The following is a 56372-nucleotide window of genomic DNA, read 5'->3' on the forward strand; positions in this document are numbered from 1 at the left end:
CGGCACCAAAGTCGCCGTATCAGACCTTGGCTCCTCGATCCGGCAAAGCTCTTTGCGCCAACGGAACAACTGGCTGACATGGATGCCGGCCGCGCGGGCAATCTCGGAGATGACCGCGTCTGGCTCAAAGCATGCAGCGACAAGGCGCTCTTTATCTTCGCGTGACCAGCGCCGACGGCGCTCTACAGACGTGATCACCTCAATTGGATGCTTCGTCATATGACTACTCCTAGTGTTACCACTAGGACTGGCAGTCAGAAGCCCTCTATCGCAAGACGGCCTTCACCGTGGGCTTACGATTTTAGTGCAGACCTGCCGTGGCAAAGGGCTCGACAACCCATCGCTTATTTGCGAGAAAAAACAGTGGCAGCGGGTTCACGGGTGCGCTTACCCGTACGTAAAGAATAACAATAGCTGATCCAGCAAGAGCTGCTACGAGTATGCAAAACCACGTCGCGCTAGTGCGGTGATTTGAACGCAGCTCTTTCTTCTGGGACATCTGGTGTATTTTTCTCTATTAGTTCTTGCAATGCAACTTTAAGATATTTTTCAGCAAGCGGAATATCCATATGTAATAAAGCGAACGTGTATGTTCGAACTCTGTGCTGCGGCGATTGAAGATATTCGTTAGCTCTTTGGGCCAATTTCGAGTCGGTACACACGTCAGCGCACAGGTCGCACGCCGTTATGTTCTTCGTGGCGTCCGGATACAGATAGTCCTTTAGATCTTGAGCGCCCCACGTTTTAAGCGTTACAAAGAGCATGTTTTGCAACACAGCCTCTTGAAGAGACTCGTCGTTTTCAGAACGAGTTATACGAAGTGGGTGGTTGCCTCTAAGGGGAACAATCGTATTGCAACAAGGAATTACGTCGCCATTGTAAAACAAGTGCGGACCGATCGCGGGGCATTCGTTTTGTTCGGCGAACATTTGTTCGGAAAATTCTGAATGCTCTGCCGAACGACCGTACGGTACAATTTGTTGACTCTCAATTTCTGACGCATCTGCAAAGCTTTTCACAAATTCAAGCAACCTGTCATCATCTGCCGTTTGTGGAATTTGAACACACACTCTAACTTTGACCACTAACCCTTTTGCTTTAGCTGCCGCGAAAGCGTTCCGCACAAACCGCTGCGGAACGAATTTCTCATGGTGAGCATCAACACTCAGCGTCAAATTGCGCAACCCGGGAAGTTGCGACAAGACGTCCGCTGCTCTTTCCGGCGACTTTGCCCAAAAGGAACTCGTTATCGCACCGACTTCATAACCCTTTTTCGCAGCCAGCTGCACGAGCTTTATTAATTTGGGCAGATCGTGGAAAGGCTCACCGCCGGTCATAGTGACATGGTTGGTTTCGAAATCATTTCTGTCCAAAAAGCGGGCCAGATCATCCGGAAAATGGTCGGGAGCTTGCTCACCTTTCGGCGAAGAGTTTGTAATGCAATGCTTACACTGTAGTGGGCAAGCATTGGTAACGGACACTGCTACACCAGCGCCGTAAGGCCTTCCGCGGAGCCCGTTAAACATAACGTTTCCTTGCTAGATGATAAGTCCACCGATTGTCGGTATATCCGTCACTACGGCTGCAATACCTTGCGTAATAAGTCCAGCTTCTACGCCGGTTACGCCAGCCGCTTTAATTCTGGCAGCAACGGCGGGGTCGTCAAGTCCGAGCACTTTTATTTGGTTGCTTTTACTTGCAAGAAATTCTTTCGGGTTCGAAAGGAATTCACCAAGTTCTTCATCGGTCAGATTTTGAACACCCACATTACCCTCCATTATGTTGAAGACGCTGCAGTCGAAAATCAAAGATGTGTTATATTAATAAGCACAACTTGAATTAGAATGCAATAGACATAGAGAGCATCAAGTCTTGTTGTATATCTGAGTGGCCCGCTGCCATCGCTATGAGTACTCATCGACAATAGAAATGTTGAATAGGCCGTCACTCAACAAAAATTCCCGGCCAACTCGACTTCGGTGTGTTCGATCACAGCGGTATCCGGTATTCTCGAAGATATAGTACTATGGCCTCGCCATCCGATATCGCTGCTGAAACCGGAAGGCGCCGCTCCGCGGCCGCTATCGCCGGGAAGCCTCCGTCCAGTCATGACCCCTGCGGTTAGGATCGTTACGCCCTTCGGTTCGATAGACTGCCACGCGGTAGCCATCCCATTTCACTTCGAACCGCCCATTGCGATCCCTTTGGCGGCTCCGCTTCAATAGCGCAAGGCAAGGCTCGATGCGATCGGGCAGCGGGTCGAAGTGAAAAACACCTATCTGCCAGTGCATGAACTGGATGAAGACGGGGACGTACCAGCGGTTGGCTTGCGCTGAGCACGCACCGACCCTGTACCTCCTTTAACAACTAAAGATGTTAAAAACGAAGCGGGTGCCAGTTTGCTGGGGATTTCTCGGGTCTCCCGGATAAGAGGAGATGGAGCCTAATGTCCAGAAGTTTTTTTGGATCGCGCGGATGCCCAACGTCGTCCGCAGCGCTAAAAGTGTCGTTTATTATGACAGTCCACATTCCACGGGGATTCAAGTTGTTTATGTTCGCTCCCTTGTACATTCTAGGAATTGCGCTCGGTTCGTCCATAAAAATTGCGGCCAAAATTGCTGGCGGCCGCGCCGAATAGTTTTTGGGGTCATACAGATCCGCGGTCGGGGGCGGGAAAACTTGACCAGTTGCCCGAAAGACCGCTTGATATGGGTCTCCGGGGTTCTTGATGCCCAACGACAGTGCAACGCCTCGAATCCACAGTTGGCCAAATAGCGGATCAAAGTACGTCGTCAAATCGACTTTGATGGTGCCGCCGCCCAATTGCGCGTCATATGCCCCGCCCATGATACTTTTCAGGGGAATTACGTGTTCAAAGTCTACATCATCCCTTTGTGTCATCTCCAACTGTCGAAGAACATTTCTCGTCCAAGACAGCAGCAGATCGAGGAAACAATCTTCCTTTGGGTCGGGCAGCAGCTCATTGATGCCATAAACGGCCGATAATCCGAGTGCAGCTGCGACGGCCTTTTGGTAGCACTCGAAAACATCTTCGGTCAGCAATTTCACGAGTCTATCGAGACGATCCGCAAAATTCAAAGAGCCACCGGGCATCAGGTGTCGTGCTTGAAGTTCGTCCTGATGCTTAGAGAGCCTACTCCATTTCGCTTGTACTCGATCACGCCTCTCCCTTTCGCCAGCCACAACTACGTCACTCGAGCTACTGCTTCCAATCGCAGCCTGTTTGAATCCCTCTGCTAGCGGGTCATCGACGCTGCCGAATGCGTCCGCTGCTCTTTTTTGAGCGTTCCCCTCTATTTCCTTCTGTTCCCCGATGTAGGCCATTTGCTCGATAGCGATCTGGTCGGCGAGTTGTGACTTGAATAACTCGTAATCCATCGCCCAAGTAGTCGCAGAAATATCCAGGTCGTAACCCTCTTTTCGATAAGAAAAAATTCGATCTAGTAGTCTACTAATATCTGCAAATAAGAGCTCAACTCTGTATGGATCATAGGGATTTGAAGTATTCTTGGCCTCGCTTGCGGCCATGGCAATCAAGACATCAAGCGTACTTGAACCGTGCGGCAAGACAGGAAGCCAACTGTAGCCCTTGCTGCGTAGGTATGCCTTCTGATCGATCCACTGATCGAGTTTAATTGCCTGCGTCACGGCCAAACCTCCTGGCTGCATTAGGGGAGCTTATCCGTCAAATTCGCTGTCCTCACTGGGGCTAGGTACGTCCACAGAACTGCTCCCTACCCCATCCCCATTAAAATCCATGCCATCATATTTGGGGTAGTCGGGCTCGTCAGTGTGAGGAAGATCGCTTTTTTGCTGTGCCCCCGTACCTTTTTCCTCGCCAACAACACTATCTCCCAGCTCGATAACAGCCTTCACAGCGTCGGATATTTTTTTGACTAACTCACCAGAGGTAAGCGCAAATTCAACCCAGGAGTCCTTTCCTTCTGCAGAGGCAATTCCTTGCTCTAAAGCACCGAAGGTCTTGTCAAGCGCTTCAGTCAGCGCCTGTTTTTCGGGCGCATGAACTAACTTGAAGGAGTCCGAGGTTAGGTTCAGGTTCGAGAGGTACTCAGTCCAATGATTGAGGTTAGCACGGAACAGCACAGCAAATGCTAAGTAGCCATAGGTGAGGGGGGTCGGCCGCTCGAAACCTCCTGAATAGTATGTGTACGGCGGCTTAAGGACGTCTGGCATTATTGAATTTACAAAAAAAGCCGCGTTGACTATTGCCAGCGGTCCAGGGGTGGCGGACCCTCGCGCGATCTGTGCCATTAGTTGAGCCGTGCCCCACATATCCTTCGCGTACAAGGCCTTGGTCGCTAGATCGTTTGCGACATCTGAGAACGCGGGAGTGTTCTTTGCCGCCGATCCCGGCAAACCTAACAAAGTCGGAGGCAATATCGTCGGACGGTAATGGTATGTGCTGTCTGCCATGATCCTTGAACTCCTGAATGCAAACGACAAGGGAGGTCAGTATCGCGGAATACGTCACTGAGCAGCGCCGCATCGTCGTACGATTTTTTGCAACGCCTACTGAGGCACCACAGATTGATTTTGAAGGATCGCATCTGAAGCGCTCTTAGGATTATCGCAAATAATCATCCACATGTCGTACCCGCACTTGTTGCCGCCCGTGACGGAGTAACGTTGCACAGTAGGGGCGCCGCACATAGCATCGGCCCAACGCTTTACGTCGAAATAACAATATTGATAGACGTCATGGGGCCCCGGGCAATGGTCTTCGTATTCGCCCGTGCACATTCTGTAGGTTACTGAGGCTGCACGTGCACTACCAGAAGCTTGTATGGTTATCATCAGCATAATAGAAGTAAGAATTACCAAAGAAGTCTTCATGACGACTTTCCTCCTTATTCATATACGCGTCACTCTCGGCCCCTCTCACCAAGTGGCCTGATTCAGTGTCGATGATATTAAAAGAGATTCTAGGTCAACGGGGACTTATAGTAGCATAAAATTGAATTCTGACTAGCGAAAATTGCGGTCATGCCTCTTGATACTTGAGGGCATCATAATATCCACTCCTGCCAGCAGAAATTGGCGAGATGCCACGATCTAAATTAAACTGATAATTCAAGCGCCAGCTACAGAGCCGCTGGGTATAACTGCAAATTGCGCATGGTCGCCGGCCAGTCATGGCCCCGGCCCGAGATCCTGATCAAGGCATAAGTGAACTCCAGTTGCTTTGCATTACACCGCTCTCAACGACCACAAGCAGACCCGGATCGGAATCAGCTTCTTGTATGGAAGTGTTTGGAAGCACAGCCTGTTGCAAATGAGGGCGGGAAGCTCGAGGAGCCGATGCCAAGAATGAGCTGGGAGATGGATCTGGAGCGAACAGAGCCGAACGTTACTCGAAAATTCGGCTATAGAACTATCATAGCCATAAGATGGGTTGCGACATACCAGCAGTGCGGGAGCACTGCATGGGTCATACGCGAGAGCCAACTTAACCTTCAGAAAGAAGTAGGCGCCGTTATCGAACCGGCGGGTACGTCGATGGTTTTCAATTTTGCTGGGCTGGCGATGACGCTGCGGGAGGTTCTGCCTTTAGTTTGTCGAAGCAGGCCGTGAACCTGGACACTGCCTTTCCGGCGCCTTGTAGGCCGACAACGACGCGCTCGCCGGTCATCCCCGTGATAGCCAGTTCGTTGCCATGTGAAATTTGGTCGAGCAAATCCACCGATAACTTGTCAAATTCGTGCCAGCCGAAGTAGTCGTTCTGGCCGCCATCGGACACAAAGGCGTTCTTGTCATCCACGTGCCACGTCGCTCTGGTGTCGCCCTTGAAGAGACCTTCAACGAAACCGGAGAAGTGCTGGCCGGGCGAAGCCATGAACCCGATCTTGATATCGCCCTTCTGTGTTTCGACGAAGCAAGTCTCGCCCCAATCTTCCTCGTTGCTGGTGAAGCGCCATGCGTCCGAGGGAGCAGCCGTTTTCAATTGATCGGTCCGCTGTTTGTTGACGATCGGCAGCTGCGAGGAGGAATCGGTACCCGTCGAAGCTTTCGGCTTCAGTGGGGACGTGCTGCTCAATGGCGCGGTGCCGCCTTGCGCAGGATCTGCTGCCATCTGGCTTAGATCGGACAGGCATTGCTGGTATTCATTGAAGGCTAGCTTCTGTTCGAACTTTTCGAACGATGTCGGATTCCATTCCGGTTCGTCGCCGTCGACGAAGTTAAACCATAAGGTCGAGCCATACTTCGTGCGGACAAATACCCCGTTCAGCAGCACGTTGGTAATTTCTGCCAGCCAACTGGGGTCATAGTCCGCGACAAGCGTCGCCATCGTGTCCGTGGTTTCTACCTTGAACACCATAGGCGGACCTTCGATCATCTGATTGCCACTACCGATCTTGATCAGGTTGCCCACCTTGACCTGAACAGTGGCGCCAATCGGGAGTCGCCATCCCGACTTTCGAAGTTTGATGACCGTCCGATACGTGCCCGCTTCTTCCTTCGACGCGGCAACTTGCAGTGCGACGGATCTGGGTTCGAATGACGTTGTTTTCACTTCGCAGTAGGCACGGCCATCTGACCCGCCGCCCGCGCCCGGTTGCACCATTTGGATCGCCCACGACGTTCCCCTATAGTAGGTCTTTTCTTGGGGGAATGCCGCGCTGCTCAGCAAGCACGCTCCCAACGATAAACAAGCCGCCTTCGCGATCGTTTCGAACTTGGTCATGCGATCTGCTTCTTCTTGCCAGAGCGCCAAGTGAAGAAGCTCATGACGGCCAGGACCAATGCGATGAAGCCCCAGATCGTAATGTCGGAGAAGCTGCCCGACGTCGATGCGATGAATGCGAACGCAGCGGCCAGAGCGAACATGATCGTACCGACGAGCGGCAGGGCGAACGAGAATGCCCCGGCGATGAAGAACAGCAGGCCGACCAGCATGCCGATGGCACCGGCGCCTCCGGTCGCTTTGTCCTGAAGCAGGCCGCTGCCGGCCGTCACCGCGCATGACTGCATCAGAACGAGCAGGCCCAAGAAGATTCCAATAATTCCGACTGCAATTTTCATAGTTTGGCCCCAGCGGCGCAAACCTCGCGCCCAAATTGAAATATGCCGGATATATCCGATGGATTACGAGCCTTCAAGATGGTCGCCATGCGACTATGGATACTCGTGAACGACTTGCTTGGAATCTTCGAAAGGTGCGCGCTGACAAGAAGGTCACGCAGGAGAACCTTGCCGTAGATGCCGGTGTCGACCGCACGACCATCAGCGGAATCGAGCGCGGCGATTTCAATGTGTCGATCGACCTTCTCGATCGCATCGCCGCCGCGCTGGCCGTTGATGTCGCCGAGCTCTTCGCGATCCCAATTGAGGGTGAAACCCCGCCGAGCACGCTGCCTGCCGGACGAAAACCCGGCCGATGATTTAACGAGATCCCCCATCAATATTCCTCCGCCCGCATGATGGTCAGCACGCGACGGGTGACATGCGCATTGGCGGGGTCTGGTGATCCCATGTCATAGTCCTGGTCGTAATAATCGATCTTCCAGAAATAGCTGACGCCATCCTGTTCGATCGCGCCGAAGTCGTGCTCGTTGTATGGATCGTTGCCGGCATCAAAGGCGGCGAAGCCGACAACAGCCATCAGCAGGGCCAGCCGTTGGTCGTGGGGCAGAGAACTCACCGCCGGGGTGATGACCGCCCTGCCAGCGGTCGGATTGCGCCTGAAGGCGTCGTTGAGGCTGCGAATGGTGGCCGTCCTGTCGACGGCCGCCTGCTGATGGTTTGATGAGGTCATGGCGAGGCTCCGCATCGTCGAGCCTCACAGCTTCATCGAAGGGTGCAGCAGCGCCACGTCTTCAAGCCGGCGGTTGAACGGCGGCAGATCGAGGTAGTGCCGCCACTGGAGCCGCAGAACATTGTCCGGCTTGAGCTCAACGACCGTTGCTTCAAACCATCCCTCCAGCGGATCTTCGGTGGCGAGAACCAAGCTTCCGACAACGACCTTATCCCAGCCGTCCGGCACATTGCTCGGCGTGGCAGCGTGTCCCTGTTGCGAAACGTCGGCAGGAGCAGCCCGCACTTCTTCCGCCTTTGCCCGATCGGCCTCGGGCAAATGAGCGGCAATCTGCTTGTAGAGGTCCTGCTTGACGAAGGGCACGAAGGCTTTGCCGCTGTCGAAGAGCTTTCCCTTTGAAAGCTTCGGCAGCAGCGACCGCACCGCGTCGTTGTCCGCGGGGAGTGCAAGCATGCCCATCAGACTAGCGGCGCGTGAAGCCGGCTGAGCATCTGTTGCTGGAAAGAACGAGGCGTGGGCTTTGCCGTTGTCGTCACGGCCGAGGATGATGACGGGGTGGGGCAGGCTGATACCGTTCGAGGCAGTGGCAGTCGCGGTCATATTGATCTCCGAAATGAAAGAGGGGCCCGAAGGCCCCAGCATGATGATGGCTCGGCAAGCCAAGTCGGCGTGCGCCGCTATGTTATAGCAGAACATCGATGGATTGTCAATTTGAAGTTGAAAGTCACCATCTTGGGTTGCGTTTGAGTTGCGGATGGGCTTCCGTTACCGTGGTCAGTCGCCCACGGTTTGCTTAGTTTTGGAGGCCTCTCAACGCCGGGCTACGGAATCTATTGCGACCGGTTGGGGCTCTCAACAACACCCGAAGAAAAAAGAGCGCCATCTGGCGCTCTACTCTATGCCATTGACAGCTTCATGGCTCGTGATTGTTCGACACGAGCTATCGAATCAAGCCAGTAGATCGAGTTGTGAGAAATAGTCAATTTTCCAAATATCGCCTCTTGCATCTTTGTCAAATACCAACTCTGTTCCATTGTTGGACAAGCCTCGTGATAGAATCCGGCTCCTCAGCGTATGATTTCCATAGTTGACGGCCATTCGGGCAAGACGTTTTTTGCTTGAGATCACTATCGGTCGCTCGGGCTTGTCCAGCCTGCGCTTCGTATATCCGAACAAGAGACCTTGATCAGGGAGAACTCCGCATCCTTCTGCTGAAAGCAAGGGGACACGCTCCACCTCCTGCGGACCAAGGTCATTGCCTGCGACGTGGTAAAGCTCTTTACCGAAGTGAGCATGCAGGCTCTCGAACATACCGTAGTCAGTCTCTTCGTTACCACCAGTTAGAGCGAACTCCACGACAACAACTTTCTCACAAGCGCTCGCAGGCGAGGTATCTTCGACCAATCCAATCTGGGCAATGCAGCCATATTTCATACTGGCGCGGTTTTCCTGCTGCAGAAATGAGCGGACATAGCCGTCAAGGATCGCGGCGATACCGGAATTGATTTTGTCGATCGGGATGGCCGCAAGGTCAGTTGAAGCGTAGCAAAAAGACCGCAGCGCGAAAGCGCTTTTCTGCCAACGCTGCCTGCGAAGTTCCGGCGCTTGTCTGATGCTGTGTAAAAGCATTGTTAGCTTAGAAGCACAAATGGGGCACCGACCCTGCCCGCAAGGCAAACTGTCTTCACATCGGAAGAGAGAGAGCAGACTGGGCGACAACGGCAAGTTAAGCTCTGCAGCCCCATCGAAGAGGGCATCACGGACGCCGGCGGCGCCAGTAGGAGTCATCATAGTTCACCTTTAGGAATTGAGTGGAAGGTTGGGCAGCAACATGCGATTGGCCCGGGTGCAAAGCGCGGAAAGCCGCGATAAGCTTCCCGCGAGTTATGGTGGATGTTATCGTTAGATGTAGGCGATCACGCGAATAGAAGCGCTCTGCGGCGTGAAGCTCTCGTTGCCGTGTCCTTTTCAAGGGAGTCTCGCGACGCTTTTAACAGAGCACGTCGTAGGCCCACTCCAGTTCCGCCAGCGAAAGTCAGGTGCTCCAGGGAACGGTCACCCATCGCGCTCATGGCGCGAACTAGGTTTGTCGGCCTGATCGATCTCTTGCGGTTACGCCACTTACCGGTCGGCTGCTTGATGAGCTCACCGGTTCTTGGATCAACTACGGTCCGCATCTTAGGGTAGGCAGTGTATTCTTTAAGAAGGGATTTGGACATATATCGCACGTATGACGAGACCGACTCCATAGCGATCATCTGAAAATGAGCGGCCCGCTTCCCCGGAACAAAAGCGTGATGTGCTCGGTTGAAAAGCCGCCGCCGATCAGAAAGCTCCTTGTGAGACGCTGACCATACGAGCGCGTGGGAATGCCAGGACACGAAAGGTTGTTGAGAACCGCCTATGAAAGGTATCCGGTAATAGTAAGCGGCTTCAATTAGGCCAATGTAGTCAAGGTCCTCAAGAAATTGGCCAGCCACTTCCTTGCAAGCCGCCACGTTGAAGGCTGCCGCTTTAGATAGCGGAACCGCGTGTTTCCTCACGATAAGAGTAACGAAGAATACTTCGTCGATAGACTTCTCAAGGGCGAAAGCTCTGAGGTTGATGCAAAACAGATCTGCGAACCGGATCCGAGCAGCCGAATTTATCGCTTTAAGCGATGATGACATTGAGAGGCTGACGTTTTTCCTGATCGCCTGCGTGACGAGGCGCCTTCCACGCTTAGTTAAGGAAAAGGCGAGTAGGCGGTTATTAAGATGCCGGTGCTGAGCATCGAATTCTATCTTCGATATGCGAAGAGGTTTCATGTTGATTGGCTCCTGCCGATAGGCAAGGCTTCGCCATCATGGCGCGTGCCAAGCCTATCCAAGCGATTATGTTGGGGGGTAGTTTTGGGTGGGCTAAGTACTGTACTACAAGTACAGCTATATTTTCTTTGGTTGCTTCAGTTTTCCGATAGTAACTTTGGTAACTCCACCTTCAAGAGGATAGACTGTTATCGACGCCCTGAAGTGGGTTACCTTATTCACGTTGTAGAGAGTCCGCATAATTTCTGGAGTGGAATTGACCACTATAGATCGTGCTGAGTTTTGCCGCATTTTTTCGATGCCTCCTGCATCGACTATGCGGCTGGGAATTTCCTCAGCGGGTACTTTCTCCGTGAAGAGTGGGTGAAGGGCTTTGTAGTATCTGTGGACAGTGCTGTCGGCTTTTTTTCCCTCGAAGCCAACCGCGAGCCGCAAAACCGCCCTCAGTGGATCACTGCGCTTCGGCTTTACCTTGGGATGATCAATCCACTCCTGCGCAGCGCAGAGCGCATGCCATTCATCTTCGTCTCGTTCGACAATCAGGCCTGCACCATAGACGACTGCAAGCTTGATTGAGAGTGCCCGATCAGTGTTGTGCAACAGATCGCTGATGCCTTGTTTCTGACCGCGCAGGGCAGCAACGACGCCTTGACTATCAAGCTGTTCAAGAGCTTGAGCTGTTGCCTTCCGAGTCCCGATCGGTGACGAGGCCTCATCCCCGTGATGAATGTCGACCTTGTTCCTCTTGATACCCTTTTGCTTAATTGAGTTCTTCTTCTTGTGAGCCATCTTAAGCCTCCCCACGATCAATTTCTGCGATAAGGGCTTGGATGTCCTCGGCGCGCCATACCGTTACCCTTGCCGATATTTTACGGGGCTTGGGATACTTTCCGGCTTTGACCCCCGCCCAGAACCCGGACCTGCTTATCGGTAGGGGTCCGTGAGGGCCGAGGATCTGTTTCAAGCGTACGTAGCCGTCCGTTGGGAACGCACCCTTGCTGTCTGCATGCGCTGTAAGCCGTACAACAGTCTTTAAATCGTGTGTCATCTAGATCTCCGTGGTTGGTGTTGGACACGGATGGAAGATGACAAACGTGACGCCTGTTTACCATTAGCCGCTTGTACATACACAAGGCTAACTTTTATGGACAATCAAAACTAAAATATATCAAGACGTTACGTTGACTAACGACGGAATTTCTTCCGAAACTGCGCGGTTAAGATCTTCTCCTCAGTCGCCGTGATCCGGGGTGCCGCGAACCGCCGAGGCTCCACGTTTACCAGCAACTTCGAAGTCATAGTCTGAAGTTCGGGGAGATCCATCTTGGCGAAGATGTGATTACTGACGTACCTCGCTCGGCCCAGCCATTCATCAAGGTACCCCGAATGTGCAGCGTACCGGTAATCGCCCTGCAGCATAACCTGCAGCAGCGTTTTCCTATTCACCCTAATCGTGGAAGCAGCGTAAACGAGAGCAAGGGTCACCTTCGTTTGACTCCACCTGCGATGCAGCAGCGAGCGAGACACGTAGATTTTGCCGTATTCTATCGGCCCCCAAGCTTTCTTGAGATGATTGAAAATCGTGATGGCTCGATTCAAGCTCGGCGCAAAATCAAACTCTGGATCCTTGAAACGATCGGCGCCGTGATGGAGGTAAGTCAGAGCGCGGTTAGTTGTATCGATTGCTTTGGAATACGGCTCGAACAGTGCTGCCATGATGTCGAGGCTAGCAATCCTAGTGAAGGCTTCATACCCACCGATCTCATCGTAAATTTCAGTTAGGAAGTCGATGCCAGTGAGTACATATCGGGCGACAATGTCTCTGGCCACTGTGATAGGCTTATCGGCGAGGCCTACTGATCGTTCGGCTTCATCCATGTGCCGTAAGACGGCTTGCGTCATGAGGGTAATTCTCATTTCGCTGTCTGTTGGAAAAAGCGCCCAGCCAACAAATCCGCACGAAAGCACTGCTTTGAGACCCGGGTATGCAGGTTCGCCGTTGGAGATGACGGCTAAGGCGTCGCGAGCTTGAAATGTCTTTCCTAGAGCTAGTTCGCGGAAAGTCTTCTCGGTAGCAATTTTTCGAGGAACTTGGCGGCGGGCTATCAGCACCTCTACCGCCTTGACTGCCTCACTTAACTCTTGGGACTCAAAAATATCTGATAGGTCGATCATTCGTTGACTTTATCCGGTGGTTCTCAAATGGATCACCTGACGATAAGCTGCTAAGGTCCGCTTTGCGATGGCGCAGAAGGTTGTTCCTGGATAAAATTCGTTTTCTGTAAAGGCTGGTCAGAATATACAAAAATACGGTAGAAGAACCGGTATCGGTACCGGATCAATCGGAATCATACGGCAGATACAATAGCTTAAGTCTCTATTTCGATTCCCTTCACCCGCTCCAGCTGCCTTTCCAGCGATGTCCTTCTAATCCCCGAAAAACCGAATCGGCTTATACCGGCGGTGTGCGATGATCAGGCTGCGGTCGGGCTGGATGATGTAGGTTTCCTCCACCTGTTGGCCGTACTGGTCGATAAAATCATGCGGGAAGGAGGAGCCGGGTGGCGATTTGGTGAGCTTGGTGCGCGGCTGGCCGTGATAGGTGATGCTGCCTGGGATGGGTTCGAGGCCCGGGCCGCTGTAGCTGACGGTGTTGCATCCCGCCAGAACGAGTGTGCCGATGAGGCCGATGATTGCCGGTTTCATATCCATCCCTTCCGATGCGCAGAACGTGGCGATCTTACTCCCGATCGCAACAGACGCACCAGTTGAAACGGCGTCTCCGCCTTCGTTCGAGAAGTGCTGCCCGGAAATCCATGCGTTGCCGAAACCGGCGGTGTCTGCTAGATCGGCAGTGTCGAAAAAGGCAGGATCGGTTGAGGTAAGCCCGATCCCTTCCGTTGGAGCGTCGTGAGCGCTCTCAAGAAGCTCTGCTCCGTGGCCTATGGCACGAGAACCCGCGACGTGATCCGCATCAAGATGCGGGATCCCGGCGGCGTGCGGAGACGGCAAAAGGCAGTCCCGGGATTTTTTCAAACGGAGACTGTCATGCGCCTGAACCATCTCGATTTTCACGTTCCCGATATTACCGCGACGGCGGATTTCTTCATCCGCCACTTCGGCCTGATGCTCAAGGATATGCGGGGCCAGAATGGCCTGGCGATACTGACCGACGACGCCGGCCTCGAAATTGTCCTCAGCCACGCGATCGCGAAGTTCGGCACCGCCGACCAGGTCGAACTGCAGCGTCAGACTTATCACGTCGGCTTTATTTTGGCTGAGAAGGCTGATGTTGATATTGTTCATGCCGGGCTTGTTGCCGCCGGTGCGGTCCTGTCCGGCCCGCCAGCCGTCATGCGCGGCGGCTGGCTGTTTTATTGCACGGCGCCCGGAAATATTCTGGTCGAGATTGGTTGGCGGCCGGTTTGAGTGAAATCCCAGAAGGAAGGGTGCGGCCCGTAGCCTGCCCCTCATCCGGCTGCCGGCATCGACCGGGTCGCGCCACGGTCTCGGCCCGTCCTTCGGACCCCCGTAAACCGGGCGAAGGGGATGTGCCGCGACCTCTCCATTCCCCGCCGACCTCTCGCTGGGCACGTCCCCTCGTCCCGTTTTTACGGGGAGAGGGTTAGGGCGAGGGGCAGCTATCCGCGCGAACCGGGCAGGCGTGCCTCTTGCCGGCTCAGAATTCCGTCCAGTCGGCATCCTGCGTCGACGGCGTGCTGCTGTTGCCGGCGCCGAAGGCGTTGGCGATCTTCTGGCCTAGCGCCCGGGCGGGGGAGGCGGCCGGGCGGGTCGTGCCTTCCCTGGCGACGCGGATCGATGCCTTGGCTGCTGCCGGGCGCGGGGCCACCACCCGCGGTGGCGGGGCTGTCGGCCGCGTAGACGCGCTCGGTGCGGCGGCGGCAAAGCCGCCGGTGCCGGTCAATCGGAACTGGCCGAGCAGGGTGTTGAGTGCTGCCGCTTCCGTGGCGAGGCTGCGGCTGGCGGCCGTCGATTGCTCGACCATCGCCGCATTCTGCTGCGTACCCTGATCCATGGTGTTGACGGCGGTGTTGATCTCCTGCAGCCCGATCGACTGTTCGCGCGAGGCTTCGGCGATCGCGTGGACGTGCTGGTTGATTTGCTGCACCTCGGTGACGATCACATCGAGCGCCTTGCCGGTCTCGCCCACCAGCGTGACGCCGGTCTGGACATGAGAGCCGGAATTGGTGATCAGCGACTTGATCTCCTTGGCGGCATTGGCCGAGCGCTGAGCGAGCTCGCGCACTTCCTGGGCGACGACCGCAAAGCCTTTGCCGGCTTCACCGGCGCGCGCGGCTTCGACGCCGGCATTCAAGGCCAAGAGGTTGGTCTGGAAGGCGATGTCGTCGATGACGCCGATGATGTTGGAAATTTCGCCCGAAGACTTTTCGATCTCGTGCATGGCGGAGACGGCCTTGCGGACGATCTCGCCGGATTTTTCGGCGCCGAGGCGGGTGCGGGTGACGAGCTGGCTCGCCTCCTCGGCGCGCTTGGCGGCATCCCGCACCGTCGTGGTGATTTCTTCCAGCGCCGCTGCAGTCTCTTCGACGGAGGCCGACTGCTGTTCCGTTCGCCGGGAAAGCTCGTCGGCGGAGGAACGAATCTCGTTGGCGCCGGCGCCGATGGCCCGCGCATTGGCCCCGACCGCCTGCATGGTCTCGTTGAGCTTCTCAACCGAGTGGTTGAAATCTTGGCGCAGCGCATCGAGATGGGCGACGAAGGGCGCGTCGATATGCGAAGCGAGATCGCCGGCGGCAAGGCGACGCAGGCCGTCGCCGAGGGCTGCGACGGCGCGTTCGAGTTCTGCTGCCTCGCGGGCTTTCTGCGCCTCGCGTTCGCGGCGCTCGCCGTCGCTGACGCTGCGGTCTGCCTCGGCGCGCGCCTCGATCTGGCGACGCTCGATCGCGTTGTCGCGGAAGATCGAGACCGCCTTTGCCATCTGGCCGACTTCGTCGCGGCGGTCGAGACCACTGATATCGCTATCGGTGTCGCCCTCGGCAAGGCGCGTCATGCGCAGGCTGAGCTTCGTCATCGGGCCGGCAATGCCTTTCTGCGCCATGGTGACGCCAAAGCCGATCGCGGTGAGAACAGCGGTGCCGATCAGAGTGAGACAGAAGGTGATCCGGCCGTTGACGGATGCCGAGAGGCCGTCGCCGCCATCGTTGAGCATCGCCATCATCGCATCATTGTTGGCGATCATCTTCGGCGTCAGCGCATCGAGCTTGGCATTGATCAGGGCGACGTTTGCGAGTGCGCCCGCGCTGTCCTTGCCCTTGCTCTGCTCGATGATCTTATTGGCTAAAGCTTCGATTTCATCGATGCCGGCCTGGATTTCGTCTATCGCTGCCTTGCGGCTCGGAACCAGGGCGAGGGCCTGTTTCATCCGGTCGCGGGCCTGCGGCAGCTTGCTCGGCGTGGCAAGCGCCGTCTGGTATGTCGGCGTATCGGGCTGCGTCTCGGCAACCAAGGTCACCTGCAGCACCGAGGCTACGACCGAGGCGCTGGCACGTGCGCTCAGCATCGAGGCCTGCGCCTCATGATCGATAAAGGCGCCATAAGCGGCGTCCGCCCGGCGGAACTCGGAGATGACATAGATGAGCCCCGCCATCGTGATCAGCCCGAGCAGCGCCACGACCGAAATGATCTTGGTACGGATTTTCAGATGCTTCAACATGGAAAATGTCACCCGATTTTGCCGGGCGCGCGGCGCGTCCGGTGTTTGGAAATTATGTTGGTAAAGAGCGCTGCCTGACTGTCGCGGCGCCGGATAGGGAATTGACGCATGCATCATGCAATCGGCTGGCGGGCCTGTGTCGTCGCGACAAATAGAGGTGATATTCTTTAATTCCGCGCTAACGTGCAGGTGCAGGCGCACCCCTAGTTTTGAGGGGCAGCGGGAGGTCTGCGCCATCGCTCCAGAGAGCTCATTCTTCGAGGGGCGTGGGAGGATGCTGCGGCAAATGAGGAGCGTTGGAGGATGTCGCGGCCAATGAGTTCGTGAGCCTCATCCGCTCCCTCACTCCCATGATATTCCCCGGCGGGCATGACTCTGTTACATCTCGTCGATCCCCAACCCCGGAACTGGATCATCATGATTGAACCCCAGCTGGCATCCCCGACTCTCAGGGCTTTTCTGGCGGCCGGTCTGTTTCTGGCAGCGCTGTTTTCAAACTTTGCCGCATTCGCTCAGCAGGCTGCCCCTTCGCTGCCGTTGCTCTTCGATGCCCGCGAGCGTCTCGCCAGACCGGATCTCTCGTCGCTAGTCCGCTTGCGCTTTCTGACGTCGGTTGATTTCCCGCCGTTTAATTTCACGGATCAGAACGGCAAGCTTTCCGGCTTCAACGTCGATCTCGCCCGCGAAATCTGCGGCGAGCTGGAGATTTCGGATAAGTGCCAGATCCAGGCAATGCCTTTCACCGATCTCAAGGATGCCCTCGCCGCATCGCAGGGCGATGCCGTCATCGCCGGCCTTGCGGTCACCCCGGAGCTGCGCCGGCAATTTCTCTTCTCCCGGCCATATCTGATGCTGCCGGCGCGCTTCGTGCGCAATCTCGCCGCCCCGCTTGATGGAAAGACCGCTGCTGCGCTCTCCAACCATTCGGTCGGCGTCGTCAAAGGCACGGTGCACGAGGCGATGCTGGCAGCCTTTTTCCCGGCGCTGAAAGCGCAGGCTTTCGACACGAAGGACGCCCTGCTTGCGGCGCTGAAGGAGCGAAAGGTCGATGCTGCCTTCGCCGATGCGCTGCAGCTTTCTTTCTGGGTCTCGTCCCCGGCCTCCGACAAATGCTGCGCGCTGTTCGACGGCCCCTACCTCTCCGAACATTTCCTCGGCGAGGGCATGACGATCATGCTGCGACAGAAGGACAGCGTGCTGACATCCGCCATTGATCATGCGCTGGCGGCGCTGTCGCGCACCGGCCGTCTCCAGGAGATCTATCTGCGCTATTTTCCCTACGGGCTCTACTGAGCCTCAAGGATTATCCCTTGCGGAAGCGGGCAATGGCGCTCCGCTCGATCGCCGCGCAGGTGAGCTTATCGAGGCCGAGGCGGTCCCGCAGCAGGCTGAGCAGTCGCAGTTCCTCTGCCTTGACCGAAAGATCGGCGGAGGCCACCTCGACGGCAAGCGCATAAGCGGTGTCATAGAGTTTTGCCGGCAAGGTATCGCGGACCGTTTCGAGGACCACGTCGAGGCCTTCAGGCCCAGCCAGAAGCGCGGCGCAGTCGCGTGCTATCGGAATGAGCTTGTCGTCATCAAAATCCCTGAAAACCGGCAGGAAGCCGATCAGCTGACCGATCCTTTCCATCTCCCTGTCGTTCATGGTGCTGTCGACGGCGGATGCCATCACCATCACGTAAATCAGCGCATCATGGGCAGAAAGCGGCTTGTTCATCTTGGATTCCTTGTTGATCAGCGCAGATTAGGAATTGGCGGCGGCCTTTACAAGAGATTGGCAGCTCTCCCCCGGCGGGCGGCCTGTCACTTGCGGCGCGGATCGCCGCCGTAAATGCCTTTCTGCGCCGGCTTCGCCTTGTCGGCGACGGATGCAAGCGGCGAACCCGCCTCTGCTTCCCCCCAGCCGCTTTCGGCAAGCCACGCGCCGAGATCCTGCGTACCGAGCCGACAGGCGGCGATCGCCGTTCCCTTCCATTCGACCGTGTCGAGATCGCAGGTGATGCTGCGGTTGCGCAAGAGCTGGCGCAGCGCCGTCTTCGCCATCATGCCGCAGGGCCATTGCCGGCCTGCCGGCCCGCATATCCTGTCGGCCGGCGTGGGGGCGATGCCGGCAAGCTGGAGCCTGCGCTCCCCGAAGGAAAGAATGCCCGCGTCTTCGACCAGTGGCCGCGGCAGCTCCATGGCCTTTTTCTCGGCCGGCCCTGCCGTTTGGCTGGATGTCGGCGCCGCTTGTTGCGGGATAGTGGCGGCTCTGGGCGCCGCGCCTTCAGTCGCCGCTCCGCTGGGTGCGGGACCGCCGGTTCCACAGAGCGGGCGATCATTTCGGCACGTTCGTCGGATATTGTCACTGCCGGTTCGGCGGCCCCGGAGGCAACATTCGGCGCAGCCGCTGCTGTCTCCTCTGTGGCTGCGGTTTCTTCCCCTCCCGTGCCGCCGCGAAGCCTCGCTTCGCCTGCCTTCAGCAGGCCGACCACCACCGCCATCCCCATAATACCTGTAAAGACGGCGGCAGGGCGCATGGAATATCTTCCTACTGGCTGGCCCAGATGATGCGGGCGATCCAATCGACATCGGCAAGATCGAGCGTGCGGTTGGGATGTTCGGGATTAAGCGACATCAGCTCGATCGACCGCGGGCTCTGGCGCAGCAGCACCTTGGCCATTACTTCGCCCGCGCATGTGCGCACGACGACGCGGTCGTTGCGGCGCACCTGCGCCCCGGGCTCGACGATCAGCACGTCGCCGTCGCGATAAAGCGGCATCATGCTTTCGCCCTGCACCTCCAGCGCATAGACGCCGGATCTCTGCGACGGGTTGGCCGGAAACTCCACCACGTCCCAGCCATGACCGGCCGGAAAGCCGCTATCGTCGAAGAAGCCACCGGCGCCGGCCTGGGCGAAGCCGAGCAGAGGAATGGCGCTGCCCGGCGGGGGGCCGGCACGCTCGCCGATCCGCTCTCCGGCGGAACTGGCGGCCGGTTGCATGAAGGCGAGAAACTGCTCCATGCTCGCCCCCGTCGCATCGAGCACCTTGGCGATCGATTCCGTCGATGGCCAGCGCAGCCGCCCATCGGCGGAAAGCCGTTTAGATTTGTTGAACGAGGTGGGGTCGAGCCCGGCACGGCGCGCAAGACCGGATGGCGTCAGCTCGTGCCGTTCGGCAAGCCTGTCGATCGCCTCCCAGATCTGCTTGTGTGACAGCATATGCGCCCGATTCCGTGCAGCCTGTCTCAGGCTGCGCTTTAGAGCACCGCGCGTCCGCTTCGGACGTATAAAGGACGCTCTAACACTCTAAGTCTGAACATCTCACCTGCCGAAAATCGATTCCGACTTTTTGAGCCGATGCTTCAGCGACAGAATACTAGCTGACCCCACGCCGACCGTAAAGGTAAGGAGGAATAAAATCCTGTTATCGACCGGTTTCGGTCGCCCTCAAGCCACCATCGCCATGTTGATCTTGCCGAGCTGGATGACCGCCTGTGTGCGGCTGTCGACATCGAGTTTCAGCAGGATTGCCGAGACATGCGCCTTGATCGTCGCTTCGGAGACGCCGAGTTCATAGGCGATCTGCTTGTTCAACAGGCCCTCGGCCAGCATGGTCAGCACCCGGCTCTGCTGCGGCGTCAGCGTGTGCAGGCGGCGGATCAGGTCGGCGACGTCGGGATCCTGCTCCTGGCCGTCGCGATAGCTTTCCGGTGTGGCGATATCGCCGGCAAGCACCGTCTGGATGCCGCGGCGGATGTCTTCGATGCCCGAGGATTTGGAAATGAAGCCGGAAGCGCCGAGCTCCAGGGCCCGGCGGATCGTCGTGGCGTCGTCGCTCGCCGAAACGATGATGATCGGCAGGCTGGCGAATTCGGCGCGCAGCGCCATCAGGCCGGAAAAGCCGCTGACGCCGGGCATGGCGAGATCGAGCAGCATCAGGTCGGCATCTGGATGTGTGCCGGCGGCGGTGCGTGCGGCTGCGAAATCACCGGCCTCGACGATGGTCTGCCGGCCTTCCATGCCGATCACCGCCTGGCGCAGCGCATCGCGAAACAGCGGATGATCGTCCGCGATGATGATGGTCTGTTCCTGCATCGAAAACTCCCTCCCAAGAGTCCGATCATGCCGCATGCGCGCCGTCCCCTCGGCATTGCATGCAGGCATTCTGAAATGACTATATCAGATCATGTCTTCTGCGGAAGGGGATTGGCTTTTTCGTCAGCCTGGAACTCCTTCACCATCCCCATGAAGCTCTTCATCATCCGCTCCATGATGCTGATCGAGCGGTCGATCTCGGCGTCGCTCGGCAGCGCACGCTGGATGAGGCCGCCCTGTTCCAGCTTGGTCACCCGCTCTGAAAGCCGGTCGAGCTCGTCCTCATAGGCCGCCCGCTCATCGGCCGCCATACGGCAGACGAGGGCGCCGTCCTTGTCCTGGCAGATCGACATGGCGCCGGTCTGGCGGTCGAGCCGGACGAAATGGTCGCCGCTCTTCTCCAGTTGGAATCGGCCCGCATCGGTCTCGGCCGCTGCGGCGCCAAGCGGCAGGAGAACAGCGCCAAGTGCGAGAACCAAAATCTTCATCGTCTCATCCTCCGGATTTTGCCTGGGCTGGCCCGGCTTTTTGCGTGCCGAGGCGTGGACATCGCCGCCTCTTTCCGGCAAAGCGCTCATGACCCAAGGATCAGCAATCGCGAGGCCATGATGACCGTGACACCGACCCTTTACAAGATCGTGACGGAAACGCTCTGGCAGCAAGCCAGACAAAGCGGTGTTTTTCATGGCGCCGGCATCGATCTCAAGGACGGCTTCATCCATTTCTCCACGGCCGACCAGGTGAAGCAGACCGCGGCCCTGCATTTTGCCGGCCAGTCCGGCCTGGTGCTGGTCGCCGTCGATGGCCGCGGTTTCGGTGACAAGCTCCTCTTCGAACCCTCCCGCGGCGGCGATCTCTTCCCGCATCTCTACGCCGATCTGCCGCTTGCGGCCGTGCTCTGGGAGGCGCCGCTGCCGCTCGATGAGAACGGCGTTCATATCTTCCCGGAGCTGCAGCCATGATCGATCCCTTCAGGCGCATCGCCCGCAAGGGCCTTTTCCTGTTCGACCCGGAAACGGCGCACGGCATGTCGATCGCCGCGCTGAAGTCTGGCCTCGTGCCCGCCTGCCGGATCACTCCCGATCCGCGCCTGCGCCAGACCATCGCCGGCCTCACTTTCGAAAACCCGCTCGGCATGGCGGCCGGCTACGACAAGAATGCCGAGGTGCCGGAAGCGCTCTTGAAGCTCGGCTTCGGCTTTACCGAGATCGGCACCGTGACGCCGAAGCCGCAGGCTGGCAATCCGCGCCCGCGCATCTTCCGCCTGGTCGAGGATGAAGCGGTCATCAACCGCCTCGGTTTCAACAATGAGGGCCATGACGCCGCTTTCGGACGTCTCTCGACGCTGGCGGGCGGCGGCATGATCGGCATCAATATCGGCGCCAATAAGGATAGCGAAGATCGCATCGCCGATTATGTCGCCGGCATCCGCCGCTTCTATTCCGTCGCGCGTTATTTCACCGCCAATATCTCCTCGCCGAATACGCCCGGCTTGCGCGACCTGCAGGCACGCGAAAGCCTGGCGGCGCTGCTGTCGGCCGTGCTTTCGGCGCGCGACGAGATGGCGCAAAAATCCGGTCGGAAGATCCCGGTCTTTCTGAAGATCGCCCCTGACCTGACCGAGGAAGGCATGGACGATATTGCGGCGGAAGCGCTCGCGCATCCGCTGGATGGACTGATCGTCTCCAACACCACGCTGTCTCGCGACGGTCTCAAGGACCAGCGCCAGGCGAAGGAAGCGGGCGGTCTTTCCGGGGTGCCGCTGTTCGAAAAATCGACGGCGGTGCTTGCCCGGATGCGCAAGCGCGTCGGCCCTGATCTGCCGATCATCGGCGTCGGCGGCGTCTCCTCGGCCGAAACAGCGCTGGAGAAAATCAGGGCGGGTGCCGATCTCGTCCAGCTCTATTCATGCATGGTCTATGAAGGCCCCAGCCTGCCCGGCGATATCGTCCGCGGTCTTTCGGCGCTGCTCGACCGCGAAAAGGCCGGCTCGATCCGCGCGCTGCGTGACAGCAGGCTGGATTACTGGGCGGCGCGGAAGGTCTGATCGGCCCGCGACCCGACCAGCATGGCGAGGAAGAAGCCGCGGAACAGCAGGAAGGCGTTCATGCCAAGCCACAAGCCGTGATTGCCGAAGAGCGGCACGAAGACGGCGAGCATTAGGAGGTAGCCGGCAAAGGACATCAGCATCCGGTTGCGCATGTCGACCGACCATGTCGCGCCGATGAAGACGCCGTCCATCAGGAAGGCGAGCGCCCCCGTTAGTCCGGTAATCGCAGCCCAGGGCAGATAGGTTTCGGCCGCCTGCCGCACCTCCGGCGAGGTGGTCAGCACCGAGATCAGCCACGGGCCGGCGAGGAAGAAAAAGGCGGAAGCGAATGCGGCCAGTCCGAACGACCAGATGGTTGTCAGCTTCAGCCCGCGGTCGAAGGCCGGCCTGTACCGCGCGCCGATCGCCCGGCCGGTGATCTGCTCGGCGGCATTGGCAAGCCCGTCGAGATAATAACCTGACAGCAGGAAGAAATTCATCAGTACGGCATTGGCGGCCAGTGTCACCGCCCCGAAGCCGGTGCCGATCCGCGTCATGATCGTGAAGGCGCCGATCAGCACGAAGGTGCGGATCAGGATGTCGCGGTTGAGTGCGAAAAGCTCCGCCAGCCGGTGCCGGGAAAAGATCTCGGCCCATGCCGGACGCTCGGCCCTGCCGAAATCTTTGAGCACGATGAAAAGCCCGGCGAATGCGCCGGCTGTTTCACCGGCCGTGGTTGCCCAGGCGACCCCGGCCACGCCCCAGCCCAGCGACAGGCCGAGATAGATGGATAGCAGAATATTGATGCCGTTGATCAGCGCCTGCAGCAGCAGCCCGACACTGCCTTGTCCGCGCCCGAGCACGAAGCCGAGAATGGCGTAATTCGCCAGCGCCGCCGGTGCCGCCAGCATGCGGATCGCGAAATAGGTGCCGGTCGCCTCGGCGATCGCCCCTTCCGCGCCCATCAGCCGCAATCCCGCGGTCTCGATCAGCGGCGAAAGACAGAGCAATGCCAGCCCGCAGGCGAGCGCTGAGATCAGCGCTCGCCAGAAGACAGCCTGCTGTTCGTGCCCGTCGCGCCGGCCATAGGCCTGCGCCGTCAGTCCCGTCGTCGAGGCGCGCAGGAAGTTGAAACTGCCGAGGATCAGATCGAAGAGCATCGCGCCGATCGCCAGCCCCGCCAGCGCTTCAGCGTTACCCATATGACCGACGACGGCGGTGCTCGTCAGCCCGAGCAGGGGCGTCGTCATGAAGCCGAGCGTCATCGGAATAGCGATCGAAAGCACCAACCGGTGCGTCACTACGAAAGCGAGAGTGTTGTTGTTGCTGCGCGTATCCATGACCTGCCTTAGATCGAGGCAGAATCGCCTCGGCTGGAAAGCACCATGGCCCAGTAGGGCAGGTTCCTGGAAGACGTATTATGGGCGACTGCGACGCCGAGGCCGTCATAACGCCCGAGCATGTTTTCCAGATGATGCGGCGAATTGATCCAGGCAGTCACAACGGCGTCGACGCTCTGCTGGCCGGAAGCAATGTTCTCGGCCGCCGGCAGCCGCACGCCGCTCGCCTTGACGCGGGCGCCGAAGCTGTCCGTCATGCCCATGAGGTGCGCCATCTTGCCGGCGCTCGCCATGCGCTTCGCCTGGAAGAGGGCCGCCGTCTGCGCCGCCGGATCGACCTCAAGCGGCGGCAGGCCGTTCTTCGCCCTCAACTGGTTGACGAGCGGCAGCACGCTCGTCGTCTGGTCCTCGCCGTTCGAGGGCGCGCCGGCAATTCGCGGGGTCGTGGTGCAGCCGGCGATGCCGGCGGCGAGTGCAAGTCCGGAAAGAGTGAGCAGGCTGCGCCTGGAAAGATCGATTGATATCATGTTATCGGCGGTAGCTGAAAAGGCGAAGGATGACGAAGAGCGGGATGACGATCGTCGCCCCGAGGAGGAGATAGTCGCCGACGCGCCCGAGCGCGGCAAAGCCCCGGTGCCAGAGTTCCAGGATGAAGTCGCGGAACCCATAGATGATGTTCCACGGCGTCAGGCCGAACACGGTCATGACGAATCCGACGATCAGCGACACCACGATGAGTTTAATCAATGTGCGGCCGAGCGAATCGCCGAGGAACCTGTTCACCTGATCGGACATGCGCCATCTCCTGTTTGCCCCTGGAATAAGGTCGCGGCGCACCGCCCGCAAGCCCTTTCCGGAATTGGCCGCTTCGCCTCTGAAATAGGACTTGAGTTTTTTTGTGGCCGCCGGCAAATGCCAGCGAAACGATAGGTTCGTCATGCAGTCCCAACAGCTTTCCTCAGGCGATGTCATCGCCGACCGCCGCGCCGATTATGCCAGGATGCTCGAAGAAGGCGGCGAGGCGGAGGCAGCGGCCGAGCTGATGGAGCAGGCGCTGGAGCTCGTGCCTGCCTGGGCCGCCGGCTGGTATCGGCTCGCCACCTATCTGGAAAAGGCGGGCAGGGGGCAAGCCGCGATCGAGGCCTATCGCCGGACGATTGCCCTCGATCCCGAGGATATATTCGGCGCCACCCTCAAGCTTGCCCTTCTCGGCGACGCTGCGATCCCCGAGCGGCCGCCGAGCCGCTACGTCGAGCGCCTGTTCGACGATTATGCCGATCGATTCGACACCGCCCTCGTCGAAAAACTCGATTACAGCGTCCCGCAGAAGCTCGCAGACCTCATCGCCTCCACCGGCAGGCGTTACGAATGCGCCGTCGATCTCGGCTGCGGCACCGGCCTGCTCGGCCCGGAGATCCGCGCCCGCGCCCGCCGCCTCGAAGGCTTCGACCTCTCGCAGAACATGCTGGCCAAGGCCGCGGAGAAACAGGTCTATGATCATCTCGCCCAGGCCGATCTGTCGCTTGCGCCCGATCTCTCCGGCCTGTTCGGTGATGCCCGGCGCCGGCGCGCCGATCTCGTGAGCGCAGCCGACGTGCTGATGTATCTCGGCAACCTCGAGAGCGTCTTTGCGATCGTCGGCGAACTCGCCGCCGTCGGTGCGGACTTCACCTTCTCCGTCGAGGATGCGGGCGACGGAGAGGCTTTCCAACTCGCCCCGTCGTTGCGTTACGCCCATTCGGAAGCCTATGTGAGGCGGCTGCTTTCCCGCCACGGCTTCGAGATCCTCAAGATCGTCAAGACGGTCATTCGCAAAGATGGCGGAAAACCGGTTTCCGGCATTCTGTTCCTTACGCGCAACGCTGCGTAAGCGAACTTTTCTTGCCATTTTTTTAATAGGTCAGCATTGCTTACCTATTTTGCTTGATTGCAACGGCAGAAGACTGATATTTCACTGATATCGCCAAGAGCGCGGCGATACCGACCGCGCCCCGCCGGCTCATTTCACATTGCAAAAAACGTCACCGCCTTCAGGAGTTCCTCCGAGGCTTTCGCGAACCTGTCTGCCGTGGAGACTGGAATATGACACAGCGCATCAATGCCCTTGGCGTCTGGAATACCAGCGCGACCCGCCATACGCCGATCGAAGATGTGCAAGGTATCTTCTCCGGCAGTCTGATTGCCGCTCTCGGCATTTATGTGCTCGCCAGTGCCGGCCTTCTCACCGGCAGCACCGCCGGTGTCGCCTTCCTGCTGCACTATGCCTTCGGCGTCAATTTCGGCCTCGCCTTCTTCCTGCTCAACCTGCCGTTCTTCTATCTCTCGTGGAAGCGCCTCGGCATGGCCTTCACGATCAAGACCTTCATTGCCATCGGCCTGACCTCGGTGCTATCAGACGTGCAGTCGCGCTTCTTTTCGATTTCGAGCATCCACCCGGCGTGGGCTGCCCTTCTCGGCGGCCTGCTGCTCGGCTTCGGCCTGCTGGCGCTTTATCGCCACCGCGCCAGCCTCGGCGGCGTCGGCATTCTCGGCATCTACCTGCAGGAACGCTTCGGCATCCGCGCCGGCCTCGTCCAGCTCGCCATCGACATGTGCGTCCTCGCCGCCGCCTTCTTCGTCACCACGCCGTCCGTCGTCTTCTATTCGGTGCTCGGCGCCATTGTCCTCAACCTCTTCGTTGCCATCAACCACCGCGCCGACCGCTATATTGCGTTGTAGGGGTGGCTGCCCCCTTATCCGTCTGCCGGAACCACGGGTCTCGACCCGTCCTTCGGATGCCGCACGCGAGGCGAAGGGATATGCCGCGACCTCTCCGTTCCTCGCACACCTTTCGCAGGGCACGTCCCCTCTCCCCGTAAAACGGTGAGAGGGGACGTGCCCTAATCGGACCTTCACCGATAGCGGACTAACCTTACAAATCGGTAACCCATTCTAAACAAATCGTAACTTGCCTCAGATCGGCCTCGGCGCGACACTCCTGTCGCGCCGGATTTGATGAGGTGAACCATGTCAGATTTGGAAAAACTCGTAAGACGCCGCATGCAGGAAGAATACGCCAAGGGCGCTTCCGCAGAGGAAATTACCAAGGTCGTCCGCGACATATTCAACAGCATCAACCTCTCGGGCAGTGGGTCCGAAGCCGTTGCGGCGCGCGCCGCTGCCGATCGCGATTAACCTGATATTCGACCGACCCGAGATCTTCGGGTCGGTTCCCGTCAATATCGATCATGCGGCTTTCGTCACCTGATCGATCGGGTGCTGTGAGCGGAAGCCGACGGCAAGCCGGTTCCAGATATTGATCGCGCCGATCGCCACCGTAATCTCGGTCATCTCCTTCTCGGAGAAATGCGCCTTCAGCGCCTCGTAGTCTGCGTCAGGCGCGCCTGTCTTGGCGATATTGGTCACAGCGTCGACCCATCCGAGCAGGGCCCTTTCGCGCGTGTCATAGATCGGCGATTCCCGCCAGACGCACATCAGGTTGATCCATTGTTCGCTGAGCCCGTCGTGGCGGGCTTCCTTCACATGCATATCGACGCAGTAGGCGCAGCCGTTTATCTGCGAGGCGCGCAGCTTGATCAAATGGATGAAGCGGCGCTCCAGTCCGGAAGACTGGACATATTGTTCGAGTGCGACGACCGCCTTGTAGGCATCGGGAGCGGCTTTGGCGAAGTTGAAACGCGGTTGCATGTCTTTCTCCTTTGATATGGCTCAACGAGCCGTCTTGCGTTCATGGATTTCAAGGAAGGCGCAGCCTCGGGCTGCGATCGATCCGTCGTCGAGGGCGGCGAGTTCGATGCCGAGATCGGCAATGCTGGTCTTGGCAAGTTCGGCCCGGTAGACCCGCTCGGCCCGGAGCATTGCCGCGCTGATGTTGCAGGGCTTGGAAAAGAAGTGGTCGGAGACCGGGTTCGGTCCGCGCTGGCGGATTTCGGCGCAGCGAAAGGCCGGGGCCGGTCCCTCCACAGCAAGCAATATGTCGAGCAGCGAAATCTCCGCCGGCGCCTTCGCCAGCCGATAGCCGCCCTTCGGCCCCGGCACCGTATCGAGGATGCCGGCGCCCGACAGTGCCTGCAGATGTTTGAGCAGATAGCTTGTCGACACGCCGTGGAATTCCGCCAGCGCAGCCGCCGAAAGGACACCGCCTTCGGAGAGGCCGGAGAGCATGGCGACGCTGTGAATGGCCTGCTCGACTCCATCGCTCATTTTCATCGGTGTCATCTCCTCAATTCGTGGATAAAAAATATCCATGATTCTCGCTTCTGTCAACTGCCCTTCTTTTTCGCCCGCTTTTCACTACCTTCAGGACGTGGACCAGATCGATTCCGAAGCCCGCGCCCTATTGCCTGAAGCCTTTGCCCGCTGGTTTGCGGAAAAGGGCTGGCGCCCTCGCGCCCATCAGCTGGAACTGCTGTCCCGCGCCGAGGCCGGTCAAAGCACGCTGCTGATTGCGCCGACCGGCGCCGGTAAGACGCTCGCTGGCTTCCTGCCCTCGCTCACTGATCTCACCCGCCGCGGCAAAATTCCGCCCGGCTCCGCCTTCACCGGCATCCACACGCTCTATGTCTCGCCACTGAAGGCGCTGGCGATCGATATCGAGCGCAACCTGATGAAGCCGGTCGAAGAGATGGGCCTGCCCGTCACGATCGAAAACCGCACCGGCGATACGCCGATTGCCAAGCGCCAGCGGCAGAAGCTCAATCCGCCGGATATTCTGCTGACGACGCCGGAGCAGGTTGCTCTGCTGCTGGCGAACCGCGAGGCGGAGCGCTTCTTCAAGGACCTGAAATATGTCGTGCTCGACGAGCTTCATTCGCTCGTCACCTCCAAGCGCGGCCATATGCTGTCGCTCGGCCTTGCGCGCCTTCGCCGCCTTGCCCCCGGCCTGAAGACCATCGGCCTGTCGGCGACCGTCGCCGAGCCGATGGACTTGCAGAAATGGCTGGTCGCCCAGGAGGAGGGGAGGGAACATCACGCTGGTCTTGTCGTCGTCGAAGGCGGTGCCAAACCCAATATCTCGATCCTGTCGACCGAAGAGCGCATTCCTTGGGCCGGTCATGCCGCCCGCTATGCCATTCCCGATGTCTACAAGCAGCTCCTCGAACACCAGACGACGCTGCTGTTCGTCAATACCCGCAGTCAGGCCGAGATGCTGTTTCAGGAACTCTGGACGATCAATGACGACAACCTGCCGATCGCCCTCCACCACGGCTCGCTCGATGTCGCCCAGCGCCGCAAGGTCGAGGCGGCGATGGCCGAAAACCGCTTGCGCGCCGTCGTCGCCACCTCAACGCTCGATCTCGGCATCGACTGGGGCGATGTCGATCTCGTCATCCATGTCGGAGCGCCGAAGGGCGCCTCACGCCTTGCCCAGCGCATCGGCCGCGCCAACCACCGCATGGACGAGCCTTCGAAGGCGATCCTCGTGCCGGCCAATCGCTTTGAAGTCATGGAGTGCCAGGCAGCCCTCGACGCCAATTATATCGGCGCCCAGGACACGCCGCCCGTCGGCCGCGGCGCTCTCGACGTGCTCGCCCAGCACGTACTCGGCATGGCCTGCGCCGAACCCTTCGACATGCTGGAGCTCTATGACGAGGTCACCAGCGCCTCGCCCTATGCCGATCTTAGCTGGGAGACCTTCGAGCGCGTCATCGATTTCGTCGCGACCGGCGGTTATGCGCTTAGGACCTACGAGCGTTACGCTCGCATCCGCAAGACCAAGGAGGGCCGCTGGCGCGTCTCCAATCCGGCGGTCGCCCAGCAATACCGCCTCAACCTCGGCACCATCGTCGAAAGCCCGATGCTGAACATCCGCATGGTCAAGCGCGGCGAGGGCGGCCGGCTCGGTCGCGGCGGCGCCACGCTGGGCAAGGTCGAGGAATATTTCCTCGAGCAATTGTCGCCGGGCGACACATTCGTGTTTTCGGGCAAGGTGCTGCGTTTCGAAGGCATACGCGAAAATGAATGCCTGGCGTCGCAGGCCTTTTCGCTCGATCCGAAGATCCCCGCCTATAATGGCGGCAAGTTTCCGCTGTCGACCTATCTCGCCGAGCAGGTGCGGGCGATGATCGCCGATCCCGATCGCTGGCGCCACCTGCCGGATCAGGTGCGCGACTGGCTGTCGCTGCAGACCGACAAGTCGATGCTGCCGAAGCGCGACGAGTTCCTGATCGAAACCTTCCCGCGCGGCAGCCGCGGCTATATGGTCGCCTATCCCTTCGAAGGCCGTCTCGCCCACCAGACTCTCGGCATGCTGCTGACCCGCCGGCTGGAGCGAGCGGGCGCCAAGCCGCTCGGCTTCGTCGCCACCGATTATTCGCTCGCCGTCTGGGGTCTCGAGGATATGGGGCTGATGATCGCCAATGGCCGGTTGAGCCTCTCCGACCTCTTCGATGAGGATATGCTCGGCGACGATCTCGAGGCCTGGCTCGCCGAATCCTTCTTGTTGAAACGCACCTTCCGCAATTGCGCCGTGATTGCGGGCTTGATCGAGCGCCGCCATCCGGGCAAGGAAAAGAGCGGCCGCCAGATCACCGTCTCGGCCGACCTGATCTATGACGTGCTCCGCAGCCATGAGCCGGATCACATCCTGCTGCAGGCAACGCGCCAGGATGCGGCGACGGGGCTTTTGGATATAAGCCGTCTTGGCGATATGCTGATGCGAATCAGGGGCCACATCACCCACCGCCCGCTCGACCATATTTCCCCGCTCGCCGTGCCGGTGATGCTGGAAATCGGCCGCGAGGCGGTGCCGGGCGAGGCCCATGATGCGCTATTGGCCGAGGCGGCGGACGATCTGATCGCCGAAGCTCTGGCATGATGATGACTGGGAAAAATACGACTGTGATGAACCGCCTGGCGCTGGCGCGCGACATTTCCGGATTGGCTGCGATCCCCGGCATCGAGACATCGGTGAACGGCATTGCCGCCGTCTGCGATCCGCTCGGCGCCCTCTATCTGCCGGATGCCGGACTGCTCGTCGTCTCCGACCTGCATCTCGAAAAAGGCGCAGCCTTCGCGCGCCGTGGCATGATGCTGCCGCCCTATGACACGCTGGCGACGCTGACCGTGCTTGCCGCCGTCATTTCCCGCTATGATCCGAAGCTCGTCATCTCGCTCGGCGACAATTTTCACGACCGCATCGGTTCGAAGCATCTGCCGGAAAATTTTCGCGCGCTGATCGTCGGTATGGCGCGCGGCCGCGAATGGATCTGGATCAACGGCAACCATGATCCCGACGGCATCGTCGATCTGCCCGGCGCTTGCGCCGACGAGGTGCATTATGCCGGCCTGACCTTCCGCCACGAGCCGAGGAACGGCTTGCAGAGCGGCGAAATCGCCGGCCACCTGCATCCTTCGGCGACCGTGCGCCGGCGCGAACGATCAATCCGCCGCCCCTGCTTCGCCACGGACGGCGCTCGCCTCCTCATGCCGGCCTTTGGGGTGATGAGCGGCGGCCTCGATCTCGGCCATCAGGCGATGAAGGGCTTGTTCGAAAAGGAATCGCTGATCGCGCATCTGCTGGGACGCGATCGGATTTATTCGGTCAGGTATGGGAATTTGCGGGGGTAGCGTCTGTCCTCGATGTGTGCCGTGGGGGTGCCACACTGCACGCCTTTGAACTTAATCACACCCTTGCAATTGCTGCTGATATGTCCCCGCCATTCGCGCGAACTTCTGTGCCGTCTGCTGCAATTGCCCGTTCGAGCGCCAGTCGCCGCGCTTATATCCCGTCGGCCCCGAATAATAGGCGAGATAGAGATTATAGGCATCGTTGAGCGGAATACCGGTCTCCACACTATTCTGGTAATGATACCAGCCGATGAAATCGATCGCGTCGGCGAAGTTCGTGCGCCGCGCCGCCCAGTTCCCCGTCTGCGACTGATAGTGATCCCATGTACCGTCGAGCGCCTGCGAATAGCCGTAGGCGGTCGAAGGCCGGGTCCAAGGAATGAAGCCGAAGAGCTTGGTGCGCGGCGGCCGCGCGTAGGGCTGGAAACCCGATTCGGTGTACATCGTCGCCATCAGGATCGGCACGGGCACGCCGTATTTCTTCTCCGTCCGCTCTGCCGCCCTCTGCCAGCTGGAGAAAAGACCTTCGCGCTGGTCGAAGACGGCGCAGATGTTCCTCGTCTGCTTCGGCGCCGTCGCGCAGCCGGCAAGCAGCGCGAGACCCACGGCGGTCAGAACGATACGAGTACGCATGACAGAACCTCTCGTTTCCGAGAGATTACTAACTCGTAAATGTTAAAAACCGGTTTTTAGTCGAATACGAACTTTTTCGAAGAGGTTGCCCGGGAACTCGGCAGCCATGACCCACCCCTACGCCCTGACCGGCTTATAACGCAGGATCACTGCGCCACTTCGCGTGGTCGAGGATTCAATAAGCCTCAGCGGCACCTGAGCCTCGGCCGGCTTGAAGAGCGGATTGCCGCCGCCGAGAATGACCGGCACCACGCAAACCCGGATCTCATCGATAAGGCCCGCCTTCAGCAGGCTGTCGGCAAGCGCGGCGCTGCCGAAGATGAAAATCGTCTTGCCGTCCTCCTGCTTCAGCCTCTTCAATTCGGGGATCGGATCGCTGACGATGCGCGAATTGTTCCAGCCGGGATCGGTCATTGTTCGAGAGACGGCGATCTTGGCGATGCCGTTCATATAGGCCTTGATCTTGTCTTCGTCCTCAGCAGTCGGCCAGTAGGCGGCCATGCCCTCATAGGTCTTGCGGCCGAAGACCAGGAGGTCACCTTCCTCGCCGAACTGCTCGGCATAGCGCTTGAGCTCCGGTCCCCAGGCGAGATTGTGGAAGTCGATCTCCCACGGTTTCGTTCCCTCGAAATAGCCATCGAGCGTCATCAGGTTCCAGACGACAAGCTTCCGCATTTCATCCTCCTCAAGTGAAAACCGCTTTTAATAAGCAACTGGTTCACAGTAATTCAACTGATTGCGATACGCAAGCGGTCCTGGGGGCGAAGGGGGCCGCCGACAAGAAGTTCCGGCGCTTGACTCTTCTAGGTCAATTGTCCTAATCCCTAGGTCGATTGACCTACGAATCGCAGCTTCGCGGACAGAAGGGAGAATGAAAATGGTCGCTGCGGCCACCCGCCAGCAAATTGTCGAAGCAGCCGACAGGCTTTTCTACGAGAGAGGCTTTGAAGCAACGTCCTTTGCCAACATTGCGGGTACAGTCGGACTCTCGCGAGGCAATTTTTATTATCACTTCAAGACGAAGGACGAGCTTCTCGATGCGGTGATCACCCATCGCCTCCTCAAAACCAGGTCAATGCTCGATGAGTGGGAAGCACAGGCCGAGGCACCTGACGAGCGTATTCTCAGCTTCGTCAATCTCCTCATCCTGAATCAGTCGAAAATCATGGCCCACGGTTGCCCGGTCGGCACGCTTTGCGCCGAACTCGCCAAGCTCGATCACATTGCCAAGAGCCGTGCTGCCGAACTTTTCGATCTGTTTCGCCATTGGCTGTCACGTCAATTCAGTGAGCTTGGCCGCGAGGATGAAGCCGATGCGCTTGCCATGCACATCCTGATGCGGAGCCAGGGTGTTGCGACGCTTGCGGCCGCCTATCGCGACGAAATCTTTGTTCAAAACGAGGTGGAAAATATGCGCGCGTGGCTGGCGGAGCAGCGGCCAGAAACACCCGCCTTTCCCGACACCCTTTCACGACAGCATTCCTGAAGGAGACACTGCATGTTTTTCATTACTCTGAAATTTTCTGAAAGCAGGGCCAACGCACCGGTTCTGATGGAAGCGCATAATGCCTGGCTCAAACGAGGCTTCGACGACGGGATTTTTCTTCTCGCCGGCGGCCTTCAGCCGAGCGCCGGTGGAGCAGTCGTCGCTCACAACACCTCGCGCGCCGAACTCGAAACCAGGATTCAGCAGGATCCTTTCGTAGCGGAAGGCGTCGTCAGCGCCGATATTCTGGAAATTGCCCCCGCTCGCGTCGACGAGCGGCTCGCCTTCCTGAAGACATGAGACACGAGCGCGACGGTTCGCGGCGCCGGATCACTCCTTGCGGAAAATCAGGCTGGCGCTCCAGCCGGTGACGACGGCGAGCGCCACGGCCGCAAATCCGTAGAGGATCGGCTGATCATGGGCCGCATCGGTGATCGTCTGTTCGATGCCCGTCTTGATGACGCGAAGCGGCAGCGATTTATCGGTGATGAGATTGCCGCTCTTGAAGAGATAGGCGCGCACCGTGTGCACCCCGTTCGGAATATTTGCCGGCAGGCGCAGGCTCGCCTTGAAGAGGTTCGATGAAACGAACCGCACGCCGCTCGGGTTCCTGTCGTAAAGCGCGCCCACCTGCTGCAGCCGCAGGAAAGCCTGACGGAACTCGCCGAGATTGCTGCCGTCGCCGACGAAGCCGACCGGCGTCAGCGGAATGTGGTCGATGCCGATCCCCTGGTCGGTGAGTTCCAGCGGCGTCGTCAGATCGTCGATCATGCGCGAGCTCGACATCGAATAGGAATGCGGCACCGCCTCGAAAGTCATCGAGCGCCTGTTCACCCAGACGCCGAAGACGCGCTCTTTCTTGCGCACCGTCGCATCCTCGCGCGGGCCTTCCAGCACCACCACCACGTCATACTGGCCAATGGCGAGCAGCAGCTGGTCGGTGTTCGAGAGCGCCCCGAAGATCGTCAGATCGGCACCGTGGAAATCCGAAGTGATGGCGATTTCGCTGGTCGATGTGCCGATCTCCAGCCCCTCCCGCACCGCTTCCGTTGCCTGTCCCGGCAGCCACTGCGCCCCGGCAACCGCCGGCAGCAGACACAGGAGCAGGAGGATCGAGGCAAGCAGGCGCATCAGTTGCCGGTCCCCATCACCACCGAATAGACGTCGGCAGGGGTCACGACCAGCGCGATCGCCAGACGCAGGCCGACGGCCAGAACGAGCAGGCCAAGCAGAGCGCGCAGCTGCTCGCCGCGAAGCTTCTGGCCGACGCGCACGCCATATTGCGCCCCGACGACACCCGCCACCATCAGGATGAAGGCAAGCACGATGTCGACAGAGAAGTTCGTCGCCGCCTGCACGATCGTCGTATAGGCGGTCACGAAAATGATCTGATAAAGCGAGGTGCCGACCACGACATTGGTCGGGATGCGCAGCAGGTAGATCATTGCCGGCACCATGATGAAGCCGCCGCCGACACCCATGATCGAGGTCAGGATGCCGATCGCAAAGCCGAGCGCAATGATCGGAATGACGCTGAGGAAAATCTTCGATTTCTTGAAGCGCACCTTGAGCGGCAGCTTGTGCACCCAGTGCTGGTGGCCTGGCTTGCGCGGCGCGGGCGGCTCGTTGCGTGCGGCGCGGCGCATGGCATTGATGCTTTCGAGCAGCATCAGCCCGCCGACCGCTCCGAGGAAGATGACATACATCAGCGAGATGATCAGGTCGAGCTGGCCGATGGCGCGCAGCAGCGAGAAGATCCAGATGCCGACGGTCGCCCCTGTAAGACCGCCGACCAGGAGCACTGTGCCGAGCTTGACGTCGAGCGTGCCGCGCCGGAAATGGGTGATCGCACCCGAAATCGACGACGCCACGACCTGGTTGGCGCCGGTGGCGACGGCGACGACGGGCGGGATATTGTAGAAGATCAATAGCGGGGTGATGAGAAAACCGCCGCCGACGCCGAACATTCCGGACAGGAATCCGACGGCCGCCCCCATGCCGAGAATGATGAAGATGTTCACCGACAATTCTGCGATGGGCAGATAAATTGTCACAACCGACCCCGAATGATGACCGCCCCTGCCGGGCGGTTCCTGTCACGTCCCCGTTCGAATGCGCACCATACTGTGAAATCGTTGCCAGAGGCTTTCGATCGGCCCCGATTGATAGAGATCGATGGCAGGAGATTCGGCGATGCGCGGATCGATATGTCCGGCATAATCGGGCTTTTTTCAGGTTTTGTGACGAGGGTGGGAAAAATTCGGAAAAGCTTGCGGCTTAGTGCCGCAAGGCCTGCGAAGACCCCTCCCCAAGGGGGAGGGCTATGCGCGGCATCACCCCACAGCAACATCAACGTTTCCGCGGGCGAATCCGTGAAAGAGATAACGTCGGCGCGGCATGCAAGCCCCTCCCCCTTGTGGGGAGGGGTCTTCACCGGCGGCTCGACCTCCGTCGACGCACCTTAGATCGCCTTGGCGACCTGCTTGTTGCGTTCGAGCAGCGCCTTCACGGTCGCGTCGCTCACCTTGCCGTCCGGCTGCTGGCCGATCGACTTCTGGAAGCTCTTGATCGCGGCGACGGTTTTCGCCCCCATTTCGCCGTCGGGCACGCCGGCGTCGAAACCGTTATTGTTGAGGATCGCCTGGATGTTGCGGATCGCCTTCTTCATGTCGACGGTTGCCGTCTTCATGCCTGTGCCCGCCCATTCGTCGGGAATGTCGATGCCGTTGGCGCGATGGTCGAGCGGTTCCGGCTTCCAGAGATCGGCCTTGGCGCGCGCCCGTTCGAGCTGGTCGGGCTTCATGGCATTGGCGACTTCGTCGCGCTTCTGCGCTGCATCCTTGTCACCGGCCTTGGCGGCGATCGCAAACCACTTGTAGGATTCTTCGAGATCCGCCGGAACGCCGTTGCCCCTCGCGCAGAGGATTGCCAGGTTGAACTGGCTATCGGTGATGCCGAGATTGGCGGCCTTGGTGAACCACGAGGCTGCCGTCGCATAATCCTGCTGGCCGAGCGCGCCGGAGGCGTAGAGAACGGCTAGATTGTGCATGGCGCTGGCATTGCCCCGGTTCGCCGCCTGCTCGTAGAAGCCCTTCGCCTTGGCGATGTCGCGTTCGACGCCGTTGCCCTTCTCATACATGCTGCCGAGCCGGTATTGTGCCGGCGCAAAACCCTTGTCGGCCGAAAGCTGGTACCAGCCTGCGGCCTGTTTCTGATCGACGGTCATGCCGTTGCGGCCGTCCGAATAGCGTGCGCCGATCTCGAACAGCGCCAGGGAGTCGCCGCCCTGTGCCGCATCGGCAAGTGATTTCGGCTGCACGGTGTCGGGGATGGTGATCGCTGCCTGCGGCGCGGCCGCCGCTGCGGTCGGGCTGTTCGGAGTGAAGCTCGATGTTTCCTGTGCGCCGGACGTACCGGCGGGGGCCAAGGTTGCGACTCCCTCGCTGTCGAGCGGCGCCGCATCGGTCAGGTGATCGCTGGCAGCAGGCTGGGCTGTTTCCGGTTGCGCCTGATCGGCGGCCGGTGCGCTCGCCGCTGCAGGGACGTTCAGATCGGCAGCGCCGGCGTCCGGCTGGGCGGGTGCCGCCTCAGGCGGAACCGGCTTCGGATTTTCCATCGCCCCCGTCAGCGCCGAGACCTCCGCCGGCGGCCGCGGTGCGGGTTCGCCGCTCGTCAGCGTTCGGGCCAGCGGAAAGGCCATGATGGCGAGCAAGACGGCGCCGACGGCGAGAAGGATCGGTCGGCGGTAGCGCGAAAAGGCGCTGGGCTTGCCCGCCTTGTCGGTCTTGCTCGTCTTGTCGGCATTTGCGGCCTTCTTGTCGGCCTTGGATGCCGCCTGCTTTGGATTGGCGTCCACTTCCATTGCGGCTGCCTGCGCCGCCCGGCGCGCAGCCGCGATGTAGTCGGCCCGATCCGTCTCGATGGCAGGCTTGCCGCGTTGGGCACTCTGGCTGGCGCGCACCCGTTCAAGAATTTTCTTGACGTCGGGCGCGCCCGAACCCGGCTCGAGCAGTTCGTTCGCCGCGTCCGTCGGGACCACGTCGGCGGGATCGATCGACGGCGCAGGGTCGATCACCGGTCGTTCCTTCGCCTGCGCCTCGGCTTTTTTGCCGGGCCGCAGCCGCTTGCCAAGGCTGGCGAACAGGCTGGTTTTTGCCGGCGCCGGTGTCGGGGTCTCCGGCGGCCGCGTCGCGGCTTCGATGGCGATCGCGCTTGTTGCGCTCATGCTCGCGGCCTGGGCGGGGGCGGCAGGTTCCGCCGCGACCTCAGCCGTGCGGATGACCGGAGAGGCTTTCGCTGCCGGGGGCACGTCCGCCGTCTGGGCGGCTTCAGCCACCATCAGCGCATAGGGGTCGACATCGAAATCGACGTCGGCCATCGGCATCTGAGCGATCGGCCGTCGGCGCTCTTCCATGCCGTCGAGCCGGTCGGCGATGTGGACCAGCGTCTCGTGCAGCGCCTTGAAGGTCTTGTGCGTGCGCTCCTCGCTGTCGCGGCTGATATCCTCGAGATGGCGCAGATCCTCGGCCAGCGCCGTCAGCGCCGACATGTCGGCGGCGGGCACGCCGCCCTGCAGGCCGCCATTGCGCGAATAGGCCTCGACGACGGCCTCCGCCGCTTGGCGCGCCGCCTCGATGATATATTCGTCGCTTGTCGCCATATAATCTTCGATCGCGCCCATGCGCCGGTCGAGGTCGGCCGGGATCGCGGCACTTTCGCGCGGCTCGCTCATCAGCGCCGAAAGGTTGGCAATCTGGTCTTCGAGGTTCTTCAGCGCTTGCGGATCGGTCGGCGGCGCCGCCGTTGTTTCTTCCAGCCGGGCGGCGATGTCGCTCAGCCGACCTTCGAGACGCTGGAAAGCTCTGTCGTCGATCGCCGCGGCAGGTGCGGGCTGCTGAAAGGCCATCTCGTCGATCCGCCGGGCGAGATAATCGAGCCGCTGCGCCAGCACGTCATTGACCGCTCCATTCTCGAGCGCATCGATCTTGCGGGAGATGTCGGAAAGCGGGCCGGTGAGGTCGGGTTGCGCGGCCGCCTTCTGCGTGCGCTCCAGCAGGTAGGATAGCTGTTCCAGCCGCTCGTCGAGCCGGGACGTCGCTTCCGCCTTGGCCAGCTCCTCGACGCGCTCCGTCAGCGCTTCCAGCCGCATCGCCAGCTCGTCGGCTGGGGTTGCCCGGCTGGCCGCGTCGTGGCTCATCAGGTCGATCTGGTCGGCGAGCGACGACAGGCGGCTTTCCAGCCGCTGCATCAGCGTCGGATCGTTGGCGGCAGCCGCGCGGCCGCTTGCCGCAATCGCCCGGCTGATCTCGTCGAGGCGCATATCCATGGCGGCGAACTGCTCGGACATGACCCGGTCATGCGGCTGGATCATGTTGCCGAACTGCTCCATCGCCGTGGCGATGGCGATGAGCTTGTCTTCCAGCGCCCGGACCGCGGGGCTTTCGCCCATGCCGCCGAGATGGCGCTTGATATCGTCGAGCCGGTAGGCCAGTGAAACGAGCTCTTCCTGCAGCCCCTCGGTGTCGAGTGCGGCAAGCCGGCTCTCGACGCCGTCCCAGCGGTTTTCCATATGGCGCAGCGATTCCTCGCGCGCCAGCCCGTCCATCAGCGATCGCAGCTCCTCGAAATCCTCGCGCAGCCCGGCGGCCTCCGGGCCGCTCGAGCGGCCGGTCAACTGGCTGATGCTCTGGGCCAGGCGGTTCATGTCGGCGCGAATGTCGTCGGCGAAGCGGCTGTCTCCGGCGGTCGCCTTGATCTCGCGCAGTTCGGCGCGCAGTGCGCTCATCTCGCGGGTCACGCCCTCGGAAATATCGCGCTTCAAGTCCTGCCTGAGGTTGACGAGCGCCTGGGCGATCTCGGTCATCGTGTCGCCGCCGGCGCGCAAGGCAGGGGCGGGCAGTGGCGCAGCGGCGCGCGGTGCGGGGTCGCGCAGCTGGGTGGCCTGCTCGCGCCCATAGGCGCGTTCGCGGCCCGCTTCCAATGCGCGCTGGCGCTGGCGAATTTCCGCCAGCGGATCCGGCCGCGGCTCGACCGGCGCTCGTGTGGGGCGCGGCGCATTGGAGGCCGCATAAGGATCGCGCTCGGCCATTGGCGTGCGCGTCCGCTGATCGCGTCCGCTGCCCATCAGCCCTTCGATGCGCGCCTCCAGCCCTTCGATCGTGCGGTTCAGCGCATCGAGCGAGGTCCTGTCGGACTGTCGGGAAGGATTTGATCGCGATCCGTTCATCTTCTTGCTCGCTTCGACTGCTCGACCTCTCGTCAGAGCTCGATCCGTGGCTTCTTCGTCTGCTGCCCACGTCTTCACGCGGACCGGAGCGCATCATCCATAAGAAGATAGTCAATTAGACTTTCCTCAGGCTGAACGATGTAGCGGCATTCTTTAGGAACGCGGGACTGGAAAAAGGAATGCGGATCACTACGGCTCAATCCGCACCTTTCACGAAACGTGGTAAACAAGCCGTTAAGATAGATGAGAATTTTTTAACGTTTGCAGCCGAAAGGCTTCTTTAGGCGGCAATCGCCGTTAAATTCGCCGGATCGGATAGACATCGCCAGGCCGGAATTTCAGTGCGCGGCATCGATCGAATAGGCGCTGATGCGCGAGAGGTGGATGAAGGAAAGGCCGGTCTCGGCGGCCCAGTCGTTGAAGGCCTGCTGGATCAGCTGCTGGTCCTTCTTCGTCGTGCCGGAGGAGGAGAGCGGCACGCCGGCCGATCTCAGGCAGGCGAGCACGTCGAGCGTGGCGACGAAGCTGTCGCGGCCGATGCCGCGCAGGAAATACTGCGCGGTCATGCCGCCGAGCCGGCTGCCGCGTTTGCTCATCAGCTCGAGGAGGCCGACCTGGTCCTCCCGCGGCCAGTCGGCGAAGAAGGCGCCGACGCTGCCATGTTCGCTCGCCAGTTCTCTGACGAAGGCGGCATTGGCGCGAACCGACATGATCTTCGCGCCGTTGCGGATGATCCGCTCGTCCGATGTCAGCTCATGCCAGTAATCGTCGGGCGCGATATTCAGCGCCGCCGGATCGAAGCCGGAAAACGCCGCCTCGAATCCCGGCCACTTCGCATCGATTACCTTCTGCACGAAGCCGCTGTAGAAGATGCGGCGGGTCATGTCGGCGAGGATGCGGTCGTCCGGCATGGCGCGCAGCCGGTCGTGATCCGGCTGGTGCTTCTCGAGCATTGCCTGCAGCGCGGCCGCACCGCCTTTTCGCTCTTCCGCACGCTGCCTTATCGCCTCGAAACTGATCATGCCGGCCCACCTGATGCATAGTGAAAGACGCTTGCGCTTATACGCCATTCCCGAATGGACAAGGAAGATGAGATGGCGTCTCCTGCCTCCGCATCCACGGCTTGCGGATTCGCCCTCTCGAATTTTTTCATGAAAAGGCGATCAATAGTTTGACGTTTACGCAAACGTCAATATTTTGTAAGACGATGACCAAGGCCGGCGCGATCCGGCTATCCGAATGGGAGAAATTGAGAGATGCCAGTCTACAAGGCCCCGGTGAACGATACGCTTTTCGTTTTGAACGACGTGCTGGGCCTCGAACGCTACAACAATCTTCCCGGGTTTGCCGATGCGACGCCCGATATGATCGAGGCGATCCTCGGCGAGGCCGCCAAGGTGGCCGAAGAAGTTCTTTTTCCGATCAATTATTCCGGCGACCAGGAAGGCTGCAGACGTCAGGACAACGCCAGTGTCTCGACGCCGAAGGGCTTCAAGGAAGCCTATAATGCCTATCGCGAAGGCGGCTGGATCGGCCTTGCCGTGCCGGAAGAATTCGGCGGCCAGGGGCTTCCCTATACGCTGCATGCCGCCGTCGGCGAATATACCTCCGCCGCCAACATGTCGCTGATGATGTATCCGGGCCTGACGCAGGGTGCGATCGCCGCGATCCTCGTCCATGGCACGCAGGAGCAGAAGGAAACCTATCTGCCGAAGATGGTCGACGGTTCATGGTCCGGCACCATGAACCTGACCGAGCCGCATTGCGGCACCGATCTCGGCATGCTGCGCACCCGGGCGGTGCCGCAGAACGACGGCAGCTACAAAATTTCAGGCCAGAAGATCTTCATCTCTGCCGGCGAGCACGATCTGACCGACAACATCGTTCATCTGGTACTGGCTCGCATCGAGGGGGCCCCCGAGGGCACCAAGGGCATCTCGCTCTTCATCGTCCCGAAATACCTGGTCGGCAAGGACGGCGCTCTTGGCGACCGCAATGCCGTGTCCTGCGGTGCGATCGAGCACAAGATGGGCATCCACGGCAACGCCACCTGCGTCATGAATTACGACGAGGCGACCGGCTTCCTGATTGGCGCCGAAAACCGCGGCCTCAATGCCATGTTCGTGATGATGAACGAGGCGCGCCTGATGGTCGGCCTGCAGGGCATCGCCATTTCCGAAATCGCCTATCAGAATGCCGCGAATTATGCCCGCGACCGCATCCAGGGCCGCTCGCTCTCCGGCGTCAAGGCGCCGGATAAGAAGGCCGATCCGATCATCGTCCATCCCGATATCCGCCGGACTCTGATGACCATTCGCGCCTTCAACGAGGCCGGCCGCGCCTTTTTGCTCTGGACCGCGCTGAAGTCCGATATCGCCCACCGCGCCACCGACGAGAAGGAGCGCCAGACCGCTGACGACATTCTCGGCCTCGTCACCCCGATCCTCAAGGGTGTGATGACCGACAGGGGCTTCGACCACGCCGTCATGGCCCAGCAGGTCTTCGGCGGCCACGGCTATATCGAAGAGCACGGCATGAGCCAGTATGTGCGCGATGCCCGAATCGCCATGATCTACGAAGGCGCCAACGGCATTCAGGCGCTCGATCTCGTCGGGCGCAAGCTCGCGCTCAACGGCGGCCGCGCCGCCATGGCGCTGTTCAAGGAAATCGGCGATTTCTGCGAGGAGAACCGCAACGACGAAAAGCTCTCCTTCTTCACCAAGCATCTGAAGAAGGGCTTGAACGACGTCCAGGCCGCGACCATGTGGTTCATGCAGAACGCCATGGCCAAGCCCGACAATGCCGGCGCCGGTTCGACCGATTACATGCATCTCTTCGGTCTCGTCGTTCTCGGCTATATGTGGGCGAAAATGGCGAAAGCCGCCGAGGACGGCCTTGCCTCGGGCGATGCCGCCCGCGAGGATTACCTGAAGAACAAGCTGACCACGGCGAAATTCTTCATGGAGCGGATCATGCCGGAAGCCGCCCTTCGCAAGGCCCGCATCGAAGCCGGCGCCGACACGATGATGGCGCTGGCCGCGGAAGCGTTTTGAGCCGGTTCTCCCTCCCCCTTGTGGGGAGGGTTTGGGGGTGAGAAAGCGGTCGGCGCAGCCGACGAAACGATCCGGTGAATCGTTTCGAGCGCCGAACGCCCTGAGCTTAAAACGAAGGGCTATTTGGTCTTCGCAGAATTCAAAGGCGCGTCTGCGCCATCAGGGAGACGAGACAATGACCGAGGTTTTCATTTACGATCACGTCCGCACGCCGCGCGGCCGCGGCAAGAAGGACGGCGCCCTGCATGAGGTGCCTTCCGTCCGCCTCGCCGCCAAGACGCTGGAAGCGATCCGCGACCGCAACGGGCTCGATACGACAACCCTCGACGACATCATCATGGGCTGCGTCGACCCGGTCATGGATGCCGGCGCCGTCATCCCCAAGGCTGCCGCCTTCGAAGCCGGTTATTCCACCCGTGCGCCCGGCATGCAGATCTCTCGCTTCTGCGCCTCCGGCCTCGATGCCGTCAATTTCGCCGCCGGCAAGATCGCCCAGGGCGCCGACGACATCGTCATCGCAGGCGGTGTGGAAAGCATGTCGCGTGTCGGCCTGGGCATGTCGGGCGGCGCCTGGTTCATGGATCCGTCGGTGAATTTCCCGGCCTATTTTATGCCGCAGGGCGTCTCGGCCGATCTCATCGCCACCAAATACGGCTTCAGCAGAACCGATGTCGATGCCTACGCCGTCGAGAGCCAGAGGCGCGCCGCCCATGCCTGGCAGCAGGGCTGGTTCGACAAGTCGGTGATCCCGGTCAAGGATCAGAATGGCCTGACGATCCTGGATAAGGACGAGCACATGCGCCCCGGCACCGAAATGCAGGCGCTTGCCTCTCTCAACCCCTCCTTCCAGATGCCCGGCGAGATGGGTGGCTTCGAAGCCGTCGGCATCCAGGCCCATCCCGAGATCGAGCGGATCAACTACGTCCACCATGCCGGCAATTCCTCCGGCATCGTCGATGGCGCCGCTGCGGTGCTCCTGGGATCGAAGGCTGGCGGTGAGAGCATGGGGCTGAAGCCGCGTGGCCGCATCAAGGCTTTCGCCAATATCGGCTCCGATCCGGCGCTGATGTTGACCGGCCCCGTCGACGTGACCGAAAAGCTGTTGAAGCGGACCGGCATGAGCCTGTCGGACATCGACCTCTTTGAGTTGAACGAGGCCTTCGCCGCCGTGGTGCTGCGCTACATGCAGGCCTTCGACATCGATCACGACAGCATCAACGTCAATGGCGGTGCCATCGCCATGGGCCATCCGCTCGGCGCCACCGGCGCGATGATCCTCGGAACCGTGCTGGACGAGCTTGAACGCCGCGACCTCAACACCGCGCTGGTGACGCTCTGCATCGGCGCCGGCATGGGCACGGCAACGGTTATCGAACGCGTTTGATGGGATCGCGACCCTCTCCACAAGGGGAGGGGCTTCACCGCAAGAGAATTCAGGGAGAGGAATTCCCAATGAGCAGCTACACCAATTTCACGGTCGAAACCGACGCCGACGGCATCGCTCTCGTCACCTGGGACATGCCCGGCAAATCGATGAATGTCTTCACCGCCGAGGTGATGGAGGAGCTCAACGCCATCATCGACGCGACGACCGCTGACGTCGCCGTCAAGGGCGTCGTATTCACCTCAGGCAAATCCTCCTTCTCCGGCGGCGCTGATCTTTCGATGATCAAGTCGATGTTCAGCTGCTACCAGGAGGAGAAAGCCAAGAATCCGGAGACGGCGGTGCAGACGCTGTTTGGTCTGGTCGGCCGCATGAGCGGCCTCTTCCGCAAGCTCGAAACCTCCGGCAAGCCCTGGGTGTCGGCAATCAACGGCACCTGCATGGGCGGCGCCTTCGAACTGTCGCTTGCCTGCCACGGCCGCGTCGCTTCCAATGCCAAGAGTGTTAAGATCGCGCTGCCCGAGGTCAAGGTCGGCATCTTCCCCGGCGCCGGCGGCACCCAGCGCGTGCCGCGCCTCGCCAATGCCCAGGATGCGCTGCAGATGATGACGACGGGCCAGTCGTTGAGCGGTTCGCGCGCCAAGGCGATGAACCTGGTGCATCAGGTGGTCGGGCCGGATCAGCTGATCCCCGCCGCCAAGCAGATGATCAAGGATGGCCTGAAGCCGGTCGCCCCGTGGGACGAGAAAGGCTTCAAGCTGCCGGGCGGCGGCATCTGGACGCCGGCTTCCGCCCAGCTCTGGCCGGCCGCGCCGGCGATCCTGCGCCGCGAGACGTCGGGCAATTATCCGGCAGCGCTCGCCATCCTGAAATGCGTCTATGAAGGCCTGCAGGTGCCGTTCGACACCGGTCTGAAGATCGAGCAGCGTTATTTCACGGAGGTGCTGCAGACCCGGGAAGCTTTCTCGATGATCCGCTCTTTGTTCATCTCCATGCAGGAGCTCGGCAAGGGCGCACGCCGCCCGGCCGGTATCCCGAAGACGGAGCTGAAACATGTCGGCGTCGTCGGCGCCGGCTTCATGGGCGCCTCGATCGCCTATGTCACCGCCGCCGCCGGCATTCCGGTGACCCTGATCGACCGCGATATGGAAGCGGCCGCCAAGGGCAAGGCCGTCTCCGAAGGGCTCGTTAAGGATTCGATCGGTAAGGGAAGGCTGACGCAGGACGAAGCGGCGGCCCTGCTCTCCCGCATCACGCCTTCGGCCGATTACGCCGATCTCGCCAATGCCGACCTCGTCATCGAGGCCGTGTTCGAGGATCGCGAAGTCAAGAAGGCTGTTATCGAGGCGGTCGAAGCAGCGCTACCCGAGGGCGCGATCTTCGCCTCCAATACCTCGACGCTGCCGATCACGGGCCTTGCGAAGAATTCGAAACGCCCCGCCGACTTCATCGGCGTTCACTTCTTCTCGCCAGTCGAAAAGATGATGCTGACGGAGGTGATCCTCGGAGGCGAAACCGGCGACAAGGCGCTCGCCGTGGCGCTCGATTATGTCGCGGCGATCAAGAAGACGCCGATCGTCGTCAACGACACCCGCGGCTTCTTCGTCAATCGCTGCGTGCTGCGCTACATGTCTGAAAGCTACGACATGCTGATCGAGGGCGTGCCGCCCGCCATGATCGAGAATGCCGCCAAGATGGCCGGCATGCCTGTGGGGCCGCTGGCTTTGAACGACGAGGTGGCGATCGACCTTTCGCTGAAGATCCTCAAGACGACGGTCGCCGATCTCGGCGAAAGGGCTGTCGATCCCAGGCACATGGAGCTGATCTCCCGCATGGTCGAAAAGGAAGGACGCTTCGGCCGCAAGAATTCCAAGGGCTTCTATGACTATCCGCCGAAACCGGCGAAGAAGTCGCTCTGGCCTGAGCTGAAGAGCTTCTATCCGCAGAAAAGCCCGGACGAGGTGGACGTCGCCATCCTCAAGCGACGTTTCCTCGTCACCATCGCGCTCGAAGCCGCCCGGACGGTCGAGGAAGGCATCGTCACAGATCCGCGCGAAGCCGATGTCGGCTCGATCCTCGGCTTTGGCTTCGCGCCCTACACCGGCGGGGCGCTGAGCTATATCGATGGGATGGGCGTAAAGGCATTCGTGGAACTGGCGGAAAAGTTAGCGTCGGCTTACGGAGAGCATTTCAAGCCGACGCCACTCTTGAAGGATATGGCCGCCAAGGGTGAGACGTTTTATGGGCGGTTCGATCCCTATGCAGGAGCGAAGGCGGCGGCGTAATCTGTTTTTGCTATCGTTTCCGCCAAACGTAGCCACCCTCTGCCGGGCAGGGCAGAGGGATGCCGGGTCACGGCGCAAAAGAATCCCGCGCTTTCTCCAGTTCGCCGAATTCCACTTTTCCTTGCCGACGCCTTGCCGCGGACACAATTTCCGATTACACCCGTGCACATCGATCTTGCTAGATGAACTTTGAAACGGCGCTCGCGTCGTTCCTGGCGACCTTCCTCCAAAATCGGTTTTCATCGCCGTTCGGTATTTCCGGGCTGCAATCTTCTATGAGCGATTCGAAAGGATATCGTCATGAACACAGGTACCGTAAAGTGGTTCAACGCAACCAAGGGCTTCGGCTTCATTCAGCCGGACGACGGCGCTGCCGACGTTTTCGTCCACATCTCGGCCGTTGAACGCGCCGGCATGCGTGACCTCAAGGATGGCCAGAAGCTCTCCTACGATCTCGTCCGCGACAACAAGTCCGGCAAGATGTCGGCAGACCGCCTCCAGGCGGCCTGAGCCTTCAAAGGCTTGAATATCATCTCCATATCGTGACCACGGATGTACTGGCACGGTTCGTCGAGATGGCGGGAAGGTCGGGTTAGCCCGGCCTTTTTTCGTTTCCGGTCGACGGCGGGCGCATTATCACGGGGCGAATTGCTCAACTGCCGGACGCCTCGTCCACCTCCATCGCCTCTATTGCCCGCGCCATGACAGCCCGCGCCACATCGAGCTCGGCTGAGGTAAACCCGGCGCCGAGCTTGTTTGCCCATCCGGCCTGCGCCACCTCGATCGCCCCCAGCCGTGCCGCCCCGTCCGCCGTCAGTCGCACCAGCTTGGCGCGCTGATGCTGCGGGTTGTCGGCATAGGCGATCAGCCCTTCGCTCTCCAGCACGTCGGTCAGCCGCTGAACGCCCTGACGAGCGAGGCCGAGCGCGCGGGCGATCTGCGCCACCGACAGGTCGCCGCGCCTTGCCGCGGCGAGCACCTGCCAGCGCGCACTGGTCTGTCCTGCAGGCTTCGCCAACCGGTCGCCGGCCGCCGTCAGGTGAGCGGCCAGACGCAGGGCCGTGATCGCGAAAGCGGAAAAGGCATCCGCTTCCAACGTTCGCTCCGGCCGATTCTGTTTGACAACATGTTGTCTATTCTGTATCTCATTCATAATGACAACACATTGTCATACTGACATGCTGAAGGCAACGCCGATGGGGAGATCGCCATGAAGAAGACTTACAGGGGAAGCTGCCATTGTGGCAAAGTGCACTACGAGGTGGATATCGACCTCGAAGCCGGCACCGGCCGCTGCAATTGCTCGATCTGTGCCAAGCGGCGCTATTGGGGCGCTAACGTCAAGCCCGAGGATTTCCGATTGATGTCCGACCCGGCGGAGACATCCGATTACCAGTTCAACACGATGAGCGGCCATCACCGCTTCTGCCGCACCTGCGGCGTCCCCGCCTATGGCGACGGTTATGTCGAGGCGATCGGCGGCGCCTATGTCTCGATCAACATCGCCTGCCTGGATAATATCACGCCGGAGGAACTGGCGGGGCTGCCGGTTCGTTACGCCGATGGCAGGCACGATGCCTGGTGGAACGAGCCCGCAGTGACGAGTTATCTCTGAAGTAATTCCGGTGGAACGCAGCGATCTTGCATCCGAAATTGCCGAGAGTGAAATGCATCATTGTCGGATCGTTCTCCTGCCGCTCGTCCTCTGTCCATAGCGGAAAAGGAGAACGGCCGTGAACGACGAAGCAAATGTTAGGCACGAGGAAGAGGCGGTCATCGCCATGCTGATGATGCGGGCCAAGGCGCTGGGGGAAAAGAACGCCGAGGAGGCGCTTTCCTACGAGGCCGAAGATTCCGTGGAATTTTCCCTGGCGCCGCCGCTGGTCATCAACGGCAAGGACAAGGCAGGCCTGCAGGCCTGGTTCGACACCTGGGAAGGCCCGATTGGCGGCGAGGTGCGCGATGCCAAACTGACGGTCGGCGAGGGTGTCGCTTTCTGGAGTGGCCTCACGCGGATGACCGGGACGAAGACCGATGGCACCGAAGTCGATCTCTGGTTCCGTCAGACCCTCGGCCTCGTCAAGCAGGATGGCCGCTGGCTGGTCGCCCACCAGCACGCCTCGGTGCCTTTCGCCATGGATGGCAGCGGCCGGGCACTGCTGGATCTCCAGCCGTGAACACTCCCTCCGGAATTAGGCCGCATTCTCCGCAGTCTTTCCTCGGCCGGCGCGAAGGGCCACGATGCCGACGCCCAGCAACAGCAGGATCGCCGTCGCATAAATGTCCGTCGTCACTTGATAGCCGGCGGATTTCGCCAGGAAGCCTGCCAATATCGCCGGCAGGCTGAAGGCGAGGTAGCTCTGCACGTAGAAGGCCGACAGCAGTCCGGCCCGCTCGTCCGCTTTGGCAAGCGGCATGATGCTGCCGAGCGAGCCCAGGAAATTGGTGCCGAAACCGGCGCCGGTAAGAATAGTGCCGATCAACAGCAGCGGCACATTGGCGAGATGCACGCCGGCGACGACCGTCAGGATGCCGAGCGTCTTTGCCGATACGCCGAAGCCGAGATTGGCCGTGGCCGTCCTGCCGCGCCTGAGATAGACGGCGATCGCGCCGCTCGCCGTCAAAGCCGCGACGACTGCTCCGCCCGTCAGCGGTGCGGCGCTGCCGGTCGTGGTAGCGACTAGGGAGGGGACCAGCGAAAGGTAGAAACCGCCGACCGTCCAATTGGCGATATTGATCGGCGTCACCAGCGAGAGCGGCCGCCTCGCCTGCGGCGGAATGGAAACGCGCGGGACCAGCGAGCCGACAACGCCGGGGCGCGTGCCGCCGCTCTCGGGGATCAGCCAGATGGCGGCCGCCTGCAACGCGAAGGCGACGAGCAGCAGCGCATAGACGAGATGCATCGGGAAGGGGCCGTACTGAATCAGGGCGCTGGTGCCGACCGCACCCAGCGCCATGCCGGAAAGCGGTGCGATCGAATTGACGATCTGTCCCTTCGCCCGGTCGACATCGACAAGGGCTGCTCCGAGCGAGGCGCCGGCGATGCCGGTGGCAATGCCCTGGACGATCCGCGCCGCGATCAGCCAGCCGGGGCCGCTGGCGACGACGAATAGGATGATGGCGACGATTTCGAGCAGCAGGGCGGAAAAGATTACCGGCCTGCGGCCGAGATGATCTGAGATCGAGCCGGCTGTCAGCAGCGCCGCCAAGAGCGCGAAGGCATAGACGGCGAAAATAACGGTGATCAGCACCGGCGAGATCGCGAAATTCTCCTGATAGATCCGGTAGAGCGGCGTCGGCACCGAGGAGGCGCCGAAGAAGGTGGCGAGCGTCAGCGCATGGAAACCGATCGAGGGGCGCGGCGCATTCTCTGTGGATTTGGCTGCGGCGAACATATATAAACCCCTTAAAGCTAACCTGTTGCGTTAGCTCGATGTAGGGTGGATGCGCCGCAAAGGCAAATTATTTGCGTTTATGCTCCTGTCAAAGATTTTGAACCATCGATGTCAGGATGAAGGTCGGGTTGCAGGCATGGCAGTGAAAGAGAATCTCCGTCCGGGCGGCAGAAGCGCCCGGGTCCAGGCGTCGGTGCACAAGGCGGCACGCGATCTGTTGGCTGAGATGAACCGCGCCGAGGTGACGATCCCGCTGATCGCCGCCAGGGCAGGCGTGACGCCGTCGACCATCTATCGCCGCTGGGGCGACCTGCAGGAGCTTCTCGCCGATGTCGCCGTCGAGCGGCTGCGGCCGGATATGCAGCCGGTCGACGCCGGCAGCGGCACGGCCGATCTTCAGGCCTGGGCCGAGCAATATGCCGAGGAAATGTCCTCCGGGCCGGGCCGCGAGATGATCCGCGACGTGTTGGCGGCGCAGGCCGGCGCCAACGCCTGCAAATGCTGCGAATATACGCGACAGCAGATCATCGTCATCGCCAACAGGGCAAAGGGGCGGGGCGAAACCTTCCCGGACGTCGATCTTGTGATGGATCAGGTTGTGGCGCCGATCATGTACCGCATCCTGTTTGGCGAGGTGCCGGATACTGCGCGGGTACGCGATCTCGTCTCTCGCGTCATCAGCCCGGCCGGCTGAGCTTGCCGGCTATTCCGCAGCCGCGCGTTTGAGGCCGGATATCTGGGTGATATAGGCGCGCAGCGCCGCCGGCCGTACCGGTTTGTGCTGAACGGCGATATCGTGCCGCTCCGCCTCGCTGCGCACTTCAGGCGTGCGGTCGGCAGTAACAAGCAAGGCGGGGATGTCGATGCCGAACTGCCGGCGCAGATGCAGGATTGCGGCAAGGCCGGTGCCGTCGTCGAGATGATAGTCGGCGATGGCAAGATCCGGCGGCCCATCCCGGCCGTCCATGGCGATCACCTCGGCAAGGCAATCAAGCGCCGTCACCTCGCAGCCCCAGCCGCTGAGCAGCAACCGCATGCCTTCGAGGATCTTCGGCTCGTTGTCGATACAGAGGATTTTCAGTCCCTTGAGCGGCTGCCCCGGGCGGTCGGCGGGGGCGACGGCTGCCGCAGCCTCGGCCGGGCGTGAGGCGTCGAGCGGCATGGAAATGCGAAATTCAGTGCCCCTCCCATGCGTCGAGAGCAGCTCGACCGGATGGTTGAGCACGCGGGCGATGCGGTCGACGATCGAAAGGCCGAGCCCGAGGCCGGAAGCAGTCTTGGCGCCTTCATCCAGCCGCGCGAATTCCTTGAACACGGTGCGGAATTTCGATGGCGGAATGCCGATGCCGGAATCGATCACCTGGATGATTACCTGGTTGCCGCGCCGCCGCGCCCCGACCAGCACCTTGCCGGTGATCGTGTATTTTATGGCGTTGGAGACGAGGTTCTGCACCAGGCGGCGCAGGAGGTTCGGGTCTGAGCGGACCCTGAGCGATGTCGGCATGACCACCAGCTTCAGCTGTTTCTCACGGGCGATCGGCGCAAAATCGGTCTTGATCCGCTCCAGGAGGTCGGAAAGCGCGACCGAAGCGAGCCGCGGCCGCATGGCGCCGGTATCGAGCCTGGAGATGTCGAGCACCGCGCCTAGAATGGTTTCGACCGATTCCAGGGCTGAATCGATGTTGCGCACGATCGGGCTGTTGTCGGATTGCGCCATGCGCTCGACCAGCGCCGAGGAATAGAGCCTGGCGGCGTTGAGCGGCTGCAGAATGTCGTGGCCGGCGGCGGCGAAGAAGCGCGTCTTGCCGATATTCGCCTCGTCGGCAGCCGCCCGCGCTTCGGCAAGTTCGCGGTTGACGCGGGTGAGTTCCGCCGTGCGTTCGGCGACGCGCTGCTCCAGCGTTTCATTCGCCTGCTTCAATGCCTGGTCGGCGCTGACGCGCTGGGTGATATCGGTGAAGGTGGCGACGATGCCCTTATCGGGCATGGCGTTGGAGCGCACCTCGATGATCCGCTCGCCGCCGCCGAGCACCAGGGCGAAGGGTTTGTCGAGCGTCAGGAAGTGCCGCACCGTCTGGTTGAGATCGCCCGGCGCGATGTCGCCGCGCTGGCTGAGTGTGGTAACGATCTCCGACAGGGGAAAGCCGACCTGGCCGGCACTCTCGGGCAGCTCAAGCAGTTGCCGGAAGCGTCGGTTCCAGATCGTCAGCCGGTTGGAACTGTCGAAGACGGCAATGCCCTGATCCATCTGCGACAGCGCCGTCTGCAGCATGTCCTGGTTATATTGCAGCGCTTCGCTTGCCTGGTCGAGCAGCCATGCGGTGTCGGACGAGGCGTCCTCGATCTTCTGCAGAATCAGCGATAGCACCAGCCTTGCCGAGGACGAGCCGATGGCGCTGCCGAGCAACTGTTCGCTGAAATGGATCAGCGCCATATCGGCCTGCTGTTCGTCCTCCAGCTTGCGGCCGGAACTTTGCTCATAGGTCGTGAACGAGCGCTGCATGCGCTCTTCGCCGAGATAACGCGAGATCGCCGCCTTGAGATCGCCGACGCTGATGCGGGTCTTCCAGCCGCGCGTTGCAAACTGCGATCGCGAATGCCGCTTGACGAAGATGCCGGCCTGGATGCGCTCCAGCGGTCGGGCATTGCGGGTGAGCGAGCCGACGATGAAGAAGGCGGTGTTGACGAGCAGGCTCATGACGGTCGCATTGACCAGCGGGTCGGCGTCGGGCGCGGTAAACAGCGTCGCGCCCGGAAAGATGAAGCCGAGCACGGCGCTCGCCACATAGGAATAGTCGGGACCGCCGAGCGACGGCAGGAACAACAGATAGACCCAAATGGTGAAGCCGGAGGTCAGGCCGAGGATGGCGCCGCGCGCATTTGCCCGCCGCCAGATCAGCCCACCGAACAGCGCAGGCGCGATCTGCGCGATCGCCGCAAAGGACAACAAGCCGATCGAGGCGAGCCCGGCGGTGCTGTCGGTCGAGCGGTAATAGGCATAGCCGAACAGCAGCACGGCGAAGATGGCGCTGCGGCGGATGTTGAGCAGCGTCTTGGCGAAATCGTCGCGCTGGCCGGCGCGGCCGGCAAGTTTGCGTCGCAGGAAGATCGGCATGATGATGTCGTTCGACACCATGATCGACAGCGCCACGGAATCGACGATGACCATTGCCGTTGCGGCGGAGAAGCCACCGATGAAGGTGATGAGCGAAACCACCGGCATCTGGCCGGCAAGCGGCAGCGACAGCATGTAGAAGTCGGCATTGCCAGTGCCGCCGAAGGTCAGGAGGCCGCCGATCGCCACCGGGAGCACGAAGAGATTGATGGCTACGAGATAGCTGGGAAACAGGAAGCCCGCGAGTTTCAGCTGCTTTGCCGTTCGGTTTTCGACGACGGTGACGTGGAATTGCCGCGGCAGCATGATGATCGCGAAGGCCGACAGCACGATCAGCGTGATCCAGCGGCTGATCGGCGTATGATAGCTAAGCGCCGACATGACCAGGTCGTTCTCGACGGTTTTGCTCCAGAGGTCCGCCGGGCCATTGAAGAGAAACCAGATGACGCAGACGCCGGCTGTCAGGAAGGCGACGAGCTTGACGACCGATTCCATCGAGACGGCGAGGATGAGGCCGTCCTGATGTTCCGTCGCATCCGTATGCCGCGTGCCGAACATGATGGCGAAGCAGGCAAGCACCAGGGTGGCTATGAGCGGCAGGTCGAGGAAATAGAGATTACCGCTGCCGATGCCGTAGTCGGACGGATTGACCATCGCGCTGACGGTGCTCGAGATCGCTTTCAGCTGCAAGGCTATATAGGGAATGGTGCCGATCAGCGAGATCAGCGCCACGATCGTCGCGACCGTCGGATTCTTGCCGTAGCGCGCAGCGACGAAATCGGCGACGGAGGTGAGCTTCTCCGCCTTGGCAAGCTCGATGATGCGGCGAAGCAGCGGCATGCCGAAGGTGAAGACGAGGATGGGGCCGATATAAATGCCGGCAAATTCCAGGCCGCGTTGCGCGGCAAGCCCGACACTGCCGAAATACGTCCAGGAGGTGCAATAGATCGCAAGGCTGAGCGCATAGACGACGGGCCATTCGCCTTCGAGAGCGCCCGGGCCGCGGTTCTTGCGGTCGCCGTAGCTTGCCACGGCGAACAGCAGGAGCAGATAGCCGAAGGCAGACGCGAATATGACCCAGCCTGGAAGCATTAATCCTCCGCCCGCGAAAAGCCGCCGGCACCTCCCGCAACGAAGTCAGCTTAAGGCATTTCAGGTGCCTTGAAAATTCCCGCCTATCTACACCTTAAGTCAAAGGCCTGGTGGCGACTGCGCCAGATAATTGCGATTGCCGATTGATTAATTGCAACGAAGATGTAGCTAATCGAAACAGCGGCATATCTCTGAAATGGGATCGAAGGGAGACGGATCCGATGCTCAATGAGTTCAAGGCCTTTATCGCCCGCGGCAATGTCATGGATCTTGCAGTCGGCGTCATCATCGGCGGTGCCTTCGGCGGCATCGTCAAATCACTGGTCGACGACCTTATCATGCCGATCGTCGGCGCCATTTTCGGCGGCTTCGACTTTTCCAATTACTTCCTGCCGCTCTCGTCGGCCGTCAACGCGCCCACGCTTGCTGCCGCCCGCGCCCAAGGAGCGGTGTTCGCCTATGGCAGCTTCCTCACCGTGCTCATCAATTTCCTGATCCTTGCCTGGATCATCTTTCTGATGGTCAAGGCCGTGAACTATCTGCGCCTGCAGGTCGAGCGCCAGGAAAAGACCGCACCGGAAGAGCTGCCGGCGCCGCCGGCCGACGTCCAGCTGCTGACCGAGATCCGCGATCTGCTGGCCAAACGCCCGGCCGTCTGATCGGTCTTCGGCCCGCTGTCGGGCGGGCCGTCATTCATCACGAAAATCGATATGCCATCACTTGTTATCATGGGATTTACCGGCGCAAATCCGCTATGAAGGCGGAAACCGGAGATATGCATGTCGATCGTGAAAAGCCTCAGCCCGCGCGCCATAGCGGCGCCCGAAAGCGGGATCGTCGAAGTCGTCAATTATGCCCGCGGCCGCGAAGGCTTGTTGCCGCTCTGGGTCGGTGAAGGCGATCTGCCGACCCCCGACTTCATCAGCAGGGCGGCGATGGAAGCGCTTGCATCAGGCGAGACCTTCTATACCTGGCAGCGCGGCATTCCGGAGCTTCGCCGGGCGCTGTCGGATTATTACGACAGGCATTTCGCCGTCCGCCTTCCGGCCGAGCATTTCTATGTCACCGGCTCCGGCATGCAGGCGATCCAGATCTGCGTGCAGGCGCTGACTTCGCCTGGCGACGAATTCGTTTATCTCACCCCCGCCTGGCCGAATATTGCCGCAGCCCTCGACATAGCAGGTGCCCGCTCCGTCGGCGTCCCGCTGCAGTTCGAAGGCGGCAAATGGACGGTCGATCTCGGGCGTGTCGAAGCCGCCATCACATCCGGGACCAGAGGCATCTTCATCAACACCCCTTCCAACCCGACGGGTTGGACCGCGACGAAGAAAGATCTCGGCGATATCTTGGCGCTCGCCCGCAAGCATGATCTCTGGATCATGGCGGATGAAATCTACGCGCGCTATTACTTCGCCGGCGGCCGCGCCGCCTCGTTCCTCGACGTGATGGAGCCGAACGACAAGATCGTCTTCGTCAATTCCTTCTCGAAAAACTGGTCGATGACGGGTTGGCGCGTCGGCTGGATCGTGGCACCCCCCGAAATGGGTCAGGTGCTCGAAAATCTCATCCAGTATTCGACCTCAGGCGTGGCGCAGTTCATGCAGAAGGGCGCCGTCGCAGCCCTTGATCAAGGCGATGATTTCGTCGCCGCCAACATCGCCAAGGCGGCGCGGTCGCGCGATATCCTCTGCGATGCGCTGATTGCCACCAATCGCGTCGAAACGCTGAAGCCGGACGGCGCGATCTATGCGTTCCTGAAGATCGACGGCGTTGCCGACAGCCGCAGCGCCGCCATCGATATCGTCGACAAGACAGGCGTCGGCCTTGCTCCCGGGGCTGCCTTCGGCGCCGGCGGCGAACTCTTCCTGCGTGCCTGTTTCCTGCGCGACCCCGCCCAGGTGGCGATCGCGGCCGAGCGGCTCTGCGACTATATCGTCAAGCGCTGAGAGGGCGCGGGGCACACCGTGCGGGACGATTTCGTGCCGGAATCGGCCGATCGATAAAACTGTAGCGAAGAGCGAAATCGGCCTCTAACCACGACTCTAAACATACCCGTTCAAAAGACTAACAACGGCGCCGTGATAAGAAAATTGGAAAGAAAACCGGCGCCTGATGCCCCTGCTTATAAATTGAAGCGGGGTGTGGGGCATGGCGGTTTTGGTGACGGGCGGCGCCGGATATATCGGCAGTCACATGGTTTGGGCGCTCATCGATGCCGGCGAGGATGTGGTCGTGCTCGACCGTCTCTCCACCGGCTTCCGCTGGGCGGTGGCGCCGGAGGCGCGTTTTTATCTCGGCGACGTCGCCGACCCAGACATCCTGAAGAAGATCTTCATCGAAAACGACATCGAGGCGATCATCCATTTCGCCGGCTCCGCCGTCGTGCCGGT

Annotated in this window: 56 protein-coding genes and 1 pseudogene (1 of these 57 running past the window's edge); 21 read left to right on the top strand and 36 right to left on the bottom strand. The window is 60.5% G+C overall.

Annotation, left to right across the window (positions count from 1 at the left end; translation table 11 throughout):
* The 16 genes from PH551_RS13190 to PH551_RS13270 all read right to left on the bottom strand — a co-directional run.
* On the bottom strand, positions 1 to 219 hold a 219-nt coding region (locus tag PH551_RS13190), incomplete at its 3' end, for a transposase (protein WP_285193331.1).
* A gap of 239 nt (positions 220 to 458) precedes the next feature.
* Positions 459 to 1526 (bottom strand): radical SAM protein, encoded by a 1068-nt coding sequence (locus PH551_RS13195; protein WP_285193332.1) that lies wholly within the window; start codon positions 1524 to 1526, stop codon positions 459 to 461.
* A 12-nt stretch (positions 1527 to 1538) separates the two neighbouring features.
* The gene (locus PH551_RS13200) at positions 1539 to 1766 is read right to left on the bottom strand and encodes a hypothetical protein (RefSeq protein ID WP_285193333.1); all 228 of its coding nucleotides are present in this window, start codon (positions 1764 to 1766) and stop codon (positions 1539 to 1541) included.
* Positions 1767 to 2376: 610 nt separating this feature from the next.
* Positions 2377 to 3669, bottom strand: coding sequence for a hypothetical protein (locus PH551_RS13205; RefSeq protein ID WP_285193334.1), 1293 nt, complete (start codon positions 3667 to 3669; stop codon positions 2377 to 2379).
* A 30-nt stretch (positions 3670 to 3699) separates the two neighbouring features.
* Positions 3700 to 4455 (bottom strand): hypothetical protein, encoded by a 756-nt coding sequence (locus PH551_RS13210; RefSeq protein WP_285193335.1) that lies wholly within the window; start codon positions 4453 to 4455, stop codon positions 3700 to 3702.
* Between the two features lie 96 nt (positions 4456 to 4551).
* Positions 4552 to 4875, bottom strand: coding sequence for a hypothetical protein (locus PH551_RS13215; RefSeq protein WP_285193337.1), 324 nt, complete (start codon positions 4873 to 4875; stop codon positions 4552 to 4554).
* Positions 4876 to 5545: 670 nt separating this feature from the next.
* The gene (locus PH551_RS13220) at positions 5546 to 6724 is read right to left on the bottom strand and encodes a hypothetical protein (RefSeq protein WP_285193338.1); all 1179 of its coding nucleotides are present in this window, start codon (positions 6722 to 6724) and stop codon (positions 5546 to 5548) included.
* Positions 6721 to 7029 carry a hypothetical protein gene (locus PH551_RS13225; protein WP_285193339.1) on the bottom strand — a complete coding sequence of 103 codons (309 nt, stop codon included), beginning with the start codon at positions 7027 to 7029 and terminating at the stop codon, positions 6721 to 6723. Before PH551_RS13225 ends, PH551_RS13220 begins: the two co-directional genes overlap by 4 nt.
* A 29-nt stretch (positions 7030 to 7058) precedes the next feature.
* A complete protein-coding gene (locus tag PH551_RS33030; RefSeq protein WP_483315419.1) occupies positions 7059 to 7442 on the bottom strand; it encodes a hypothetical protein in 384 nt (127 codons plus the stop codon).
* Complete coding sequence (locus PH551_RS13235; RefSeq protein WP_285193340.1) at positions 7439 to 7795, bottom strand: DUF3768 domain-containing protein; 357 nt, start codon at positions 7793 to 7795, stop codon at positions 7439 to 7441. The genes PH551_RS33030 and PH551_RS13235 overlap by 4 nt, the downstream gene beginning before the upstream one ends.
* A 24-nt stretch (positions 7796 to 7819) precedes the next feature.
* Positions 7820 to 8395, bottom strand: a complete 576-nt coding sequence (locus tag PH551_RS13240; protein WP_285193341.1) for a hypothetical protein — start codon at positions 8393 to 8395, stop codon at positions 7820 to 7822.
* Between the two features lie 348 nt (positions 8396 to 8743).
* The gene (locus PH551_RS13245) at positions 8744 to 9424 is read right to left on the bottom strand and encodes a hypothetical protein (RefSeq protein WP_285193342.1); all 681 of its coding nucleotides are present in this window, start codon (positions 9422 to 9424) and stop codon (positions 8744 to 8746) included.
* 287 nt (positions 9425 to 9711) lie between these two features.
* Positions 9712 to 10602, bottom strand: coding sequence for a hypothetical protein (locus PH551_RS13250; RefSeq protein WP_285193343.1), 891 nt, complete (start codon positions 10600 to 10602; stop codon positions 9712 to 9714).
* Between the two features lie 117 nt (positions 10603 to 10719).
* Positions 10720 to 11391: a hypothetical protein gene (locus tag PH551_RS13255; RefSeq protein WP_285193344.1), complete on the bottom strand. Its 672-nt coding sequence runs from the start codon at positions 11389 to 11391 to the stop codon at positions 10720 to 10722.
* A gap of 396 nt (positions 11392 to 11787) precedes the next feature.
* Positions 11788 to 12777, bottom strand: a complete 990-nt coding sequence (locus PH551_RS13265) for a hypothetical protein (RefSeq protein ID WP_285193346.1) — start codon at positions 12775 to 12777, stop codon at positions 11788 to 11790.
* Positions 12778 to 13029: 252 nt separating this feature from the next.
* A complete protein-coding gene (locus tag PH551_RS13270; protein WP_285193347.1) occupies positions 13030 to 13308 on the bottom strand; it encodes a hypothetical protein in 279 nt (92 codons plus the stop codon).
* 342 nt (positions 13309 to 13650) lie between these two features.
* On the opposite strand from PH551_RS13270, the gene PH551_RS13275 reads away from it, so the two are divergent.
* Positions 13651 to 14031: a VOC family protein gene (locus tag PH551_RS13275; RefSeq protein ID WP_285193485.1), complete on the top strand. Its 381-nt coding sequence runs from the start codon at positions 13651 to 13653 to the stop codon at positions 14029 to 14031.
* Positions 14032 to 14281: 250 nt separating this feature from the next.
* Here PH551_RS13275 and PH551_RS13280 read toward each other — a convergent pair whose 3' ends face one another.
* Positions 14282 to 16297: a methyl-accepting chemotaxis protein gene (locus PH551_RS13280; RefSeq protein WP_285193348.1), complete on the bottom strand. Its 2016-nt coding sequence runs from the start codon at positions 16295 to 16297 to the stop codon at positions 14282 to 14284.
* A gap of 417 nt (positions 16298 to 16714) precedes the next feature.
* On the opposite strand from PH551_RS13280, the gene PH551_RS13285 reads away from it, so the two are divergent.
* Entirely contained in the window at positions 16715 to 17590 is an 876-nt protein-coding gene (locus PH551_RS13285; RefSeq protein WP_085776835.1) for a transporter substrate-binding domain-containing protein, read from the top strand.
* A 10-nt stretch (positions 17591 to 17600) separates the two neighbouring features.
* Here PH551_RS13285 and PH551_RS13290 read toward each other — a convergent pair whose 3' ends face one another.
* From PH551_RS13290 to PH551_RS13310, 5 genes and pseudogenes are all read right to left on the bottom strand, one after another.
* On the bottom strand, positions 17601 to 18014 hold the full coding sequence (locus tag PH551_RS13290) for a tellurite resistance TerB family protein (protein WP_011423905.1): 414 nt from the start codon (positions 18012 to 18014) through the stop codon (positions 17601 to 17603).
* 86 nt (positions 18015 to 18100) lie between these two features.
* Positions 18101 to 18816, bottom strand: a pseudogene (locus PH551_RS13295) (thermonuclease family protein).
* An 11-nt stretch (positions 18817 to 18827) separates the two neighbouring features.
* On the bottom strand, positions 18828 to 19499 hold the full coding sequence (locus tag PH551_RS13300) for a S24 family peptidase (protein WP_285193349.1): 672 nt from the start codon (positions 19497 to 19499) through the stop codon (positions 18828 to 18830).
* 228 nt (positions 19500 to 19727) lie between these two features.
* Positions 19728 to 20375, bottom strand: a complete 648-nt coding sequence (locus tag PH551_RS13305; RefSeq protein WP_085776838.1) for a response regulator — start codon at positions 20373 to 20375, stop codon at positions 19728 to 19730.
* Positions 20376 to 20464: 89 nt separating this feature from the next.
* Positions 20465 to 20863, bottom strand: coding sequence for a hypothetical protein (locus tag PH551_RS13310; RefSeq protein WP_097601587.1), 399 nt, complete (start codon positions 20861 to 20863; stop codon positions 20465 to 20467).
* 120 nt (positions 20864 to 20983) lie between these two features.
* On the opposite strand from PH551_RS13310, the gene PH551_RS13315 reads away from it, so the two are divergent.
* Positions 20984 to 21337 (top strand): DUF952 domain-containing protein, encoded by a 354-nt coding sequence (locus PH551_RS13315; RefSeq protein ID WP_097601616.1) that lies wholly within the window; start codon positions 20984 to 20986, stop codon positions 21335 to 21337.
* Complete coding sequence (locus tag PH551_RS13320; protein WP_285193350.1) at positions 21334 to 22422, top strand: quinone-dependent dihydroorotate dehydrogenase; 1089 nt, start codon at positions 21334 to 21336, stop codon at positions 22420 to 22422. Before PH551_RS13315 ends, PH551_RS13320 begins: the two co-directional genes overlap by 4 nt.
* Here PH551_RS13320 and PH551_RS13325 read toward each other — a convergent pair.
* The 3 genes from PH551_RS13325 to PH551_RS13335 are packed head-to-tail and all read right to left on the bottom strand — an operon-like array spanning position 22398 to position 24539.
* Entirely contained in the window at positions 22398 to 23744 is a 1347-nt protein-coding gene (locus tag PH551_RS13325; protein WP_285193351.1) for an MATE family efflux transporter, read from the bottom strand. The genes PH551_RS13320 and PH551_RS13325 overlap by 25 nt on opposite strands.
* A gap of 8 nt (positions 23745 to 23752) precedes the next feature.
* Positions 23753 to 24271 carry a CAP domain-containing protein gene (locus PH551_RS13330; protein ID WP_285193352.1) on the bottom strand — a complete coding sequence of 173 codons (519 nt, stop codon included), beginning with the start codon at positions 24269 to 24271 and terminating at the stop codon, positions 23753 to 23755.
* A gap of 1 nt (position 24272) precedes the next feature.
* Positions 24273 to 24539, bottom strand: a complete 267-nt coding sequence (locus PH551_RS13335) for a DUF6460 domain-containing protein (RefSeq protein WP_085779950.1) — start codon at positions 24537 to 24539, stop codon at positions 24273 to 24275.
* 142 nt (positions 24540 to 24681) lie between these two features.
* Between PH551_RS13335 and PH551_RS13340 the strand changes: the two genes are divergently transcribed.
* The 3 genes from PH551_RS13340 to PH551_RS13350 all read left to right on the top strand — a co-directional run bounded on the left by PH551_RS13340 (position 24682) and on the right by PH551_RS13350 (position 26918).
* On the top strand, positions 24682 to 25614 hold the full coding sequence (locus PH551_RS13340; protein ID WP_285193353.1) for a class I SAM-dependent DNA methyltransferase: 933 nt from the start codon (positions 24682 to 24684) through the stop codon (positions 25612 to 25614).
* A 212-nt stretch (positions 25615 to 25826) separates the two neighbouring features.
* On the top strand, positions 25827 to 26462 hold the full coding sequence (locus PH551_RS13345; protein ID WP_183705976.1) for a YitT family protein: 636 nt from the start codon (positions 25827 to 25829) through the stop codon (positions 26460 to 26462).
* A 288-nt stretch (positions 26463 to 26750) separates the two neighbouring features.
* Positions 26751 to 26918, top strand: a complete 168-nt coding sequence (locus tag PH551_RS13350; protein ID WP_285193495.1) for a hypothetical protein — start codon at positions 26751 to 26753, stop codon at positions 26916 to 26918.
* Between the two features lie 51 nt (positions 26919 to 26969).
* Here PH551_RS13350 and PH551_RS13355 read toward each other — a convergent pair whose 3' ends face one another.
* Complete coding sequence (locus PH551_RS13355) at positions 26970 to 27431, bottom strand: carboxymuconolactone decarboxylase family protein (protein WP_285193354.1); 462 nt, start codon at positions 27429 to 27431, stop codon at positions 26970 to 26972.
* A 21-nt stretch (positions 27432 to 27452) separates the two neighbouring features.
* Positions 27453 to 27953 (bottom strand): RrF2 family transcriptional regulator, encoded by a 501-nt coding sequence (locus PH551_RS13360; protein ID WP_085779951.1) that lies wholly within the window; start codon positions 27951 to 27953, stop codon positions 27453 to 27455.
* A 97-nt stretch (positions 27954 to 28050) separates the two neighbouring features.
* Between PH551_RS13360 and PH551_RS13365 the strand changes: the two genes are divergently transcribed.
* Entirely contained in the window at positions 28051 to 30561 is a 2511-nt protein-coding gene (locus PH551_RS13365) for a ligase-associated DNA damage response DEXH box helicase (protein ID WP_285193486.1), read from the top strand.
* Positions 30562 to 30587: 26 nt separating this feature from the next.
* Positions 30588 to 31313: a ligase-associated DNA damage response endonuclease PdeM gene (gene pdeM / locus PH551_RS13370; RefSeq protein WP_085776846.1), complete on the top strand. Its 726-nt coding sequence runs from the start codon at positions 30588 to 30590 to the stop codon at positions 31311 to 31313.
* A 51-nt stretch (positions 31314 to 31364) separates the two neighbouring features.
* Here pdeM and PH551_RS13375 read toward each other — a convergent pair whose 3' ends face one another.
* Both PH551_RS13375 and PH551_RS13380 read right to left on the bottom strand, forming a co-directional pair.
* Positions 31365 to 31946 carry a transglycosylase SLT domain-containing protein gene (locus PH551_RS13375; RefSeq protein WP_221113057.1) on the bottom strand — a complete coding sequence of 194 codons (582 nt, stop codon included), beginning with the start codon at positions 31944 to 31946 and terminating at the stop codon, positions 31365 to 31367.
* Between the two features lie 117 nt (positions 31947 to 32063).
* Positions 32064 to 32621, bottom strand: coding sequence for a dihydrofolate reductase family protein (locus PH551_RS13380; protein ID WP_285193355.1), 558 nt, complete (start codon positions 32619 to 32621; stop codon positions 32064 to 32066).
* Between the two features lie 202 nt (positions 32622 to 32823).
* Here PH551_RS13380 and PH551_RS13385 point away from each other — a divergent pair, with 202 nt between their 5' ends.
* Both PH551_RS13385 and PH551_RS13390 read left to right on the top strand, forming a co-directional pair.
* Positions 32824 to 33432, top strand: a complete 609-nt coding sequence (locus PH551_RS13385) for a TetR/AcrR family transcriptional regulator (protein ID WP_285193487.1) — start codon at positions 32824 to 32826, stop codon at positions 33430 to 33432.
* Between the two features lie 12 nt (positions 33433 to 33444).
* Positions 33445 to 33732, top strand: a complete 288-nt coding sequence (locus PH551_RS13390; protein ID WP_285193356.1) for a YciI family protein — start codon at positions 33445 to 33447, stop codon at positions 33730 to 33732.
* A 30-nt stretch (positions 33733 to 33762) separates the two neighbouring features.
* Here the strand turns inward: PH551_RS13390 and PH551_RS13395 are convergent, their stop codons facing one another.
* From PH551_RS13395 to PH551_RS13410, 4 genes are all read right to left on the bottom strand, one after another.
* Positions 33763 to 34563 (bottom strand): TIGR02186 family protein, encoded by an 801-nt coding sequence (locus PH551_RS13395; protein ID WP_285193357.1) that lies wholly within the window; start codon positions 34561 to 34563, stop codon positions 33763 to 33765.
* A complete protein-coding gene (locus tag PH551_RS13400; RefSeq protein WP_085776852.1) occupies positions 34563 to 35486 on the bottom strand; it encodes a sulfite exporter TauE/SafE family protein in 924 nt (307 codons plus the stop codon). Before PH551_RS13400 ends, PH551_RS13395 begins: the two co-directional genes overlap by 1 nt.
* A gap of 407 nt (positions 35487 to 35893) precedes the next feature.
* Entirely contained in the window at positions 35894 to 39658 is a 3765-nt protein-coding gene (locus PH551_RS13405) for a peptidoglycan-binding protein (protein ID WP_285193358.1), read from the bottom strand.
* A gap of 338 nt (positions 39659 to 39996) precedes the next feature.
* On the bottom strand, positions 39997 to 40680 hold the full coding sequence (locus PH551_RS13410) for a DNA-3-methyladenine glycosylase I (protein WP_285193359.1): 684 nt from the start codon (positions 40678 to 40680) through the stop codon (positions 39997 to 39999).
* A gap of 234 nt (positions 40681 to 40914) precedes the next feature.
* Here PH551_RS13410 and PH551_RS13415 point away from each other — a divergent pair, with 234 nt between their 5' ends.
* The 4 genes from PH551_RS13415 to PH551_RS13430 all read left to right on the top strand — a co-directional run bounded on the left by PH551_RS13415 (position 40915) and on the right by PH551_RS13430 (position 46890).
* Positions 40915 to 42711, top strand: coding sequence for an acyl-CoA dehydrogenase C-terminal domain-containing protein (locus PH551_RS13415; RefSeq protein ID WP_285193360.1), 1797 nt, complete (start codon positions 40915 to 40917; stop codon positions 42709 to 42711).
* A 175-nt stretch (positions 42712 to 42886) separates the two neighbouring features.
* Positions 42887 to 44095, top strand: coding sequence for an acetyl-CoA C-acetyltransferase (locus PH551_RS13420; RefSeq protein WP_285193362.1), 1209 nt, complete (start codon positions 42887 to 42889; stop codon positions 44093 to 44095).
* Positions 44096 to 44163: 68 nt separating this feature from the next.
* On the top strand, positions 44164 to 46380 hold the full coding sequence (locus tag PH551_RS13425) for a 3-hydroxyacyl-CoA dehydrogenase NAD-binding domain-containing protein (protein ID WP_285193363.1): 2217 nt from the start codon (positions 44164 to 44166) through the stop codon (positions 46378 to 46380).
* A 300-nt stretch (positions 46381 to 46680) separates the two neighbouring features.
* Positions 46681 to 46890 (top strand): cold-shock protein, encoded by a 210-nt coding sequence (locus tag PH551_RS13430; protein WP_011423929.1) that lies wholly within the window; start codon positions 46681 to 46683, stop codon positions 46888 to 46890.
* 142 nt (positions 46891 to 47032) lie between these two features.
* On the opposite strand, the gene PH551_RS13435 is transcribed toward PH551_RS13430, so the two are convergent.
* On the bottom strand, positions 47033 to 47533 hold the full coding sequence (locus PH551_RS13435; RefSeq protein ID WP_285193364.1) for a MarR family winged helix-turn-helix transcriptional regulator: 501 nt from the start codon (positions 47531 to 47533) through the stop codon (positions 47033 to 47035).
* 57 nt (positions 47534 to 47590) lie between these two features.
* Here PH551_RS13435 and PH551_RS13440 point away from each other — a divergent pair, with 57 nt between their 5' ends.
* Both PH551_RS13440 and PH551_RS13445 read left to right on the top strand, forming a co-directional pair.
* Complete coding sequence (locus tag PH551_RS13440; protein ID WP_285193365.1) at positions 47591 to 47995, top strand: GFA family protein; 405 nt, start codon at positions 47591 to 47593, stop codon at positions 47993 to 47995.
* 118 nt (positions 47996 to 48113) lie between these two features.
* Positions 48114 to 48557, top strand: coding sequence for a YybH family protein (locus PH551_RS13445; RefSeq protein ID WP_285193366.1), 444 nt, complete (start codon positions 48114 to 48116; stop codon positions 48555 to 48557).
* 15 nt (positions 48558 to 48572) lie between these two features.
* On the opposite strand, the gene PH551_RS13450 is transcribed toward PH551_RS13445, so the two are convergent.
* The gene (locus PH551_RS13450; protein ID WP_285193367.1) at positions 48573 to 49775 is read right to left on the bottom strand and encodes an MFS transporter; all 1203 of its coding nucleotides are present in this window, start codon (positions 49773 to 49775) and stop codon (positions 48573 to 48575) included.
* A 136-nt stretch (positions 49776 to 49911) separates the two neighbouring features.
* On the opposite strand from PH551_RS13450, the gene PH551_RS13455 reads away from it, so the two are divergent.
* Positions 49912 to 50469, top strand: a complete 558-nt coding sequence (locus PH551_RS13455) for a TetR/AcrR family transcriptional regulator (protein ID WP_285193368.1) — start codon at positions 49912 to 49914, stop codon at positions 50467 to 50469.
* A gap of 9 nt (positions 50470 to 50478) precedes the next feature.
* Here the strand turns inward: PH551_RS13455 and PH551_RS13460 are convergent, their stop codons facing one another.
* Entirely contained in the window at positions 50479 to 53982 is a 3504-nt protein-coding gene (locus PH551_RS13460; RefSeq protein ID WP_285193369.1) for a PAS domain-containing hybrid sensor histidine kinase/response regulator, read from the bottom strand.
* Between the two features lie 221 nt (positions 53983 to 54203).
* Between PH551_RS13460 and mscL the strand changes: the two genes are divergently transcribed.
* The 3 genes from mscL to galE all read left to right on the top strand — a co-directional run.
* Positions 54204 to 54641: a large conductance mechanosensitive channel protein MscL gene (mscL, locus tag PH551_RS13465; protein ID WP_285193370.1), complete on the top strand. Its 438-nt coding sequence runs from the start codon at positions 54204 to 54206 to the stop codon at positions 54639 to 54641.
* A gap of 120 nt (positions 54642 to 54761) precedes the next feature.
* Positions 54762 to 55928, top strand: coding sequence for a pyridoxal phosphate-dependent aminotransferase (locus tag PH551_RS13470; protein ID WP_285193371.1), 1167 nt, complete (start codon positions 54762 to 54764; stop codon positions 55926 to 55928).
* A gap of 202 nt (positions 55929 to 56130) precedes the next feature.
* Positions 56131 to 56372 carry the 5' end (the start) of a UDP-glucose 4-epimerase GalE gene (gene galE, locus PH551_RS13475; protein WP_285193372.1) on the top strand. 793 nt of this gene lie beyond the right edge of the window, so 242 of the gene's 1035 nt are visible here — the first part of the coding sequence; it begins with the start codon at positions 56131 to 56133; the stop codon falls past the right edge of the window.

Origin of the sequence: Rhizobium atlanticum (genome assembly GCF_030182485.1) — a bacterium.
Taxonomy (GTDB): Bacteria; Pseudomonadota; Alphaproteobacteria; order Rhizobiales; family Rhizobiaceae; genus Rhizobium.

Coding starts and splice junctions, on each gene's coding strand:
- PH551_RS13455 (WP_285193368.1), top strand. CDS start 49,912: ATGGCAGTGAAAGAGAATCTCCGTCCGGGCGGCAGAAGCGCCCGGGTC.
- PH551_RS13300 (WP_285193349.1), bottom strand. CDS start 19,499: ATGCTGTCACACAAGCAGATCTGGGAGGCGATCGACAGGCTTGCCGAA.
- PH551_RS13340 (WP_285193353.1), top strand. CDS start 24,682: ATGCAGTCCCAACAGCTTTCCTCAGGCGATGTCATCGCCGACCGCCGC.
- PH551_RS13385 (WP_285193487.1), top strand. CDS start 32,824: ATGGTCGCTGCGGCCACCCGCCAGCAAATTGTCGAAGCAGCCGACAGG.
- PH551_RS13235 (WP_285193340.1), bottom strand. CDS start 7,795: ATGACCTCATCAAACCATCAGCAGGCGGCCGTCGACAGGACGGCCACC.
- pdeM (WP_085776846.1), top strand. CDS start 30,588: ATGAACCGCCTGGCGCTGGCGCGCGACATTTCCGGATTGGCTGCGATC.
- PH551_RS13395 (WP_285193357.1), bottom strand. CDS start 34,563: ATGCGCCTGCTTGCCTCGATCCTCCTGCTCCTGTGTCTGCTGCCGGCG.
- PH551_RS13380 (WP_285193355.1), bottom strand. CDS start 32,621: ATGCGGAAGCTTGTCGTCTGGAACCTGATGACGCTCGATGGCTATTTC.
- PH551_RS13345 (WP_183705976.1), top strand. CDS start 25,827: ATGACACAGCGCATCAATGCCCTTGGCGTCTGGAATACCAGCGCGACC.
- PH551_RS13245 (WP_285193342.1), bottom strand. CDS start 9,424: ATGCTTTTACACAGCATCAGACAAGCGCCGGAACTTCGCAGGCAGCGT.
- PH551_RS13315 (WP_097601616.1), top strand. CDS start 20,984: ATGACCGTGACACCGACCCTTTACAAGATCGTGACGGAAACGCTCTGG.
- PH551_RS13420 (WP_285193362.1), top strand. CDS start 42,887: ATGACCGAGGTTTTCATTTACGATCACGTCCGCACGCCGCGCGGCCGC.
- PH551_RS13250 (WP_285193343.1), bottom strand. CDS start 10,602: ATGAAACCTCTTCGCATATCGAAGATAGAATTCGATGCTCAGCACCGG.
- PH551_RS13410 (WP_285193359.1), bottom strand. CDS start 40,680: ATGATCAGTTTCGAGGCGATAAGGCAGCGTGCGGAAGAGCGAAAAGGC.
- PH551_RS13210 (WP_285193335.1), bottom strand. CDS start 4,455: ATGGCAGACAGCACATACCATTACCGTCCGACGATATTGCCTCCGACT.
- PH551_RS13425 (WP_285193363.1), top strand. CDS start 44,164: ATGAGCAGCTACACCAATTTCACGGTCGAAACCGACGCCGACGGCATC.
- PH551_RS13195 (WP_285193332.1), bottom strand. CDS start 1,526: ATGTTTAACGGGCTCCGCGGAAGGCCTTACGGCGCTGGTGTAGCAGTG.
- PH551_RS13280 (WP_285193348.1), bottom strand. CDS start 16,297: ATGTTGAAGCATCTGAAAATCCGTACCAAGATCATTTCGGTCGTGGCG.
- PH551_RS13270 (WP_285193347.1), bottom strand. CDS start 13,308: ATGAAACCGGCAATCATCGGCCTCATCGGCACACTCGTTCTGGCGGGA.
- PH551_RS13375 (WP_221113057.1), bottom strand. CDS start 31,946: ATGCGTACTCGTATCGTTCTGACCGCCGTGGGTCTCGCGCTGCTTGCC.
- PH551_RS13330 (WP_285193352.1), bottom strand. CDS start 24,271: ATGATATCAATCGATCTTTCCAGGCGCAGCCTGCTCACTCTTTCCGGA.
- PH551_RS13290 (WP_011423905.1), bottom strand. CDS start 18,014: ATGAACAAGCCGCTTTCTGCCCATGATGCGCTGATTTACGTGATGGTG.
- PH551_RS13285 (WP_085776835.1), top strand. CDS start 16,715: ATGATTGAACCCCAGCTGGCATCCCCGACTCTCAGGGCTTTTCTGGCG.
- PH551_RS13215 (WP_285193337.1), bottom strand. CDS start 4,875: ATGAAGACTTCTTTGGTAATTCTTACTTCTATTATGCTGATGATAACC.
- PH551_RS13325 (WP_285193351.1), bottom strand. CDS start 23,744: ATGGATACGCGCAGCAACAACAACACTCTCGCTTTCGTAGTGACGCAC.
- PH551_RS13430 (WP_011423929.1), top strand. CDS start 46,681: ATGAACACAGGTACCGTAAAGTGGTTCAACGCAACCAAGGGCTTCGGC.
- PH551_RS13265 (WP_285193346.1), bottom strand. CDS start 12,777: ATGATCGACCTATCAGATATTTTTGAGTCCCAAGAGTTAAGTGAGGCA.
- PH551_RS13460 (WP_285193369.1), bottom strand. CDS start 53,982: ATGCTTCCAGGCTGGGTCATATTCGCGTCTGCCTTCGGCTATCTGCTC.
- PH551_RS13360 (WP_085779951.1), bottom strand. CDS start 27,953: ATGAAAATGAGCGATGGAGTCGAGCAGGCCATTCACAGCGTCGCCATG.
- PH551_RS13470 (WP_285193371.1), top strand. CDS start 54,762: ATGTCGATCGTGAAAAGCCTCAGCCCGCGCGCCATAGCGGCGCCCGAA.
- PH551_RS13405 (WP_285193358.1), bottom strand. CDS start 39,658: ATGAACGGATCGCGATCAAATCCTTCCCGACAGTCCGACAGGACCTCG.
- mscL (WP_285193370.1), top strand. CDS start 54,204: ATGCTCAATGAGTTCAAGGCCTTTATCGCCCGCGGCAATGTCATGGAT.
- PH551_RS13440 (WP_285193365.1), top strand. CDS start 47,591: ATGAAGAAGACTTACAGGGGAAGCTGCCATTGTGGCAAAGTGCACTAC.
- PH551_RS13305 (WP_085776838.1), bottom strand. CDS start 20,375: ATGCAGGAACAGACCATCATCATCGCGGACGATCATCCGCTGTTTCGC.
- PH551_RS13255 (WP_285193344.1), bottom strand. CDS start 11,391: ATGGCTCACAAGAAGAAGAACTCAATTAAGCAAAAGGGTATCAAGAGG.
- PH551_RS13435 (WP_285193364.1), bottom strand. CDS start 47,533: ATGAATGAGATACAGAATAGACAACATGTTGTCAAACAGAATCGGCCG.
- PH551_RS13275 (WP_285193485.1), top strand. CDS start 13,651: ATGCGCCTGAACCATCTCGATTTTCACGTTCCCGATATTACCGCGACG.
- PH551_RS13350 (WP_285193495.1), top strand. CDS start 26,751: ATGTCAGATTTGGAAAAACTCGTAAGACGCCGCATGCAGGAAGAATAC.
- PH551_RS13415 (WP_285193360.1), top strand. CDS start 40,915: ATGCCAGTCTACAAGGCCCCGGTGAACGATACGCTTTTCGTTTTGAAC.
- PH551_RS13320 (WP_285193350.1), top strand. CDS start 21,334: ATGATCGATCCCTTCAGGCGCATCGCCCGCAAGGGCCTTTTCCTGTTC.
- PH551_RS13310 (WP_097601587.1), bottom strand. CDS start 20,863: ATGAAGATTTTGGTTCTCGCACTTGGCGCTGTTCTCCTGCCGCTTGGC.
- PH551_RS13335 (WP_085779950.1), bottom strand. CDS start 24,539: ATGTCCGATCAGGTGAACAGGTTCCTCGGCGATTCGCTCGGCCGCACA.
- PH551_RS13390 (WP_285193356.1), top strand. CDS start 33,445: ATGTTTTTCATTACTCTGAAATTTTCTGAAAGCAGGGCCAACGCACCG.
- PH551_RS13450 (WP_285193367.1), bottom strand. CDS start 49,775: ATGTTCGCCGCAGCCAAATCCACAGAGAATGCGCCGCGCCCCTCGATC.
- PH551_RS13240 (WP_285193341.1), bottom strand. CDS start 8,395: ATGACCGCGACTGCCACTGCCTCGAACGGTATCAGCCTGCCCCACCCC.
- PH551_RS13355 (WP_285193354.1), bottom strand. CDS start 27,431: ATGCAACCGCGTTTCAACTTCGCCAAAGCCGCTCCCGATGCCTACAAG.
- PH551_RS13220 (WP_285193338.1), bottom strand. CDS start 6,724: ATGACCAAGTTCGAAACGATCGCGAAGGCGGCTTGTTTATCGTTGGGA.